General features: G+C 66.4%; 44 protein-coding genes (2 of these 44 cut by a window edge). 23 read left to right on the forward strand and 21 right to left on the reverse strand.

What is annotated here, in order from left to right:
* The 3 genes from AC1DIO_RS00265 to AC1DIO_RS00275 form a co-directional block, all read right to left on the reverse strand.
* Positions 1-241 carry the beginning of an ABC transporter permease gene (locus AC1DIO_RS00265; RefSeq protein ID WP_441504433.1) on the reverse strand. 707 nt of this gene lie to the left of the window's left edge, so only the first 241 of its 948 coding nucleotides appear in the window; it begins with the start codon at positions 239-241; its stop codon lies off the left edge, out of view.
* A 3-nt stretch (positions 242-244) separates the two neighbouring features.
* Positions 245-1,735 carry an ABC transporter substrate-binding protein gene (locus AC1DIO_RS00270; protein WP_441504432.1) on the reverse strand — a complete coding sequence of 497 codons (1,491 nt, stop codon included), beginning with the start codon at positions 1,733-1,735 and terminating at the stop codon, positions 245-247.
* Positions 1,736-1,832: 97 nt separating this feature from the next.
* Positions 1,833-2,573 (reverse strand): GntR family transcriptional regulator, encoded by a 741-nt coding sequence (locus AC1DIO_RS00275; protein ID WP_476852989.1) that lies wholly within the window; start codon positions 2,571-2,573, stop codon positions 1,833-1,835.
* Positions 2,574-2,740: 167 nt separating this feature from the next.
* Between AC1DIO_RS00275 and uxaC the strand changes: the two genes are divergently transcribed.
* The 9 genes from uxaC (at position 2,741) to AC1DIO_RS00320 (ending at position 11,584) form a co-directional block, all read left to right on the forward strand.
* Positions 2,741-4,144 carry a glucuronate isomerase gene (gene uxaC / locus AC1DIO_RS00280; RefSeq protein WP_441504430.1) on the forward strand — a complete coding sequence of 468 codons (1,404 nt, stop codon included), beginning with the start codon at positions 2,741-2,743 and terminating at the stop codon, positions 4,142-4,144.
* A complete protein-coding gene (kduI, locus tag AC1DIO_RS00285) occupies positions 4,141-4,992 on the forward strand; it encodes a 5-dehydro-4-deoxy-D-glucuronate isomerase (protein ID WP_441504429.1) in 852 nt (283 codons plus the stop codon). Before uxaC ends, kduI begins: the two co-directional genes overlap by 4 nt.
* Positions 4,992-5,756 (forward strand): 2-dehydro-3-deoxy-D-gluconate 5-dehydrogenase KduD, encoded by a 765-nt coding sequence (kduD, locus tag AC1DIO_RS00290; RefSeq protein ID WP_441504428.1) that lies wholly within the window; start codon positions 4,992-4,994, stop codon positions 5,754-5,756. Before kduI ends, kduD begins: the two co-directional genes overlap by 1 nt.
* Positions 5,753-6,094: a cupin domain-containing protein gene (locus AC1DIO_RS00295; protein ID WP_441504427.1), complete on the forward strand. Its 342-nt coding sequence runs from the start codon at positions 5,753-5,755 to the stop codon at positions 6,092-6,094. The genes kduD and AC1DIO_RS00295 overlap by 4 nt, the downstream gene beginning before the upstream one ends.
* Positions 6,095-6,188: 94 nt before the next feature.
* Positions 6,189-7,172 carry a TRAP transporter substrate-binding protein gene (locus AC1DIO_RS00300; RefSeq protein ID WP_476852990.1) on the forward strand — a complete coding sequence of 328 codons (984 nt, stop codon included), beginning with the start codon at positions 6,189-6,191 and terminating at the stop codon, positions 7,170-7,172.
* 173 nt (positions 7,173-7,345) lie between these two features.
* Entirely contained in the window at positions 7,346-7,879 is a 534-nt protein-coding gene (locus AC1DIO_RS00305) for a TRAP transporter small permease (RefSeq protein WP_476852991.1), read from the forward strand.
* A gap of 3 nt (positions 7,880-7,882) precedes the next feature.
* Positions 7,883-9,163: a TRAP transporter large permease gene (locus tag AC1DIO_RS00310; RefSeq protein WP_441488023.1), complete on the forward strand. Its 1,281-nt coding sequence runs from the start codon at positions 7,883-7,885 to the stop codon at positions 9,161-9,163.
* On the forward strand, positions 9,160-10,632 hold the full coding sequence (locus tag AC1DIO_RS00315; RefSeq protein WP_441504426.1) for a mannitol dehydrogenase family protein: 1,473 nt from the start codon (positions 9,160-9,162) through the stop codon (positions 10,630-10,632). The genes AC1DIO_RS00310 and AC1DIO_RS00315 overlap by 4 nt, the downstream gene beginning before the upstream one ends.
* A gap of 115 nt (positions 10,633-10,747) precedes the next feature.
* On the forward strand, positions 10,748-11,584 hold the full coding sequence (locus tag AC1DIO_RS00320; protein ID WP_441504425.1) for a transporter substrate-binding domain-containing protein: 837 nt from the start codon (positions 10,748-10,750) through the stop codon (positions 11,582-11,584).
* Positions 11,585-11,753: 169 nt separating this feature from the next.
* On the opposite strand, the gene AC1DIO_RS00325 is transcribed toward AC1DIO_RS00320, so the two are convergent.
* Positions 11,754-12,926, reverse strand: coding sequence for an amidohydrolase (locus tag AC1DIO_RS00325; protein ID WP_476775585.1), 1,173 nt, complete (start codon positions 12,924-12,926; stop codon positions 11,754-11,756).
* Between the two features lie 208 nt (positions 12,927-13,134).
* Here AC1DIO_RS00325 and AC1DIO_RS00330 point away from each other — a divergent pair, with 208 nt between their 5' ends.
* Both AC1DIO_RS00330 and AC1DIO_RS00335 read left to right on the forward strand, forming a co-directional pair.
* Positions 13,135-14,841, forward strand: a complete 1,707-nt coding sequence (locus tag AC1DIO_RS00330; protein ID WP_441504423.1) for a lysine--tRNA ligase — start codon at positions 13,135-13,137, stop codon at positions 14,839-14,841.
* Positions 14,838-15,533, forward strand: a complete 696-nt coding sequence (locus tag AC1DIO_RS00335) for a nitroreductase (protein WP_441504422.1) — start codon at positions 14,838-14,840, stop codon at positions 15,531-15,533. Before AC1DIO_RS00330 ends, AC1DIO_RS00335 begins: the two co-directional genes overlap by 4 nt.
* Before the next feature lie 9 nt (positions 15,534-15,542).
* Here the strand turns inward: AC1DIO_RS00335 and AC1DIO_RS00340 are convergent, their stop codons facing one another.
* From AC1DIO_RS00340 to AC1DIO_RS00365, 6 genes are all read right to left on the reverse strand, one after another.
* Positions 15,543-16,598, reverse strand: a complete 1,056-nt coding sequence (locus AC1DIO_RS00340; RefSeq protein ID WP_441504421.1) for a DUF808 domain-containing protein — start codon at positions 16,596-16,598, stop codon at positions 15,543-15,545.
* A 90-nt stretch (positions 16,599-16,688) separates the two neighbouring features.
* Complete coding sequence (locus tag AC1DIO_RS00345) at positions 16,689-17,843, reverse strand: acyl-CoA dehydrogenase family protein (RefSeq protein WP_441504420.1); 1,155 nt, start codon at positions 17,841-17,843, stop codon at positions 16,689-16,691.
* A 148-nt stretch (positions 17,844-17,991) separates the two neighbouring features.
* Complete coding sequence (locus AC1DIO_RS00350) at positions 17,992-19,191, reverse strand: acyl-CoA dehydrogenase family protein (protein WP_441504419.1); 1,200 nt, start codon at positions 19,189-19,191, stop codon at positions 17,992-17,994.
* A 5-nt stretch (positions 19,192-19,196) separates the two neighbouring features.
* Positions 19,197-20,384 carry an acetyl-CoA C-acyltransferase gene (locus AC1DIO_RS00355; RefSeq protein WP_441504418.1) on the reverse strand — a complete coding sequence of 396 codons (1,188 nt, stop codon included), beginning with the start codon at positions 20,382-20,384 and terminating at the stop codon, positions 19,197-19,199.
* Positions 20,385-20,399: 15 nt separating this feature from the next.
* Entirely contained in the window at positions 20,400-22,085 is a 1,686-nt protein-coding gene (locus AC1DIO_RS00360) for an AMP-binding protein (protein WP_441504417.1), read from the reverse strand.
* Complete coding sequence (locus AC1DIO_RS00365; protein WP_476852992.1) at positions 22,082-24,169, reverse strand: 3-hydroxyacyl-CoA dehydrogenase NAD-binding domain-containing protein; 2,088 nt, start codon at positions 24,167-24,169, stop codon at positions 22,082-22,084. The genes AC1DIO_RS00360 and AC1DIO_RS00365 overlap by 4 nt, the downstream gene beginning before the upstream one ends.
* A gap of 297 nt (positions 24,170-24,466) precedes the next feature.
* Between AC1DIO_RS00365 and AC1DIO_RS00370 the strand changes: the two genes are divergently transcribed.
* Genes AC1DIO_RS00370 through AC1DIO_RS00380 form a run of 3 tightly spaced genes read left to right on the forward strand, consistent with a single transcriptional unit; the run spans position 24,467 to position 27,229 of the window.
* Positions 24,467-25,213, forward strand: a complete 747-nt coding sequence (locus AC1DIO_RS00370) for an enoyl-CoA hydratase-related protein (protein ID WP_441488011.1) — start codon at positions 24,467-24,469, stop codon at positions 25,211-25,213.
* Between the two features lie 4 nt (positions 25,214-25,217).
* On the forward strand, positions 25,218-26,030 hold the full coding sequence (locus tag AC1DIO_RS00375; protein WP_441504414.1) for an IclR family transcriptional regulator: 813 nt from the start codon (positions 25,218-25,220) through the stop codon (positions 26,028-26,030).
* Positions 26,027-27,229, forward strand: a complete 1,203-nt coding sequence (locus AC1DIO_RS00380; protein WP_441504413.1) for a CaiB/BaiF CoA transferase family protein — start codon at positions 26,027-26,029, stop codon at positions 27,227-27,229. The genes AC1DIO_RS00375 and AC1DIO_RS00380 overlap by 4 nt, the downstream gene beginning before the upstream one ends.
* Positions 27,230-27,248: 19 nt before the next feature.
* Here the strand turns inward: AC1DIO_RS00380 and AC1DIO_RS00385 are convergent, their stop codons facing one another.
* From AC1DIO_RS00385 to AC1DIO_RS00405, 5 genes are all read right to left on the reverse strand, one after another.
* Positions 27,249-28,751: a tripartite tricarboxylate transporter permease gene (locus AC1DIO_RS00385; RefSeq protein ID WP_441488008.1), complete on the reverse strand. Its 1,503-nt coding sequence runs from the start codon at positions 28,749-28,751 to the stop codon at positions 27,249-27,251.
* Positions 28,752-28,755: 4 nt separating this feature from the next.
* A complete protein-coding gene (locus AC1DIO_RS00390; protein WP_441504411.1) occupies positions 28,756-29,247 on the reverse strand; it encodes a tripartite tricarboxylate transporter TctB family protein in 492 nt (163 codons plus the stop codon).
* A 145-nt stretch (positions 29,248-29,392) separates the two neighbouring features.
* Entirely contained in the window at positions 29,393-30,388 is a 996-nt protein-coding gene (locus tag AC1DIO_RS00395; protein ID WP_441504410.1) for a tripartite tricarboxylate transporter substrate binding protein, read from the reverse strand.
* Between the two features lie 128 nt (positions 30,389-30,516).
* The gene (locus AC1DIO_RS00400) at positions 30,517-31,968 is read right to left on the reverse strand and encodes a trypsin-like peptidase domain-containing protein (RefSeq protein ID WP_441504409.1); all 1,452 of its coding nucleotides are present in this window, start codon (positions 31,966-31,968) and stop codon (positions 30,517-30,519) included.
* A gap of 37 nt (positions 31,969-32,005) precedes the next feature.
* Positions 32,006-33,037 carry an LLM class flavin-dependent oxidoreductase gene (locus AC1DIO_RS00405; RefSeq protein WP_476852993.1) on the reverse strand — a complete coding sequence of 344 codons (1,032 nt, stop codon included), beginning with the start codon at positions 33,035-33,037 and terminating at the stop codon, positions 32,006-32,008.
* A 301-nt stretch (positions 33,038-33,338) separates the two neighbouring features.
* Here AC1DIO_RS00405 and AC1DIO_RS00410 point away from each other — a divergent pair, with 301 nt between their 5' ends.
* Both AC1DIO_RS00410 and pbpC read left to right on the forward strand, forming a co-directional pair.
* A complete protein-coding gene (locus AC1DIO_RS00410) occupies positions 33,339-38,585 on the forward strand; it encodes an alpha-2-macroglobulin family protein (protein WP_476853074.1) in 5,247 nt (1,748 codons plus the stop codon).
* A 131-nt stretch (positions 38,586-38,716) separates the two neighbouring features.
* Positions 38,717-40,747: a penicillin-binding protein 1C gene (gene pbpC / locus AC1DIO_RS00415; RefSeq protein WP_441504407.1), complete on the forward strand. Its 2,031-nt coding sequence runs from the start codon at positions 38,717-38,719 to the stop codon at positions 40,745-40,747.
* A 70-nt stretch (positions 40,748-40,817) separates the two neighbouring features.
* On the opposite strand, the gene AC1DIO_RS00420 is transcribed toward pbpC, so the two are convergent.
* The 5 genes from AC1DIO_RS00420 to AC1DIO_RS00440 all read right to left on the reverse strand — a co-directional run bounded on the left by AC1DIO_RS00420 (position 40,818) and on the right by AC1DIO_RS00440 (position 50,832).
* Positions 40,818-43,901, reverse strand: coding sequence for an efflux RND transporter permease subunit (locus tag AC1DIO_RS00420; RefSeq protein ID WP_476775575.1), 3,084 nt, complete (start codon positions 43,899-43,901; stop codon positions 40,818-40,820).
* Complete coding sequence (locus AC1DIO_RS00425) at positions 43,898-44,992, reverse strand: efflux RND transporter periplasmic adaptor subunit (RefSeq protein WP_441488001.1); 1,095 nt, start codon at positions 44,990-44,992, stop codon at positions 43,898-43,900. The genes AC1DIO_RS00420 and AC1DIO_RS00425 overlap by 4 nt, the downstream gene beginning before the upstream one ends.
* Before the next feature lie 209 nt (positions 44,993-45,201).
* Positions 45,202-48,519 (reverse strand): error-prone DNA polymerase, encoded by a 3,318-nt coding sequence (locus tag AC1DIO_RS00430; protein ID WP_441504405.1) that lies wholly within the window; start codon positions 48,517-48,519, stop codon positions 45,202-45,204.
* Entirely contained in the window at positions 48,516-49,985 is a 1,470-nt protein-coding gene (locus AC1DIO_RS00435; RefSeq protein WP_441504404.1) for a Y-family DNA polymerase, read from the reverse strand. The genes AC1DIO_RS00430 and AC1DIO_RS00435 overlap by 4 nt, the downstream gene beginning before the upstream one ends.
* Before the next feature lie 19 nt (positions 49,986-50,004).
* On the reverse strand, positions 50,005-50,832 hold the full coding sequence (locus AC1DIO_RS00440) for an ImuA family protein (protein WP_441504403.1): 828 nt from the start codon (positions 50,830-50,832) through the stop codon (positions 50,005-50,007).
* Positions 50,833-51,057: 225 nt separating this feature from the next.
* On the opposite strand from AC1DIO_RS00440, the gene phnC reads away from it, so the two are divergent.
* From phnC to phnE (AC1DIO_RS00460), 4 genes are all read left to right on the forward strand, one after another.
* A complete protein-coding gene (phnC, locus tag AC1DIO_RS00445) occupies positions 51,058-51,876 on the forward strand; it encodes a phosphonate ABC transporter ATP-binding protein (protein ID WP_441487998.1) in 819 nt (272 codons plus the stop codon).
* A gap of 71 nt (positions 51,877-51,947) precedes the next feature.
* Positions 51,948-52,865, forward strand: a complete 918-nt coding sequence (gene phnD / locus AC1DIO_RS00450) for a phosphonate ABC transporter substrate-binding protein (protein WP_441487997.1) — start codon at positions 51,948-51,950, stop codon at positions 52,863-52,865.
* Between the two features lie 92 nt (positions 52,866-52,957).
* Positions 52,958-53,839: a phosphonate ABC transporter, permease protein PhnE gene (gene phnE, locus AC1DIO_RS00455; protein WP_476832371.1), complete on the forward strand. Its 882-nt coding sequence runs from the start codon at positions 52,958-52,960 to the stop codon at positions 53,837-53,839.
* On the forward strand, positions 53,836-54,690 hold the full coding sequence (gene phnE / locus AC1DIO_RS00460) for a phosphonate ABC transporter, permease protein PhnE (RefSeq protein WP_441504401.1): 855 nt from the start codon (positions 53,836-53,838) through the stop codon (positions 54,688-54,690). Before phnE (AC1DIO_RS00455) ends, phnE (AC1DIO_RS00460) begins: the two co-directional genes overlap by 4 nt.
* 72 nt (positions 54,691-54,762) lie before the next feature.
* Here the strand turns inward: phnE (AC1DIO_RS00460) and phnF are convergent, their stop codons facing one another.
* Positions 54,763-55,512 carry a phosphonate metabolism transcriptional regulator PhnF gene (gene phnF, locus AC1DIO_RS00465; RefSeq protein ID WP_441504400.1) on the reverse strand — a complete coding sequence of 250 codons (750 nt, stop codon included), beginning with the start codon at positions 55,510-55,512 and terminating at the stop codon, positions 54,763-54,765.
* Positions 55,513-55,600: 88 nt separating this feature from the next.
* On the opposite strand from phnF, the gene phnG reads away from it, so the two are divergent.
* The 3 genes in view from phnG to AC1DIO_RS00480 are tightly spaced (each overlapping or abutting the next) and all read left to right on the forward strand, a layout consistent with a single transcriptional unit that may run on beyond the window.
* Positions 55,601-56,041: a phosphonate C-P lyase system protein PhnG gene (gene phnG, locus AC1DIO_RS00470; RefSeq protein WP_441487993.1), complete on the forward strand. Its 441-nt coding sequence runs from the start codon at positions 55,601-55,603 to the stop codon at positions 56,039-56,041.
* The gene (gene phnH / locus AC1DIO_RS00475) at positions 56,041-56,643 is read left to right on the forward strand and encodes a phosphonate C-P lyase system protein PhnH (protein WP_441487992.1); all 603 of its coding nucleotides are present in this window, start codon (positions 56,041-56,043) and stop codon (positions 56,641-56,643) included. Before phnG ends, phnH begins: the two co-directional genes overlap by 1 nt.
* On the forward strand, positions 56,643-57,671 hold the 5' portion of the coding sequence (locus AC1DIO_RS00480) for a carbon-phosphorus lyase complex subunit (protein WP_441504399.1). 114 nt of this gene lie beyond the right edge of the window; the window shows 1,029 of its 1,143 coding nt (coding positions 1-1,029); the start codon lies at positions 56,643-56,645; the stop codon falls past the right edge of the window. The genes phnH and AC1DIO_RS00480 overlap by 1 nt, the downstream gene beginning before the upstream one ends.

The raw sequence follows: 57,671 nt of genomic DNA on the forward strand, positions 1-57,671 counted from the left end.
AGCTCAGGCCGAGATCGCCGGTCAGGAGGCCCGAAATCCAGGCGAGAAAACGGACCAGTGCCGGCTTGTCGAGCCCCATCTCCAGGCGCAGGGCCGCCAGCGCCTCGGGAGCCGCATTGAGCCCAAGCGTCACGGCAGCCGGATCGCCCGGCAGCACCTCGAGCGCGATGAAGATCACCAGCGCCGCACCAAGCAGAGTGGCGACAAGCGCCACGCACCGGCGCGCCAGGAACGACAGCACGACCTAGCGCCAGCGCACCTCGGCGAGCGGCGTGATCGGGAGCGGCCAATCCGTCCACATCCCGTCCAGCCCGGCCGCCGTCACCGTGATCTTCGGCAGGATGAAGAGGAAGCCGTTGACCGCATCGCGCGCCAGGATGCGCTGGGCTTGCCTGTACATCTCATTGCGTTGGCCCTCGTCGAGGGTGACGTCGATCTTCGCCATCAGTGCCTTGAACTCGGGGTTCTTGTACTGGAAGTAGTAGTCGTCGCGGGCATAGATATTGATGTCGAGCGGTTCGGTATGGGCGATCACGCTCAGGTCGAAATCCTTGCCGCGGAAGACGCGCTCCAGCCATTGCGGGAATTCGAGCGGCTCGATCGAGGCGTTGATGCCGATCTGCGCAAGCAGCGCCGCAATGATCTCGCCCGAACGCCGGGCATAGGTCGGCGGCGGCAGTTTCAGCGTGCAGGAGAAGCCGTTCGGGAAGCCGGCCGCGGCCAGCAGCGCCTTGGCCTTGGGGATATCGACCGGATAGGTGCCGGTCAGGTCTATATAGGCCGGATGCAATGGTGAGAAATGACTGCCGATCAGGTCGACATCGAAGCCGTAGACCCCGAGCGCGATCGTCTTGCGGTCGAGCACATGAGCGATCGCCTGACGCACGCGCAGATCGTTGAACGGCGCCTTGGCATTGTTGATGGCGAGGATGACCTCGCCCTCCGTCTTGCCGAAACTGACCTTGAGCTTGGGATCAGCCTTGAGCTGCGGCACGGCTTCAGGGGCCGCCAGATTGGTTTGCGCGTGGACATCCCCGGCCCGCAACGCGGCGACCTGCGCCTGCGGATCGGCGATAAAGCGGAAGGTCGCCTTGGCGAGTGTCGGCTTCTCCCCCCAATAGCCGTCGAAGCGTTCGAGCTCGAGCCTGTCGCCACGATTCCAGCGCACGAACTTGAACGGGCCGGTGCCAACCGGATTGGTCTTGTTGTTGGCGGCGCTCGCTGGCGCCACGATCACCGCATCGCCCCAGGCGAGACCGTAGAGGAAATTCGCCGTCGGCTGTTTCAGCCTGATGACCACGGACGCCGGATCAGGCGTCGCGATCTCCGCGATCGGCGTGAACAGCTGGCGCTGGGCGTTGGTCGATTCCGGAGCCACGGCCCGCTCGAACGAGAACCTGACCTGTTCGGAGCTGAACGGGGTGCCGTCATGGAACGTCGCGCCCCGCCGCAGCTTGAAGCTGTAGGTGATATTGTCGGGTGCGATCTCCCAGCTTTCGGCGAGGCAGGGCACGATCTTGCCGGTCCGGTCCATCTTGACCAGGCCTTCGAAGATGTTCTGCAAGGTAACTTCGCGGATCGCCTGCGCCGCGCCCGAGGTCGGGTCGAGCGTCGGCGGTTCCAGCGTCATCGCAATGATGACGCTGTCCTTGGCCTGCGCCAGAGCAACGAAAGGCAACTGGGCCGCCAGCGCGGCTGCGCCTGCTCCGGCAAGAAGGTCACGCCGCGTCGTCATCAGCCACTCCCATGCATGTCGCGGCGCAAGATGGCGCGGGAGATGGGCCCGGCGCAAGACGGCTCTTCCGTTTCGTCCACGCGACAGACCGATCGCGTCAGACGAAGTAATCTGGATGCTTTGCCTGAAGATGCACGAGATCGGGCAGGAGCGTGCCKAGATGGGTGCGCATCGCCGCAACCGCCTCGGTGGCGCGGCCCTTGCGGATGGCATCGACGATCGACAGGTGCTCGCKGATCACCATCGCCATGCGCCCGGGCACCGGCAGGGTCATGCGTCGGCAGCGGTCGATCTGGCTTTTCGCCGCCTGTGCGATTTTCCAGATACCGGGATACCCGGCGGCATCGGCCAGCGTCTCGTGAAAGGCTTCGTCCGCGAGATGGAAATTCTCCTGATCGCCGATATCGAAGGCTTCGTGCAGGCGCGCGACCGTGGCATCAAGTCGGGCGATGGCCTCCGGCGTCGCGATGCGGGCAAGCAATTCCACGGTCGCGCATTCCAGCGCCTGCCGGATGAAGACCGCTTCGGGAATAGCCCCGGTCGGGATGCGCGCAACGAAAGTCCCCGCCTGCGGAAAGATCTCGACCAGCCCCTCTTCCTTGAGACAGATCAGCGCTTCGCGGACCGGGGTACGGCTGACGCCGAAGCGCGCCGTCAGCTCCTTCTCGGAGAGCGGCACGCCGGGCCTCAGCTCCATGGCGAGGATGGCGCGTCGGAGATCGTCCTGAACCAGTGAAGCGGCCGTCGAGCGCCCGGCGGGAGCCACGGCCCGCCCCAGGGGGCGGCGCTCGCGTCGATTATCCGCCGCATGGCCGCGGCCGCCTGCGAGCTCGTTCATCGTCCCGTCCCAGCCACCCATGTCTCCCGAACGCTCCGGCCTAAGCCCTGTGAGCGCCACCCTCCTTAGGCGCTACCACAATCACTTTTGACATACTAGTATATTAGTATATTGATCCGATACGCTTCTCGCCCGTACAGTCGCGGGCCTATCGGGACAGATTGCTGATGTTGCTGCACGATGATCGCCTGTTTCCTGCCGATCCGGTGACGCGAGGCATCGCGCGCCGTCTCTATGCCGGGATTCGCGATCTCCCGATCATCTCGCCACACGGCCATACCGACCCGCGCTGGTTCGCCGAGGACAAGCCGTTCCCGGATCCGGCGACGCTGCTGGTCAAGCCCGACCATTACATCTTCCGGATGCTCTACTCGCAGGGCGTCAGGCTCGAGCAGCTCGGCATCGCCCGCAAGGATGGCGGCCCGGTCGAGACCGATACCCGCGCGATCTGGCGGCTCTTCGCCAGCCATTGGCGGCTGTTCCGCGGCACGCCGACCCGGCTCTGGTTCGAGCATGCCCTGTCCGGGGTCTTCGGCATCAACGAGCGCCTGAGCCCGGAGAATGCGGACCGCATCTACGACCGCATCGCCGAAAAGCTAGAGCAGCCGGAGTTTCGTCCCCGCGCCCTGTTCGAGCGCTTCAACATCGAGGCGATCGCGACCACCGAGGGCGCGCTCGACGACCTGAAATGGCACGACATGATCCGGGAATCCGGCTGGGGCGGCAAGGTCGTCACGGCCTATCGGCCGGACAGCGTCGTCGACCCCGAATTCGAGGGCTTCAAGGACAATCTCGCACAGTTCGGCGAGCTGACCGGCGAAGATGTCACGAACTGGACCGGCTATCTCGCGGCCCACCGCGCTCGCCGGGCCTATTTCAAACAGCGCGGCGCGACCTCCTCGGACCATGGCCACGCCACCGCGCGCACGGCAAATCTCTCGCAGGCCGAAAGCGAGAAGCTCTTCGCCAAGATCCTGAAGGGCAAGTTCTCGGCCGAGGATGCCGACCTGTTCCGCGGTCAGATGCTCACCGAGATGGCGAAGATGAGCCTCGATGACGGCTTCGTCCTGCAGATCCACCCCGGCTCCGTCCGCAACCATAACCCGATGCTGTTCGAAACCTTCGGCCGCGATATGGGCTGCGATATCCCGCGCGGCGTGGATTACGTTTCGGCACTGAAGCCGCTGCTCGATGCGGTGGGCAACGAACCCAACCTGACGGTCATCGCCTTCACGCTCGACGAGACCGTCTATTCCCGCGAACTCGCGCCGCTCGCCGGACATTATCCCGCTTTGAAGCTCGGACCCGGCTGGTGGTTCCTCGACGCGCCGGAAGCCATGCTGCGCTTCCGCGAGCTCACGACGGAGACCGCAGGCTTCTACAATACCGTCGGCTTCAACGACGACACGCGCGCCTATCTCTCGATTCCGGCCCGTCACGACGTCGCTCGCCGCTGCGACTGCACCTATCTCGCCAAGCTCGTCGCCGAGCATCGCCTCGGCGAGGACGAGGCGGCGGAGGTGGCCTACGACCTCGCCTATCGCCTGGCCAAGGAGGCCTACCGCCTGTGACCAGCGCAGCGAGCTCGATCGACGAACGCCAGGCCGCGCATCCACGCGATGTGAAGCGCTACGACACCGAGGCACTGCGTCAGGACTTCCTGGTCGAGCGCATCTTCGTGCCGGGTGAGCTGACGCGGACCTACAGCCATTACGACCGCATGATCGTCGGCGGCGCCACCCCGGTGAGCAAGCCGCTGACGCTCGATCCCTTCGCTCCGACCGGCACGCCCTTCTACCTGGCGCGCCGCGAACTCGGGGTAATCAATATCGGCGGCGCCGGCACGGTCACCGTCGACGGCAAGCAGTTCGCACTGCCGAACCTCGACGCGCTCTATGTCGGACTGGGCGCGAAGGAGGTCAGCTTCTCCAGCGCCGATCCGGCCAACCCCGCCAAGTTCTACCTGACCAGCGCCCCCGCCCATCGCGAGGCGCCGCATCAGCTCATCCGCCAGTCGGATGCCAATACGCTGCATCTCGGCTCGGCCGAGACCTCGAACAAGCGCACCATCCGGCAATACATCATGCCGAACACGACCGGCACCAACCAGCTCGTCATGGGCATGACGGCACTCGAGCCCGGCTCGGTCTGGAACTCCATGCCCTGCCACACCCATACGCGGCGGATGGAAGCCTATCTCTATTTCAACCTCGACCCGGCCCATCGCGTCTTCCATTTCATGGGCGAACCGACCGAAACCCGGCATCTGCTCGTCGCCAACGAGCAGGCCGTGATTTCGCCGAACTGGTCGATCCATTGCGGCTGCGGCACCTCGAACTACGCCTTCGTCTGGGCCATGGCCGGCGACAATGTCGAGTTCACCGACATGGACGCCGCGCCCGTCGAGATGCTGCGCTGATGGTTGCGCGTGCGCCCTTCGATCTCGTCGGGCGCACGGCGCTCGTCACAGGCGCCAATACCGGCATCGGCCAGGGCATTGCGCTGTCGCTGGCTGAGGCCGGAGCCACGGTCGTCGCCGCCGGCCGCTCGTCCATGACCGAGACGGTGGCAATGATCACCAGTGCCGGCGGACGCTGCCTGCCGCTCGCCGTCGATCTGCAGCAACCCGGGATCGCAGCCGAGGCCGTCACCAGAGCCAGCGAAGCCGCCGGTCCGCTCGATATTCTCGTCAACAATGCCGGTATCATCCGCCGCGCCGACGCTCTCGATTTCAGCGAGAGCGACTGGGACGAGGTCATGAACGTGAACCTCAAGGCGAGTTTCTTCCTGTCCCAGGCCTTTGCGAAGGCAGCGCTCGCGGCCGGCCGCAGCGGGCGCATCGTCAACATCGCCTCGCTGCTCTCCTTCCAGGGCGGTATCCGCGTCGCCTCCTATACCGCGAGCAAGAGCGGGCTTGCCGGCCTGACCCGGCTGTTGGCCTGCGAATGGGCGGGCAAGGGCATCAATGTGAACGCGATCGCCCCCGGCTATGTCGAGAGCAACAACACGCAGGCCCTGCGCGAGGATGCCGACCGTAACGCCGCCATCCTTGCCCGCATCCCGGCTGGTCGTTGGGGCAAGCCTTCGGATATCGGCGGGGCTGCCGTCTTCCTTGCAAGCGACGCGGCGGCCTACGTGCATGGTGCGATCATCCCCGTCGATGGAGGCTGGCTGGCACGATGAGCGAGCGTCTCAACTCCTTCTTCCAGCATGAGCGCGACTTCGCCTGGCAGGCGACCGAGCCCGGCGTGAAGCGCAAGATCATGGCCTATGGGCCCGACCTGATGATCGTCCGCGTCGTCTTCGAGGCCGGAGCCATCGGCAAGGCGCACCAGCACCCGCATCGTCAGGCGTCCTATGTCGAGAGCGGCGTCTTCGACGTCACGATTGACGGCAGGACCAGCAGGCTAGCGGCCGGCGACAGCTTCTTCGTGCCCGAAAACCTCGTCCATGGCGTCGTCGCCATCGAGGCCGGGCAGTTGATCGATTCCTTCACGCCGATGCGGAGGGAATTTCTCTAAGGCCGAAGCCGGCATGGGGCGGCACGGCTCCCGAACACGGGGCAAGAACGACCGGGAAAATCCGGCGATCTATTCAAACGGGAGGAACAGGAACATGCTTACAAGACGGACAGTCTCCGCGCTCGTCGGCGCGGCTTTCATCGCAGCGACCGTCGGCGCGGCTCAGGCGCAGAACGTCACCCTGCGCTCCACCGACATCCACCCTGACGGCTATCCGACCATCGAAGCGGTCAAATACATGGGCCAGCTGCTGGATCAGCGGACCAATGGACGCATCAAGATCAACGTCTTCCACTCCGCCCAGCTCGGCCAGGAGAAGGATACGATCGATCAGACGCGCTTTGGCGTCATCGACATGAACCGCATCAACATGGCGCCGTTCAACAACCTGATCCCGGCGACCAACATACCCTCGCTGCMCTTCATCTTCCGCTCGGTCGATCATATGCGGAAAGTCATGGACGGCCCGATCGGCGACAACCTGCTCAAGGATTTTGAGAAGCACGACCTGATCGGCCTCGCCTTCTACGATTCCGGCTCGCGCTCCTTCTATAACGGCAAGCGCCCGATCGGCTCGCCAGCCGACATGAAGGGCATGAAGATTCGCGTCCAGCAGTCCGACATGTTCGTGGCTCTGGTCTCGGCGCTCGGCGCCAATGCCACCCCGATGCCGTTCGGCGAAGTCTATTCGGCGCTGCAGACCGGCGTCATCGACGGCGCCGAGAACAACTGGCCGTCCTACGAGTCGACCCGCCATTTCGAGGTCTCGAAGTTCTATTCGACCACCGAGCACTCGCTCTCGCCGGAGGTGCTCGTGATGTCGAAGCGCAGCTTCGACAAGTTCAACGCGGCGGACCAGGCGCTGATCAAGACCGCAGCCAAGGAATCCGTCGCCAAGATGCGCGAGCTCTGGGATGCGCGCGAGAAGGAGTCGGAAGCCAAGGTCAAAGCTGGCGGCGCACAGATCAACACGGTCGAGAAGCAGCCCTTCATCGATGCGATGAAGCCCGTCTACGACAAGTTCGTCACCGATCCGAAGCTCAAGGAGATGGTGGCTGCCATCCAGGCGGTGAAGTGAAGGCCGGCGCGGCCCTTCCGGCCGCGCCCAGTCACTTGCGTCTCCTTTTCGGCCTTCCCCGGGTGGAGCGGTTCTGACGATCCCGCTTCGCAGGCGGTTTTCACCGCCGGCGAAACTGGAACAAGCCAGCATCACCCGGGAAAAAGCGCCTCACGCGGCGCCGGAGCGTCTTGATGCTTCTCCTTGCACAAATCCTGACCCGGCTGGGCGCCAAGCTCTGCCTCATTGCACTGGTCATCGCCGGGGCAGGTCTTGTCGCCATGACCGTGATCGTCGCATGGGGCGTCTTCGGGCGTTATGTGCTGAACGACACGCCGATCTGGGTCGAGGCCAGCGCCCTCTTCCTGATGTCCTGGTTCATCCTGCTCGGCGCCGCAGTCGGCGTGCGCGAGAGCGATCATCTCGGCTTCGAGGTCGGCCTCGCCATGTCGCCGCCGCCGCTGCGCAACGGGCTGATCATCCTGACCGAGCTTCTGGTGATGGCCTTCGGCCTCGCCATGCTGGTCTATGGCGCGCAGCTCGCCATCGGGACCTGGAGCGACCGCCTGCCGATCATCGGCATCTCGCGCGGCTGGGACTATGTCCCCATCGCGGTCGGCGGCGCCTTGATCGCCCTCTTCTCCTTCGAAAAGCTCATGCTCTTTCTCACCAAGGCGAAATCCGCCCCGCTCGGCTTCACGCATTTCGGCAGCGCACAGGAAGTCTGAGCGATGGAACTCTGGATCCTCTTTGGTACCTTCGCGCTGCTTCTCCTCATCGGCGTGCCCGTGGCTTTCTGCCTGGGCATGTCGTCGATCGCCACCGTCGTCTATATGGGCCTGCCGCCGGTCGTCGTCTTCCAGCAGATGAATTCCGGCATGAACGCCTTCGCCATGATGGCGATTCCGTTTTTCATCTATGCCGGCGACCTGATGATCCGCGGCGGCATCGCCGAGCGCCTGATCCAGATGGCCTCGAGTCTCGTCGGCCATCTGCGCGGCGGCCTGGGGCAGGTCAATGTCGTCACCTGCACGCTGTTCGGCGGCATTTCCGGCTCGGCCGTCGCGGATGCATCCGCCGTCGGCGGCCTGATGATCCCGCAAATGGTCAAACGCGGCTACGACGCGGACTATGCGGTCAATGTCACGGCCAATGCGGCGATCATCGCGCTGCTGATCCCGCCCTCGCACAACATGATCATCTATTCGCTCTCGGCGGGCGGAAACATCTCGATCGCCGATCTGTTTACCGCCGGCATCATCCCCGGGCTGATGCTTTGTGCTGCGCTGATGGTTGCGGCCTGGGCCGTCGCGGTCCGGCGCGGCTATCCGCGCGAGGCGTTTCCGGGATTTGCTGCGGTGGGCCGCTACATGGTGCTGGCGCTGCCCGGCATCCTGCTGATCTTCATCATCTTCGGCGGGGTCCGGTCCGGCGTTTTCACCGCAACGGAATCCTCCTGCGTGGCTGTCGTCTACGCCGTCCTCGTCACCATCTTCGTCTATCGCCAGCTCACCTGGACGGCCTTTGTCGAAGCGACCCTTGGCGCGGTTCGCACCACGGCTATGGTACTGCTGGTGATCGGGACGGCCGGCGCCTTCGGCTGGCTGATGGCCTTCCTGCAGGTGCCGCAAGCGACKATCGGCGCGATGAAGGCGGTCTCGGACAACCCGCTCGTCATCCTGCTGATGATCAATCTCATCCTGCTCGTGCTCGGCACGTTCATGGACATGGCGCCGATGATCATCATCTGCACGCCGATCTTTCTGCCGGTTGTGAAGGCCTTTGGCGTCGACCCCGTGCATTTCGGCGTGATCCTGATCCTGAACGCCGGCATCGGCCTGAACACGCCGCCGGTCGGATCGGTACAGTTCGTCGCCTGTGCCATCGGGCGCGTCTCGATCGGGGAATCGATGCGGACGATCTGGCCCTTCTACGGCGCCAGCGTTGCCGTACTCCTGCTGGTGACCTATGTCCCTGCAATCTCCCTCTGGCTGCCAAGAGTGTTCCATTGACCAGACTGTCGCCGCAAACCCTTGGCAGCCTGCCCAAGACTGTCCGCCGTCCATCCTATGAGCGCGCAGGTCTGAAGCCCGGCATCGTGCATCTCGGGCTCGGCGCCTTCGCCCGCGCCCATCTCTGCGAATATACGGATGATGCGCTCGAGCACGCTTTCGGCGCCTGGGGTATCATCGGCGCCAGCCTGCAGCGCCCCGACCAGCGCGACAGGCTGAAGCCACAAGGCGGTCTCTACAGCTTCCTGAAGCGGGCTCCAGACGGCCCGCAGATGCGCATCATCGGTTCCGTGCTCGATGTGCTCGTCGCGCCCGAGAATCCCGCCGCTCTCGTCACACGTCTCGCCGCCGCCGAAACGCGCATCGTCTCGCTGACCGTGACCGAGAAGGGCTATTGCCACGACCCGGCCACCGGCCGACTGCGGCAGGATCATCCCGACATTGTTCACGATCTGGAACATCCCGATGCCCCGCGCTCGGCCATTGGCCTGATCGTCGCCGCCCTGAAGCTGCGAAAGGCCGAAGGCCTCGCTCCCTTTACCGCGCTGAGCTGCGACAACCTTCCGCATAACGGCAAGGTCCTGCGCGGCCTGGTGCGCGACTTCGCAGCTCTGCAGGACGATACGCTTGCAGCCTGGATCGAAGCGAATGGAGCCTTCCCGGCGACGATGGTCGACCGCATCGTGCCCGCCACCACCGACGCCGACATCGCGGAGGCCGCCGGCCTGCTCGGTGTCGAAGACGCCGCACCGGTGATCGGAGAACCCTTCCGGCAATGGGCGGTCGAGGATCGTTTTGCCAGTGGCAGGCCCGCATGGGACGAAGTCGGCGCCCAGATGGTCTCCGAGGTCGCGCCCTTCGAGTTCATGAAGCTGCGCATGCTCAATGGTGCCCATTCCAGCCTCGCCTATCTCGGCTATCTCTCCGGCCACGAGACCGTGGCCGAGGCGAGCGGCGATCCGGTGCTCGCCCGCTTCCTGCAGGGGCTCTGGGCCGAGATCATCCCGACCGTGCCCGCTCCGCAAGGCGTCGATCTCACCGACTATGCCGGCGCGCTGCTCACCCGCTTCCACAACCCCGCCATTCGCCACCGTACCTGGCAGATCGCCATGGACGGCTCGCAGAAGCTGCCGCAGCGTCTGCTCGGCACGATCCGCGAACGCCTCAAGGCCGGTGCGCCGATCGATCACCTTGCGCTCGGCGTCGCGGCCTGGATGCGTTACGTCACCGGCACGGACGAGACGGGCACCGTCATCGATGTCCGCGACCCGCTGGCGGGCGAATTCGCCCGCATCGCGACGCAGGCGGGCCGGAATGCGCAGGCGCTGAGCAGCGGCCTTCTCGGCATCGAAGCGATCTTCGGTAGCGATCTGCCGCGCGAGACGGCCTTCACCAAGGCTGTCGCCCGGCAGCTCGATAGCCTGTTCTCGCAGGGCGCGAAGGCAACGGCGGCGGCGCTGGCGGCCTGAGGCCGAAGCCCGGAAAGCAACAGCGCATGTGGAACCCTCTCCTGCAGGGACAGGGTTCCACATGCGAATAGCGAAACCTCTTGATCAGGCTCGCCCCCTGTCGCCAGATGCGGCCATGAAGCGGCTCGCCCTCCTTGCCCCCACATTCTGCCTTGGCCTCCTGATAGCCGGCACAGCTGCGGCGCAATCTCCCGCGACCGTCCCCAATTTCTGGGACGGCAAGATCAGGCTCGATCGGCCGGAGCCCGGGCCCCCACGCGTGGTTCGTTTCCTGACCGACGACGACTATCCGCCGCTACATTTTGCTGCGCCGGACGGCGCGCTGACCGGTTTCTCGGTCGAGCTCGCCCGTGCGGTCTGCGAGAGGATGCTGTGGACCTGCACGGTTCAGGCCCGCCGCTTCGACACGCTGCTCGATTCCCTGGCCGAAGGGCGCGGCGACGTCCTGGCGGCGGCGATGGCGGTGACGCCGCAGATCCGCGCCCGTTTCAGCGCCAGCCATCTCTATTTCCGTTCCCCTGCCCGTTTCGTCACGACCCGCGGCAGTGCTCAGCCGGAACTCGACAGCCGCGAGTTGCAGGGCAAGCGGATCGCCGTCATCAGCGGCTCCGCGCATCAGGCCTTCCTCGAACGTCTGATGCCCTTCGCCCAGCGCCGTGAAGCCCCCAGCCTGACGGCAGCGATTGCCGCATTGCGCAGCGGCGAGGTTGAATATGTCTTCGGGGACGGCGTCGCGCTTGCACTCACGCTCGCCGGCCGCAACGGCGGCGAGCTCGCCTTCAGCGGCGGCCCCTTCCTGGAAAGCCGCTATTTCGGCGAGGGGGTCAGCTTCCTCACGCGCAAGGATGACCCGACCCTCATACGCGCAATCGACTATGCGCTCCAATCGCTCTGGGACGACGGCACCTATGCCAGGCTCTATCTGCGGTTCTTTCCGGTGAGCCCGTTCTGAAGGGAAGCCAACCCAGGCTCCTCGCCGATCTCGTGTCCGGAGCGCTCGCAATCGGCGCCCGGCCTACCCGGTTCCCCGAAGGCTCGCTGCCGCCCCAATCTCGTCAGGTTCGGTTGCCCCACGCAGAATCAGGAGGGAGGTGAGCCCGTGGACCCGCCTCCCTCCCGTTTCATCGCGCGGGGCGCGTATTGGAGAGCTCGCCCTCGAGCGCCAGGCGGGCCGCGCTTGCCATCCAGCCAGCCGTGGCGGGCAGGATATCGTCATTGAAGTTGTAGCGCTCGTTGTGGAGCTCGCCACCGTCGGTCACCGGGCCATTGCCGATCCAGACATAGGCGCCCGGCCTGTCCGCCATGAAATGGCAGAAATCCTCGCTCGCGGTGCTCGGCGGCACGTCGCGCCGAACAGTCAGACCAGCCTGCTTCGCTGCCGCGACCGAGATCTCTTCCTCCAGTTCGGTATTCGCCGTGGCGCGACCGCCAGTGATGATCTCGATCTCGGCCCGCATCTCGAAGGCCTCGGCCGTGCTGTTGGCAATGCGCTTGAGGCTCCCGATCACGCGATCGCGCACCGCCGGCCGATAGGTCCGGAAAGTGCCGTCGATGGTGACGCTGGACGGGATCTGGTTCGGCGCCTGGCCGCCATGCACCATGCCGACCGAGACGACCGCGCTGTCGAGCGGATCGACATTGCGGGCGACGATCGTCTGCAGAGCCACGATCAGATGGCTCATCGCAACGATCGGATCGCGCGTCAGGTCGGGCTTGGCGGCATGGCCGGCCGTGCCGTGCAGGGTGATCCGGAATCGGCCGGGTTCGGCCATAACCGGTCCGTGATGAACCGCCACCGTGCCGGCTTCCAGGCCGGGCCAGTTATGGAATCCGAAGACGCGCTCCATCGGGAAGCGTTCGAACAGACCGTCGGCGATCATCGCCCGGGCGCCGGCACCATTCTCCTCCGAAGGCTGGAACAGCAGATGGACCGTCCCGCTCCAGCTTTCGTCGCGCGCCAGCAGGGCGGCGGCTCCGAGCAGGGAGGTCGTGTGGCCATCATGGCCGCAAGCGTGCATCACGCCCTTGTTCGTGGAGACATAGGGCAGGTCATTCGCCTCGAGAATCGGCAAGGCGTCCATATCGGCCCGCAATCCGACGCTGCGGTCCGAGTTGCCGCGCTTCAGCGTCGCGACGACGCCGTGACCACCAATGCCGGCGGTAAAGGGAATGCCGAGTTCGGTCAGCTTCTCCTGAACGAAGGCAGCCGTCGCGCTCTCCTTCAGCGAGAGTTCGGGATGCGCGTGGAGATGTCGTCGCCACGTCTTGAGCGTTTCGAGGAGAGCGTGATCCATGAGGTATCCGATACAGAGCCAATCGCGGAGCGGAGCCTATACGCATGCGCCGCAAGAGCAATTCGACCGAACGCGACCCGGGCAGGCAATGAATGCGGTGCAGGGCAGGCAACGCCCCAGGACAGCCGGCACCGATTGACGCCGCCCGTTCTCATCTGTCAAAGCCGGAGCTTCCGAAAACCTTGAGACAGACGAGGACCCGCCGCAAATGTCCGCTTTCGATCCCACGCTCGTGGATGCCGCCCAGCGTTCGGCCGCCTGGCCGTTCGAGGAAGCACGCAAGCTCGTGGCCCGGATCGAGAAATCGGGCAAGAAAGAGGTGCTCTTCGAGACCGGATACGGCCCCTCGGGCCTGCCGCATATCGGCACCTTTGGCGAGGTCGCGCGCACCTCGATGGTGCGCCACGCCTTCCGCGTGCTCACCGACGACACGGTGCCGACGCGGCTGATCGCCTTCTCCGACGATCTCGACGGCCTGCGCAAGGTGCCGGACAACGTCCCGAACAAGGAATTGCTGGCGAAGCATCTCGGACGGCCGCTGACCGAGGTCCCCGATCCTTTCGGCACGCATGACTCGTTCGGCCGGCATAACAACGCCCGCCTGCGTGCCTTCCTCGACCAGTTCGGCTTCGATTACGAGTTCAAGTCCTCGACCGACAGCTATCGGGCGGGCGAGTTCGACGCGACCCTGCTGAAGCTGCTGGCGCGCTACGACGCGGTGATGAAGATCATGCTGCCAACGCTCCGCGAGGAGCGCGCCGCGACCTATTCGCCCTTCCTGCCGATCCATCCCAGGACCCGCATTGTCATGCAGGTGCCGATCGAGGCGCGCGATGTCGAGAAGGGGACCATCACCTGGACCGACCCGGAGAGCGGCGAGCGTTTCGAGACCCCTATCACCGGCGGCCATGCCAAGCTGCAATGGAAGCCGGATTGGGCGATGCGCTGGGTCGCGCTCGGCATCGACTACGAGATGGCCGGCAAGGACCTGATCGATTCCGTCAAGGTCTCGTCGGCCATCGCGCGCGCCCTCGATGCGACGCCGCCGGACGGCTTCAACTACGAGCTCTTCCTCGATGAGCAGGGCCAGAAGATCTCGAAGTCGAAGGGCAACGGCCTGACCATCGAGCAATGGCTCTCCTATGGCTCGCAGGAGAGCCTGGCGCTCTTCATGTACTCGCGTCCGCGCGAGGCCAAGAAGCTGCATTTCGACGTCATTCCGCGTGCGGCTGACGAATATCTGCAGTTCCTCGGCGGCTACGAGCGGCAGGATTGGAAGAACCGGCTCGGCAATCCCGTCTGGCATATCCATAACGGCAACCCGCCGGCGCCGGAGGTGATCGCCTCGGGCGAAGGCGATAACGCCGCCAAGACGCAGGTCACCTTCGGGCTGCTGATGAACCTCGTCGCCGTCGCCAATGCTGAGGACAAGGATGTGCTCTGGGGCTTCCTGCGCCGCTATGCGCCGGGTGCCTCGCCTGCGACCCATCCGCGTCTCGACGCGCTGGTCGGCTACGCGATCCGCTATTTCCAGGATTTCGTGAAGCCAGCCAAACAATACCGTCCGGCGACGCTGGAGGAGCGGCAGGCCCTGCAGGATCTCTCAGCCAGGCTCGGCGAACTCTCGGCTGCAGGCGTCACCGATGCCGGCACGATCCAGGACGCGGTCTACGATATCGGCCGACGCGATCCTTACAAGACCGTGCAGAAGGACGGCTCGGCCGGCGTCTCGCTCGCCTGGTTCAACACGCTCTACGAGATCCTGCTCGGTGAGCCCAAAGGCCCGCGCTTCGGCTCCTTCGCCGCGATCTACGGCATCGAGAACACCCGCGCGCTGATCGCCAAGGCGCTCGCCGGCGACCTGCTCGCCGAGCACCACGCCTTCCTGAAGGCGCGTGAGGCGGCACGGGGATGAACAAACGCACCGCGCTTGCACCGGATATGGTCGAACAGGCCATCCGCAGTCGCCGCGCGGTGCGTGCCTTTCTGCCGGATCCGGTCGATCCTGCGCTGGTGCGGCTCCTGCTCGAACTCGCCGCCCAAGCGCCGAGCGGGACCAATATGCAGCCCTGGAAGGCGCGTGTGCTCGGCCCCAAGAGCCGGGCACGGCTGGAAGCCGGGTTGCTCGCTGCGCTCGACGATCCCGACTTCAAACCGGCGGAGGAGTACCGCTACTACCCGCAGACCTTCACCGAGCCCTATCAGTCGCGCCGCCGCAAGGTCGGCTGGGACCTCTATGGCCTGCTCGGCGTCACCAGGGGTGACCATGAGGGTATGAAGCGGCAGACGGCTTATAACCTGCGCTTTTTCGGCGCGCCGGTCGCGCTGATGGTGACGATCGACCGCGACCTCGAAATCGGCTCCTGGCTCGATCTCGGCATGTTCATCCAGAATCTGCTGATCGCTGCCCAGGCGCATGGCCTCGATACCTGCCCGCAGGCGATTTTTGCCCGCTTTCATCCGGTCGTGCGCGATGCGTTGGCGATCCCCGAGAGCGAGGTCGTCGTCTGCGGCATCGCGATCGGCCATGCCGACCCTGACGCAGCTGCGAACCGGCTCGTGCCGGAGCGCGAGCCGGTCGAGACCTTCACCGCCTGGCTCGACTGAAGGCAGGAGCTACACCAGCTTCGGCTTGCTCTTGCCGAACAGCTTCAGCACTGGCGCAACGGCGAAGTGAACGCCGATCATCGTTGCCACGCCCGCGGCCAGCCCGACGACCGCCGACAGCGCCGCCGTCACCAGCCATTCGACAACCGCGCCCAGGCCGGGGACGGGGCGGCCCGATGCCACGGCGGCATCGTGAATGAGGTGCCCCACCGCACTGAAGCCATAGCCCTCGAAACCGTGGATCAGGATGCCGCCGCCGACCCAGAGCATGGCGACGGTCCCGACAGCGCTGAGGATCGAGAGCAGCACGGGCATGCTCACCACGAGCCCCCGCCCGAATCCCTTGGACAGGGGCCGCAGCAGGCGGTCGACGGTGCTGGGCTCGGCTTCGGCGGGGCGTTTGCCACGCCCAAGGTGAAGCAGGTTTGAGATGGGGTGATCGTTCTGCGCCAGAGCAACGCCGGCATCATCGGCCTTCACGATCAGCGCGACGAGACCGTAGACGAAGGCGGTCATCCCGATGCCGACGATGGCCAGGACCAGCGCCTGCGTCCAGAACGAGGACTGAGACACGCTTGCGAGCGTGATCGCCATGATCTCCGCCGAGAGGATGAAGTCGGTCCTCACTGCACCGCTGATCCTCTGGTTCTCGAACTGGGTGGCGTCGATCCCCGCCGAGGCGCCCTCGCCTTCGACATCAGCGCCATGAGGCCGGACCAGTTCCAGGACCTTCTCGGCTCCCTCGAAGCAGAGATAGAGGCTGCCCAGCATCAGCAGCGGCGTGATTGCCCAGGGTGCGAACAGCGCCAGCAGGAGCGCCGCCGGCAGCAGGAATACCAGCTTGTTCCGCAATGAGCCCAGCGCGATCCGCCCGATGATCGGAAGTTCCCGATCCGCGCTGAACCCGACGGCATAGCGCGGCGTCACGGCCGTATCGTCGATGACGATGCCGGCAGCCTTGGCACTCGCCTTCGCCGCCTGGCTCGCGGCATCGTCGAGGGACGCCGCAGCGACCTTCGCAAGCGCCGCGATATCGTCGAGCAGGGCGACAAGGCCGGAACTCACGATCGCACCTCCGGGGACACGCACTGGGCCAAACCAGTCAACGACGCGGCCCCGAAGATGACAAGGGGCGCCTCCGTCCGGCAAGTCGCCTCAGGAGGCAGCGACCAGCCCGCCAGCCTGCCCGACCCGCCGCAGATGATGGGGGGTATCGCCGAACAGGCTCTCGATCATGGTCAGGCGCTTGAAATAATGCGCGCCGAGATATTCCATCGTCATGCCGATGCCGCCATGGAGCTGCACCGCCTCCTGCCCCACCAGCCGGCAGGAGCGATTGATCTGGACCTTCACAGCCGACAACGCGGCGGTCCGCTCGCCCGCATCGGGATGGCCGACCATCATCGCGGCATAGAGCGCCATCGAGCGGGCTTGTTCGAGCGCCATCAGCATGTCGACGGCGCGATGCTGCAGCACCTGGAACTGGCCGATCGCGACGCCGAACTGCTGGCGCGTCTTGAGATAGTCGACGGTCAGGCCGTGCAGCGCATCCATGATGCCGACAGCTTCGGCGGCGAGCGCAGCAATGGCGTGGTCAGCGACACGCTCGAGGATCGGCAGCCCTGCGCCGAGCGATCCCAGCAGAGCCTCCTGGCCGAGCACGACGCCGGAGAAGGCGATCTCCGCAGCGCGTCCGCCATCCTGTGTCGGGTAGCCTCGGGTTCTCACGCCGGGCGCCGCCGCATCGACGAGGAAGAGGCTGATACCGGTCCGGTCGCGCCGGCCGCCATCTGTCCTGGCGCTCACCACGATCCGGTGCGCGCTGTCGCCATTGATCACGACGCTCTTGGCGCCATCGAGCACGAACCCTGTCTCCGTGCGCTGCGCGCTCGTCGCCACGTCGAAGAGATCGTAGCGTGACTGCTTCTCGGTGAAGCCCAGCGCCAGGCGCAGGGTGCCGTCAACGATGCCCGGAATGATCCGCGCCTTCTGTTCAGCCGAACCGCCGAACCGGACGGCGCCGCCACCCAGCACAATGCTCGCAAGATAGGGCTCAAGCGCCAGTCCCTTGCCCAGCGCCTCCATCACCACCATGGTCTCGACAGGACCGCCGCCGAAACCGCCCTCCTCCTCAGAAAACGGGATGCCGGTGAGGCCCAGCTCCGCAAGCTGCGCCCAACCCTTCTCGGAGAAGCCGAGCGGCTCCTTCGCCAAGGCCTGCCGCGCGTCGAGCGTGCCATAGGCCGCGCCGATCAGCCGCTCGACACTGTCCTTGAGCTGGGCCTGTTCGGAGGAGAGGTCGAAATCCATCGGGTTTCATCCAGCCTGGCGGGGCGCTAGCCACCGCGTCATGCTCGCCCTTGTGGCGAGCTCTTGCGTCCTGCGACGCGCGTGAAGGGAAGACGGGGGTGGCCGGGACAAGCCCGGCCAGGACGCGGCAGGGCGCCAAGCCTCATCGTCAAAGCCCCAGCACCGCCTTGGCGATGATGTTCTTCTGGATTTCGTTCGAGCCGCCATAGATCGAGACCTTGCGGTTGTTGAAATAGCTCGCTGCAGCCGCATCGGCCCAGTCATGCTCGAAGGGCCAGTCATTGGTGAGGTCGCCCGTCCGCAGCGGCGCGGCAAGCGCGAATGGCCCGGCMACCTCCAGCAGCAGTTCCGTCGTCGCCTGCTGCAATTGGGAGCCCTTGATCTTGAGGATCGAGGAGGCAGGATCGGGTTTGTTGGGATCGCGCCTGCCCTGTGCTGCGACCACCCGCATCTGGGTGATTTCCAGCGCCTTCAGTTCGATCTCGACCAGCGCAAACCGTTCGCGGAAATCGGCGTCATCCCACAGCACACCGTCGCCGGCCGGCATCTCCTTCGCCAGCCGTTTGATCCGGGCAAGACGTTCCTTGGAGAGGCCGATCCGGGCGATGCCGACACGCTCGTTGGCAAGGAGGAACTTGGCATAGTCCCAGCCTCTGTTCTCCTCGCCGACGAGGTTTTCGACGGGCACGCGGACATCGTCGAAGAAAACCTCGTTGACCTCGTGCCGGCCCTCGAGCGTGATGATCGGGCGCAGGGTGATGCCGGGCGTCTTCATGTCGATCAGGATGAAAGAGATCCCGGCCTGCTTCTTCGCCGCGGGGTCGGTGCGCACGAGGCAGAAGATCCAGTCTGCGTGCTGCCCGAGCGTGGTCCAGGTCTTCTGGCCGTTGACGACGTAATGATTGCCATCGCGGACGGCCCGCGTCTTCAGCGAGGCGAGGTCCGAACCCGCGCCGGGCTCGGAAAAGCCCTGGCACCACCATTCGTCGAGATTGGCGATACGCGCGAGGTGCTTCTCCTTCTGGCTCTGGGAGCCGAAGGCCGCGATCACCGGCCCGACCATGTAGCAATTGAACTGCTGCGGCAGCGGCACGGCGGCGAGCAGCATCTCCTCAGTGAAGATATAGCGCTGGATCGGGCTCCAATCCTGCCCGCCCCATTCGCTCGGCCAATGCGGTACGGCCCAGCCGCGCGCGTTCATGACCCGCTGCGAGGTGACATAATCCTCCCGCGCCAGCCCGAGGCCTTCGGAGACCTTCCTGCGGATAGAAGCCGGGATCTCGGTGCGGAAGAACTGCCTCACCTCATCGCGGAAGGCGATTTCCTCGGGCGTGAAGCGCAGGTCCATGATGGCTAGCCCTGATTGATCTCGAACAGCCCCGCGCAGCCCATGCCGCCGGCGACGCACATGGTGACGACGGCATAGCGCGCCTTGCGGCGGCGCCCCTCCAGCAATGCATGGCCAACCAGCCGCGCCCCGCTCATCCCGAAGGGATGGCCGACCGAGATCGCGCCGCCATTGACGTTGACCTTCTCGGGATCGATGCCGAGCGTGTCGCGGCAATAGATCGACTGGGAGGCGAAGGCCTCGTTGAGTTCCCAGAGATCGATATCCGAAACCTTCAGGCCATTGCGCTCGAGCAGGCGCGGCACGGCGAAGACCGGGCCGATGCCCATCTCGTCCGGCTCGCAGCCGGCCGAGGCGAAGCCACGGAAGATGCCGAGCGGCGACAGGCCCCGCCGCGCAGCCTCCTTCGCCGACATCACGACGCTCGCAGCCGCACCGTCCGAGAGCTGGCTGGCATTGCCGGCGGTGATGAACTTGTCCTCGCCGCGCACCGGCTTCAGCTTCGCAAGTCCCTCCAGCGTAGTGTCCGGCCGGTTGCCCTCGTCCTTGGCGAGCGTGACCTGCTCGTTCCGCGTTTCGCCGCTCGCCTTGTCGGTGACGGACATCACTGCGCTCATCGGCACGATCTCGTCGTCGAACAGCAGGCGCTGCTGGGCCGCGGCGGTGCGGCGCTGGCTTTCCAGCGAGAACAGATCCTGCACCTCGCGCGAGATGCCGTAGCGCTCGGCGACGTTGTCGGCGGTCTCGATCATCGTCGTGTAGATCTCGGGCTTGTGCTTCATCAGCCAGTCGTTCTGGGTGAGTTCGCGCCGCACCACCGGCTGCACCAGGCTGATCGACTCGACGCCTCCGCCGATCGCGACCGGCACGCCGTCCATGACAATGCGCCGCGCCGCATGCGCGATCGCCTCGAGGCCCGAAGCGCAGAAGCGGCTGACGGTGACACCGGCAGACGCGACCGGGATGCCGGCGACCAGCGCGGCATGACGGGCGACATTGCCGCCGGTCGCAGCCTCCGGATAGCCGCAGCCGAGCACGATCTCCTCGATCGCCGCCGGCTCGATCCCGGCCTTCTCATAGGCTGCCTTGATCGCGTGCGCCGCAAGATCGGCACCGCGGGTCTGGTTGAAGGCACCGCGATAGGCCTTGCCGATCGGCGTGCGGGCGGTGGAGACGATGACGGCTTCGGTCATGGATTTTCTCAGGTCCTATGCAGCGGATTCGGGCGAAGCGGGCTTGGCCCGCTTCTCTTGTTCTTCGGCGATCAACACCTTCGCCAGCAGCTTCCCGGCAGCGCTGCGCGGCAGGCTCTCGCGAAATTCCAGCGCGCGCGGCGTCTCGTGCCGGCCGAGGCGATCCTTGAGGAAGTGCAGCAATTCGTCGAGCGTAAAGGCAGGCATGCCGGCCTTGAGCACGACGAAGGCCTTCGCCGCCTGGCCGCGATAATCGTCGTCGATGCCGATCACCAGCACTTCCTGCACCGCCGGATGCTCGTAGATCGCATTCTCGATCGCCACCGGATAGACGTTGAAGCCGCTCGAGATGATCATGTTCTTGCGCCGGTCGACGATCTGGAACAGCCCGTCGGCGTCCATCCGGCCGAGATCCCCGGTCAGGAACCAGCCCTCGTGGAAGGCATCGCGCGTCGCCTCCGCCTCGTTCCAATAACCCTTGAAGACATTGGGGCCGCGAATGGCGATCTCACCGATTTCGTCGGGCGGGCAATCGGCACGCCCGACGTCGAGCGAGACGATCTTCATCTCGAGGCCTGGCAGCGGTACGCCGATCACGCCCGGCCGAGGTTTCGCCTGCTTCGGCAGGCGCGAGCCGGCGGGCGCGGTCTCGGTCATGCCCCAGCCATTGTTCAGCCTGACGCCCAATATGCCTTCGAGTCGGGTCTGGACCTCGAAGGGCAGGGGCGCGCCGCCCGAGACGCAGGAGCGCAACGACGAAAAATCGACCGTCTCGACGCCCTTGCGGTTGAGCAGGGCAAACCACATCGTCGGCACACCGGAGAACATCGTCGCGCGACGGATCGCGATATCCTCGATCAGGGTTTCGACATCGAAGCGCTGGCGCAGCAGGATGCGGTTGCCGTCCCGCAAATGGCGCAGCAGGATCGTGGTCAGCGCGTAGATATGGAACAGCGGCAGCACCGCGATCGCGGTCTGCGCTCCGGCTTCCAACGGTTCGCCATCAGTCCAGAGACGGTAGATGTTCACCGCCGAGACAAGATTGCCATGCGTCAGCATCGCTGCCTTCGGCGCCCCTGTCGTGCCGCCGGTGAACTGCAGCAGCATCACATCGTCGGGTGAAAGCACCGGCCAGTTCGCCGGGTCAGGCGCCGTCATCAGGTCGTCGAGCCAGGCGAAGCCGCCACCAGGCGGCAGATCCTGCGGCTCGGCCTCCCCCGGTCCCCAGCGCGCATCCTCGCCGACCAATACGCGATCGACGAAGCCCGCCGCACGCAACGCCTGCACCTGCGGCAGGAAGCCTGGAAGGTTCGTGGTGATCAGGCGGACCGGCTGCGTCGCCACGAGCTTGTGCTCAAGCTCCCGCAAGGCATCGAGCGCGCTGAGATGCACGACGGTCGCGCCGCAGCGCGCGACCGCGAAGAACGCGACGGGATGCCAGAGCGTATTGGGAAGGAACAGCGCCACCCGGTCGCCCTGCCTGACGCCATCGGCGATCAACCCCGCCGCGAGCCGGGTGGCCAGCCTGTCGAGTTCGCCATAGCTCAGCTCGCTCTCGCGGAACGCGATGGCCACCGCGTCCGGCCGCGCCGCGACGGCCGGCACGAGCAGATCCGGCACCGTACCGGTTTCCACTGCCGCGTCCCAGTCGCAGGCCTGCGGAAAGCGCTCCTGCCAGATCGGGCGCGCTGCCTGGATCACGCCGCCCTGGCCTTCAGGTCCGCGAAGCCCTTGCCCTCGGCCGCGAGCTCGCGCAGCAGCGGCGCCGGTTCGAGCGCGGCATCACCGCTTTCCGCTGCGAGCCTTTCCAGACGCTTGACGATCACGTCGAGCCCGACAGAGTCAGCCCAGTGCATCGGCCCACCGCGCCAGGCCGGCCAGTTATAGCCGTTGATCCAGATCGTATCGATATCGCCCGGCCGCGCAGCAATCCCCTCCGCGAGGATCTTCGCACCCTCATTGACCATCGGATCGAGCAGGCGCGCCAGGATTTCGTCCGGCTTCATCGCCCGGCGCTCAACGCCCTGCTCCTTGGAAACCTGCGCAATCAGCGCCTCGACCTCCGGGTCGCGTTGCCCGGCGCGCGCGCCCTCCGGATAGAGATAGTAGCCACGCCCGGTCTTCTGACCAAACCAGCCGCGCTCGCAGATCGCGTCCGCGACCGCTGCGGTTTTGCCGCGCGACTTGCGCGTGCGCCAGCCGATATCGTTGCCCGCGAGATCCGACATCGCGAATGGCCCCATCTTGAAGCCGAAACCGGTCAGCGCCGCGTCGACCTCATGCGGCAGCGCACCGGCGATCAGCAGCCGCTCGGCGGCCCGCGTGCGCTGTTCCAGCATGCGGTTGCCAACGAAGCCGAAGCAGTTCCCGACCACGACCGGCACCTTGCCGAGCCTGCGTCCGAGCGAAATCGCAGTGCCCACCGCATCATCCGCAACGCCGGCTGGCCGCACGATTTCAAGCAGCTTCATGACATTGGCCGGGCTGAAGAAATGCATCCCGATCACATCCTGCGGCCGCTTCGTTGCCATGGCGATCGTCGCGAGGTCGAGATAGGAGGTGTTCGAGGCCAGGATTGCGCCTTGCTTCGCAATCCCATCGAGCGCGCCGAAGATCTCCTGCTTGACGCCCATCTCCTCGAAGGCGGCTTCGATCACGATATCCGCCTCCGCTGCCGCCTCGAGCCCGAGCTTCGGCGTGATCAGCGCCATGCGCTGGTCACGCGCGGCCTCCGTCAGCGAACCGCGCTTGACCGAGAAGCCGTAGGTGTCGCGGATGCGGGCATAGCCCTTGTCGAGCTGCTCCCGCGTCGTCTCGATCACGGTCACTGGGATGCCGGCATTGGCGAAACACATCGCGATCCCGCCACCCATCGTGCCGGCGCCAATGACGGCCGCCTGCCGGATCTGACGCGTCCCCTTGCCCTCGTCGATGCCCGGGACCTTGGCCGCCTCGCGCTCGGCAAAGAAGGCGTAGCGCAGGGCCTTGGAACGGTCATCGACGACCAGCTTGAGGAACAGCGCGCGCTCGGCAGCAAGCCCCTCGCCAAATGGCAGGGTGAAGACGCCGCGCACCGCCTCGATCAGCGCCAGCGCATTCGGCATGTCGCCCGACCTGGCTGCCGCATCCTTGGCCAAAGCCTCGAACGCCTCGCGGTCGGATGATGTCAGCATGTCCGCGCGCTCGCCGGTCTTCACGGGCGCCCCCTTGGCCGCAAGCTCCTGCGCCAGCGCAATGGCCGCAGCGACGAGGTCGCCCTCGACGACCCGGTCGACGAGGCCGAGTGCGGCCGCCTTCTCCGCAGAGATCGCCTCTCCGCTCAGCATCAGGGGAAAGGCCTTCGCCGCACCGATCACGCGCGGCAGGCGTTGGGTTCCGCCGGCACCCGGAATGATGCCGAGCTTGATCTCGGGCAGGCCGAGCTTTGCCGCTGGTGCCGCCACACGGCCATGGCAGGCGAGCGCCAGTTCCAGCCCCCCGCCCAGCGCGACGCCCTGAATGGCAGCCACCACCGGCTTCGCGGAGCCTTCGATGATCGCGAGCACGCCAGGCAAGGTCGGTTCGACCGGCGGCCTGCCGAACTCGCTGATATCGGCACCGGCGATGAAGGCCCGCCCGGCGGCCGCGATCACGATAGACTCGACCGCCGGATCGGCAGCCGCGCGCGAAAGCGCATCGACGAGAGCGGCCCGCAGGCTCGCACTCAGGGCATTCACAGGAGGATTATCGATGGTCGCGATCGCCACCGGGCCGCGCTGCGAGAGCCGGACGGTCTCCATGGGCATGTTCCTCACGCTTTCAGTCTGCACTGCAGAATTGAATGCTGCATTTCTCGGACTAGAGAGGCGACTGGCCACGGCTTGTCAAGAATGGGCAGGACGGCTCCGGCGGCGCCACAAGCGGGAACTGCATTGCAGAATGAACGCCCACAACTTGACCGCTCCGGAAGCTGCATGTCATGCCTTGCACGGATCGACGCTAGGACGGATCGTTCCTGCGAATCCAGTATCACGGCGCATCCTTCCGACAGGCAGAACAGCGCTGCTGGGATTGCGTGAAGATCGACAGGGGATAGGCAAGGGATGACCGCGACCGTTCTGACTCAAAGCCCCTTTCCCGGCGTCCTCCAGATCACCATCAATCGCCCCGACCGGCGCAACGCGCTCGACCGCGCAACCTATGGCGGATTGATCGCGGCCATCACCGCAGGCGAAGCTGATGAGGCTGTCCGCGCGCTGGTGCTCACCGGCGCGGCCGGGTGCTTCACCAGCGGTAACGACATCAAGGATTTCGCCGCGGCCTCGGGCGACGGTGCGCGCATCGCCATCGATTTCCTGACGACGATCTCGACGGCGAAGAAGCCGATCGTCGCCGCGGTCGAAGGCTTTGCCGTCGGCATCGGCACCACCATGCTGTTGCATTGCGACCTTGCCTTCGCCGGGCGTAGCGCCAGCTTCCGCCTGCCCTTCGTTACGCTCGGGCTCTGCCCCGAAGGCGGATCGAGCCATCTGCTGCCGATGATTGCCGGCAGCAAGCGCGCCGCGGAACTGCTGCTGCTGGGCGAGGCGTTCCCTCCCGAGACGGCAGCCGAAGCGGGCCTCGTCAATGCCGTGGTGGCGGAAGGCGAAGCGCTCTCGATCGCGCTCGACAAGGCGCGGGCGCTCGCTGCCCTGCCGCCGCAATCGGTCGCCCTGACGAAGATGCTGCTGAAGCGCGGCAATGCCGCCGCCGTGGCCGAAACGATCGCGCTCGAAGCCAGGCATTTCGGCGAGCGCCTGGTCTCGGCCGAGGCGCAGGCCGCCTTCGCCGCGTTCCTGATGAAACGCTGAGGCCATGGCGGCGCAGCTGTCGGACGCCCCCGAACGCGGCGAACGAGCCGGGCCGAAGGAAGACCGGCATTTCGTCACCGCCCTGGCGCGTGGGCTCGATGTGCTCGCCTGTTTCAAGCGCAACGAGGATGCGCTCGCCAACTCGGAAATCGCAGCACGCTGCGGACTTGCCCGTTCCACCGTTTCGCGGCTGACCTATACGCTGACCAAGCTGGGCTATCTCCATCATGTCCCGCATAGCGGAGCATACCGGCTTGGCACCGCGCTGATCGCACTCGGCGCCACCGCGCTTGCCGGGCTCGATGTGCGCCAGATCGCACGGCCCGGCATGCAGGAACTCGCCGACTTCGCCAAGGCCTCGGTCGGCCTCGGCGTCCGCGACCGGCTGAGCATGCGCTATATCGAGTGCTGCCGGGGCGAGGTCGCGATCGCCCTCAACATCGATACCGGCTCGCGCATCTCGATGGCACGCAGCGCCATGGGCCGGGCCTATCTCGCCGCCTGCGACCCGGCCGAGCGCCAGGCCATCATGGACGATTTCCGCTCCGTCGACGACGCTGCCTGGCCGAGTCTGCGCGAGGGCATTGAACAGGCGCTCGAGGAGTATCGCATGACAGGTTGCGTCCGCTCCTTCGGCGACTGGCAGCCGACGGTGAGCGCGATCGCAGTGGCCTTCCACCCCGGTGGAGGCCTGCCGCCGATGACGATCAATTGCGGCGCGCCGACCGTCATCCTCGATCCCGGTTTCTTGCTCGAGGACGTCCGGCCGCGCCTGATCGCGCTGGCAGCCAGTCTTGAAGGAGTGATGGGTTCGTGATCGCATCCGACCTTCCCCTCGCCGGCATTCGCGTTCTCGATCTCTCGCGCATCCTCGCCGGCCCCTGGTGCGGCCAGGTCCTGGCCGATCTCGGCGCCGATGTCATCAAGGTCGAGCATCCCCAGCGCGGCGACGATACGCGCGACTGGGGCATGCGGCTCGGAGAGCGCAACACCTGCTATTTCAACAGCGTCAACCGCAACAAGCGCTCGATCGGCATCGATCTCGGCCAGCCCGAGGGCCTCGCCATCATCCTTGAGCTCGCGCGCAAGAGCGACGTGCTGATCCAGAATTTCAAAACCGGCGGCGCCGACAAGCTCGGCCTTGGCTATGCCGCGCTCAGCGCCGGGAACCCCGGCCTGATCTACTGCTCCATTGCCGGCTACGGCTCCGATGGACCGGAGGCCGCACGACCCGGCTACGATCTCGTCATCCAGGGCGAATCCGGCCTCATGGCCATGAACGGCAATGACGACCAGCCCCCGCTGAAATTCGGTGTCGCGATTGCCGATCTCTTCACCGGCCAATATGCGGCGCAGGCCGTGCTCGCGGCTCTCGTCCAGCGCGGACGCACCGGCAAGGGCAGGCATGTCGAGATGGCGCTGTTCGATTGCGGCCTCTCGGTCACCTCCTATTACGGGCTGGAGGCCCTGGCGCTCGGCGGGGACCCGCCGCGCTACGGCAACGCCCATCCCTCGATCGTACCCTATGGCGTGTTCGATGCGGCGGACGGCGCGCTCGTCCTCACGGTCGGGAACAACGCTCAATATGATCGTTTCTGCCGTTCGGTGATCGACCGGGTCGACCTTGCTGAGAACCCGCGCTACGCCACAAATCTCCAGCGCACCACCCACCGCTCCGAACTGTTGCCGCTCATCGAGGCGGAGCTGCGCGCCCGCCCGCGCGCCGAACTGCTCACGAAACTGGCGGCGAACGGCATTCCCAGCGGCGAGGTGCTCGGCCTCAACCGCGCCTTGCGCTCGGAGCGGGCTGGGCGGGCCGGCATGCTGGTGGAGGACGGGGACAATGCCGGCGCACCCGCCGTACTCGCTCCGCCCTACCGCCTCGATGGCGAACGGCTGCCGGTGCGCCATATGCCGCCGGCGCTGGGCCATGACACCTGGGCAGTCCTCGCGGACGAACTCGGTCTGCCTGCCGAGCGTCTGGACGCATTGAAGGCGCGCGACGTAATAGCCTGACGCCGCGCGCCCGCCGCAACTACGCGGCGACCGCCCGTCTCGACCGCAGTTTCTCCAGGGACCACATGAAGACCGGCCAGAGCAGTGCCGCGATCGTCATCGAAGACAGCACCATCGAGACCGGGCGGCTGAAGAAGGGCAGGATGGAACCGTCCGACTTGATCAACGAGGTGACGAAGCTCTGCTCCACCATCGTGCCCATGACGATGCCGAGCACCATGGCAGCAACGGGATAGCCGTTCTTCTCCATCACAAAGCCGAGCAGGCCGAAGATCGCGACGCACCAGACCGCAAACAGGTTGTTGCCCGCCGTTGAGAAGGCCCCGACCGCACAAAAGATCATGATCACCGGCATGACCGCCGAGCGCGGAGCCCCGACGACACGGCTCGCCAGCCTGATCATGATGATGCCGAACGGGATCATGATGATGTTGCCGAGCAGGAAGATGATGTAGAGCGCATACATGCTCGACGCCTGCTCGGTGAACAGCGTCGGGCCCGGATTGAGCCCCTTCATGTAAAGCACGCCGATGGCGATCGCCGTGATCGTGTCGCCGGGAATGCCGAAGAGCAGCGCCGGAACCCAACCCGACGCGAGCGAGGCGTTATTGCTTGCGCCAGCCTCGATCAAACCTTCGGGATGGCCGGTCCCGAATTTCTCCGGGGTCTTTGAGAAGCGCTTGGACATCGCATAGCTGACCCAGGCAGCCATGTCGGCACCGGCACCGGGCAGGACGCCGATGATGATGCCGACGATGTTCCCGCGCGTCTGCTGCTTCGGATATTTCTTGGTCAGCTCGATCTGCCCCTTGAGGATGCTGCCGAGCCGGCGGTGCTCCAGCTTCGGCGGCTCGCGCTCGGTCAGGGCGCGCATCACCTCGGCAAGCGCAAAGACGCCGACCAGCGCCGGTATCGGCTCGATGCCGCCAAGAAGATCGGTMGAGCCGAAGGTGAAGCGCGGGACGCCGCCGGGATTGTCGATACCGATGCAGGTGATGAGCAGGCCAAGCAGCATCGCGGCGATAGCCTTGATCGGCGAGGAGCGGGCGACCAGCGTCGAGCACATCAGCCCCAGCATGGCGAGCCAGAAATTCTCGTAGGTCGAGAAGGACAGCGCAAACTCGGCCAGCAACGGTGCGATCAGCATCAGCGACAGCGTGCCGGCGATGCCGCCGAGCGCCGAGAACCACAGGCAGATGCCGAGTGCCGTCTCGGCTTGGCCCTTGCGGGTCATTGCATAGGCTTCGTCCGTGTAGGCCGCGGAAGCCGGCGTCCCGGGAATGCGCAGCAGGCAGCCCGGAATATCGCCCGAGAAGATCGCCATCGCCGATGCGGTGATGATGGTGGCGATGGCCGCGATCGGTGACAGATAGAAGGTGATCGGCACCAGGAGTGCCGTCGCCATCGTGGCCGAGAGCCCCGGCAACGCGCCGACCGTCAGGCCATAGAAGGCCGAGGCGACGATCGCGATCATCACATCGGTCTGGAAGACCAGTCCGAAGGCCTGGATGACGGTATTCATCGGCTCACCACGGGAAAGGCAGAAGGCCGCCGGGCAAGGGCACGCGCAGCAGCTTCAGGAAAATCAGGTTGATGACGAAAGGCGCGATCAGCGCCAACGGCACCGCGAGCTTCGGCCGCGCCCCGAAGGCGAAGCTCGCGATCACAACCATGATCCCTGCCGTCGGCAGAAAGCCCATTGCCTCGGACGCAAGCGCATAGAAGGCGAGCAGAGCCGGCGGCAGCAATGCAAGCCAGTTCCGCCAGGCCGGCAAGGGCTCGAGCAGTTCCGGCGCACTATGGCTCGCGACATCCGCCTCGGCCACTTCTTCGAAATGCCGCCCGATACCGAAGGCGATCAGCGTGCCGCAGAGGACGAGGGCAGCCCCGACGGCCATTGGAAAGGCGGAGGGGCCGACCTGCTGGCCAGGGACCGGCGGAAGTGTGGATCCATAGAGGAAGGCAGTGGCGCCGAGCGCCACCATCACGCCCCCGGTTATCTTGTCGGATAGAAGCATCGCGAAACGTCCGCTGATCCGTGCCGGGGCGGCGCCATGAGCGCGAGCGACCGCATCTCCCGCACTCATTTCAGGCACAGTCTGAAAGATCGAGAAGCGGCGGAAGGATGAAGCTGCCTCACCCTTCCGCCAACCGTTTGCCGCCTCAGGCCTTGGCCAGGCCCGCCGCCTTCATCGCGGACGCCATGGCCTTGTCACCTTCGGCCATGAATGAAGCAAAGCCTGCCGGGTCGGCGAACTTCATGCCGAAGCCCCGGGCGTTCATGAAGTCCTTGTATTCCTTGGAGTCGAAGGCCTTTTTCAGCGCGGCGGCGAGCTTGCCCTGGATATCGGCCGGCAGCCCCTTGGGCGCGCCGATGCCACGCCAGGCGCCGACCGAGTAGTTGACGCCGAGTGTCTCGTTCAGCGTCGGAACGTCTTTGAACTGCGGATTGCGCTCGGTCGCCATGATGGCGAGCGACTTCGCCTTGCCGGCATCGATCATGGCCCGGGCTTCGGGCACCGAGCAGGTGACGATGTCGATGCCGCCGGCTGCGAGGTCCTGCATGCCGGGTGCTGCGCCATTCGACGGCACCCAGGCGACATGATCGGGCTTCAGCCCCATCGCCACCAGCCAGCCKACCAGCGCGAGGTGCCAGATACCGCCCTGGCCTGTTCCCGAGGCCTTGAGCTTGCCGGGAGGCGCAGCCTTGATGGCTTCGGCAAGAGCCTTGATGTCCTTGTGCGGGCTCGAGGCGCTGACCTGCACGCCTGGCGGATCCTCGTTCATCAGCGCCAGCGCGGTATAGCTTGCCGGCGTGAGATCGGTGAGACCCTGATGATGCATCATCGAGATCTCGACCGTCAGCATGCCGATATTGTAGCCGTCGGGAGCCGCCGTCGCGATCGCCGAATGGCCGACGACGCCCGAGCCGCCGGTGCGGTTGACGACGTTGCAGGGCTGGCCGAGATCCTTCTCCAGGAGCGAAGCGACGATGCGCGCCGTCGCGTCCGTGCCGCCACCTGCGCCCCAGGGGCAGATCATCGTCAGGGGGCGGCTCGGCCATTGTGCCTGCGCGATTGCCGGCTTGACGATCAGACTTGCCGCGCCTGCCGCTGCCGCACCCTTCAAAAGCTTACGTCTGTTGATGCCGTCCGTCATTCCCGTGTTCCCTCCGCTTAATCGATTTAGGTCCGGGATGCTTCTCCGCGGATGCGGGGCTCCCTTGTCAGTCCGACGCTATCTGAGCCGATTGTCGTAACGGAAACAACTGCTCTTTGAAGACGGGTTCACAGTCCGCATGCGACGGGCAATGCAGCCTTTCCGACCTTCTCGACCACCGCCCCGGTGCTGATCTCCGGCCCCGACGTCGCGGCTTGAAGCGTTACGCCTGCCTTGCCCAGCAGCGCCTGCATGGCAGCCCCGGCGGCAATCGCGTAGGCGCGCTGCGGCGCGACCCCTGCAATCAGCACCCTGTCCGAGGGGTTGGACGTCACCAACCCGGCAAGACGACCCTGGCGATCGAAGACCGGGCTGCCCGCCTGGCCGGGTTGCAGCGGCGCGAACACCGCCTCGCCGGCGCCGAGGCGCACGGATTGTCCCGGCAGGGCCATCGCCGTGCGCTGCCCGCCGGAATCGCCGAAAGCCATCAGCACGACGCTCTCCTGCGCCACCAGCGCCCCACTCCGAAGGCCTGGGGGAGCTCCGGCCGCAGTGCCGTCGACATCCAGCAAGGCAAGGCCGCTCGCATCGTCCTTGATGCGCAGCCGCGCCGGCCGACCGGAAACCTTGAGCGATTTGCAGGGGTCGATCGCCGCCGTCGCCGTCAGGACGAGCTTGTCCGAGACAGCGAGGCCGACACCGAAGCGCTCCGTCGGCCTCGCCGCGACCACGACCGGAGGCGCCGCGCCTGGTGTCGGCACGCTCGCGACCGCAGGACCCGCCGTCGCAGGCGCAGGCCCGGTCGGAAAGGGTTCGAAGCTGCTGGCAATAGCGATGACGAGCTTGTCGATGCTCGGCGCGAGAGCCTTGTCGTAGCCGATCGAGAAGCCGCGCAGGCCGCCCGGCCCCGACGACAGGCGCCGGTAGAACCGCCCCGACGGCGTCTCGCCAGTGACTACGAAGAAATCCGGCCGGAGCAGCTTGTATGTGATTTTCCGCCCTGGAACGGCCGCGCTCGTGGCCTTCTCGAACAGCGCCTCGACAGTATCCCCTGCCGGTGCCGTGCTCGTGTCGAGCGTCACCCTGCCATCCTCGCTCTGCCAGCGGCCGCCGCCGGTCGCGGTCGCCTCGCGGCGCGGCAGCAGCTTGGTCGGAATGCCGATGCGGATACCGGTGCGTTCGTCGGTGATGACGCGGAAGCCCGCCGCCTCGCGCGCCGCCCCCGCCGCCTGCGCCAATGCCCGGCGCTCGACGGGCGTCAGGATGCCGTCCGGCATGCCGCGCGAGCCGGCCTTCAGCGCGTTGATGCCACGAAAGGTCAGCGGCCCGTAGGAGCCGCTGACCGCGCCGTTGAAATGTCCCGCCCAGATCAGGTCGTTCTGGATCGCCTTGCGTTCGAGCTCGGGCAAGGCGTCGAAGGCAGCCTGCGCCGCGGCAAGTTGCGGATTCGCCGCAGGTTGCGGCTGGGCTTGCGCGAGCGCCGGCAAGAACAGCAGCCCGGCAGCGACGAGCAGCCCCCTTGTCCCAAGCGAAGACCTCAACCCCGTCGCCATCACGCGCTCCCCTGCAATCGGCAGCATTGAAGCGTCATTGCCGGCGCATCCGCAACTGGTCTCGTCAGGCAAGCATTTCGTGGACCAGAGGCACGACCCTGCGTCCATAGAGCTCGATGCAGCCCATGAGCCTGTCATGGCTAAGAGGCCCGGCGCTGTATTTCATCTGGAAGCGCGCCGCATCGAGCGCCTTGACCGTCGCGGCGATCTTGCGCGCGACCGTCTCCGGCGACCCGACATAAAGCGAGCCGAAATCGATCTCCTGATCGAACTCGGCGCGATTCATAGGCGGCCAGCCGCGCTCACCGCCGATCCGGTCGCGCATCCGCTTGTAGTCCGTGAAGAACTCCTCGCGCGCCCGCTCGTCCGTTTCCGCCACATAGCCCGGCGAATGCACCCCGACCGGCGGCACCGGTTTCCCCAGTTGCGCAAAGGCGCGGTGATAGAGATCGACATAGGGCCGGAAGCGCGCCGGCTCGCCGCCAATGATCGCGAGCATCAGCGGCAGGCCGTAGCGGGCGGCACGAACGACGGATTCGGGACTCCCGCCAACCCCGATCCAGGTCTTCAGCACCCCGGTTTCCAACGAGGGAAAGACGCGCTGGTTCTTGAGCGGCGGCCGCGTCGTGCCCGACCACGTCACCGCATCCTGGCTGATCAGTGCCGCGAAGATTTCGAGCTTCTCCTCGAACAGGGTTTCGTAATCGCGCAGCTCATAACCGAAGAGCGGGAAGGACTCGGTGAAGGAGCCACGGCCGAGAATGACCTCTGCCCGTCCGCCCGACGCCGCGTTGAGCGTCGAGAAACGCTGGAACACCCGGATCGGATCGTCGGAGCTCAGCACCGTAACGGCTGAGCCGAGGCGGATCCGCTCTGTGCGCCCGGCTATCGCCGCAAGCACGACCTCCGGCGAGGAAATGGCGAAATCCGCGCGATGATGCTCGCCGACACCGAAGAAATCGACCCCGACCTGATCGGCCAGCACGGCCTCGTCGATCAGGTTGCGGATGACCTCTGCGTGCGGCAACGGCTGGCCGTCCGCCCCGGAGGTGACATCGCCAAACGTGTCCAGGCCCAGTTCGAGAGGCTGTGTCATGCACATGTCCGTTCAGGCTGGCTACGGTCGAGGGAGATTGTGCCGAGATGAGCCCGGCGGAACGCATCCGCACCAATTGAGGCGCAGGACGCGTGCTTTCAAGGAGGCCCGCCATGCGTGCCGGTTCAGAGCCTCAGGCAGCGGATGCGCGGCTGGCTCCGCCTATGCTGCAGACACTCCGTCATCAGCTTTCACGTTGCACCGGCGAGCACGGATGCTAGCCTTTGGTGATACCGTGCCGCCCTTGCGACTGCGCAGCACTATCGATGACGACAGGCCGGACCGGCCGAAGGGACTGATCATGACCTTGCTCTCCCGGCTCGCGCTGATTCTCGGTCTTGCCCTCGCCGCCACCCCGGCACTCGCCCAGAAGGCCTATATCCGCAACGATCTCCAGGCTGATGGGCAAAGGCTCGAGGAACGCCTGAAGCGCGACGTCTCGGCCAGCACACGCCCCGCGGCGGTCGCGCTGCGTGACGGCGAAGCTGCGCTCTCCCGAGGCGATGCCCGTGCCGCCCTGCCCCAGGCCAATGCCGCCGTCGTCGCCGATCCCCAGAATTCCGCCGGCTGGCGCCTGATGGCACGCGCCGCCAATGCGATCGAGCCGCGTGACTATCGTGAGCGCTGGGAACTGCGCGAACGCGCGATCAGTGCAGCCTACCTCGCCTATCAGCGCGCAACCTCCCGCCCGGACGAAGCAGCCTCGCTCGCGGTGCTCGCCCGCACCTTCGAGCGCAACGAACTCTGGCGCCCGGCCCTGACCGCCTATCGTCTCAGCCTCGATCTCCAGGACAATGCGCAACTGCGCACCGCCTATGAAGGCCTGCGCGAGAAGCGCGGCTTCCGCTTGCTCTCCAACAAGGTCGATGCCGATGCGGCGAGCCCGCGCGCCTGCTTCGAATTCTCCGAGCCGCTCGCCCGCGGGCGCATCGATTTCGCGCCCTATGTCGCGATTTCCGGCGGCAAGGGCGATTTCGCCGTCAGCGCCGAGGAGCGCCAGATCTGCGTCGACGGCCTGCGCCACGGCGAACGCTACGCGTTCGTCATTCGCCAGGGTGTGCCTTCCGCACTCCCCGACGAGAAGCTGCTGAAATCCGCCGATTATGAGGTCTATGTCCGCGATCGCACACCGTCAGTGCGCTTCACCGGCAAGAACTATGTGCTGCCGCGCACCGGTCAGCAGGGCATCCCGGTCGTCTCCGTGAATGCCGACAAGCTCGACCTCGAAGTCATGCGCATCGGCGACCGCAACCTGATCAACTCCGTCCATTCCGACGATTTCCTCAGCCAGCTCGGCAGCTACAACGCGGGCCAGATCGCGTCCGACAAGGGCCAGCGCGTCTGGGCCGGCGCGATGGACGTCAAGTCCGAGCTCAACAAGGATGTGATCACCGCCTTCCCGGTGCTGGAAGCGGTCGGGCAACTCAAGCCCGGGGTCTACGTGATGTTTGCCAAGCCGACGGGCGGACAGGCCGCGCAGCCCTCGGGCGACGGCGACTATGACGACGGCTCGACCCGCGCGACACAATGGTTTGTCGTCTCCGATCTCGGCCTGACCTCCTTCTCCGGTCCCGATGGCGTGCATGTGCTGGCGCGCTCGCTCGCCAACGCAGCGCCGATCCCGAATGCGGTGCTGCGCCTCATCGCCCGCAACAACGAGGTGCTCGCCACCGCCCGCACGGATGCGAAGGGCTATGCCCGCTTCGATGCCGGCCTTGCCAAGGGCCAGGGCGGCAATGCGCCGGGCCTCGTCACCGCCCTGCTCGACGAGGATTATGGCTTCCTTGACCTGAAGCAGACTGCCTTCGATCTCTCCGATCGTGGCGTGAAGGGCCGCGTCGCCCCGGCCGGCCTCGACGCCTATCTCTATACCGAGCGCGGCGTTTATCGCTCCGGCGAGACCGTCTATCTCACCAGCCTGCTGCGGGATTCCGCCGGCGCTGCCGTCACCGGCCTGCCGCTGACTCTGGTGGTGAAGCGACCGGACGGTGTCGAGTACCGCCGCCGTCAGGTCGAGGATCAGGGTGCCGGCGGGCGGGCTCATTCCATCCCGCTGATCTCCGGCGCGCAGACAGGCACCTGGCGCGTCCAGGCCTATGCCGACCCGAAGGGCGCAGCCATCGGCGAGGTTTCCTTCCTCGTCGAGGATTACGTGCCCGAGCGCCTCGAGCTGACGCTCGCGCCGAAATCACCCGTGCTCCAGGCCGGCGAACCGGCCGAGATCGATGTCAATGCACACTATCTCTACGGCGCGCCGGGCTCCGAGCTCGACGTCAACGGCTCGACCACGATCCGCGCCGCCGCGAAATCCGCCATCCCGGGCTTCGCCGAGTTTCAGGTCGGCCTCACCGACGAGGCCTTCGAGTCGATCCAGAGCGACCTCGAGGAGAGCGCCACCACCGACGCCGCAGGCAAGGCCACGATCTCGGCCGGCGTGCAGCAGCCCGAGACCAACCGCCCGCTCGAGGTCGAGATCACCTTGCGCGTCGGTGAGCCGGGCGGCCGCGCCATCGCCCGCTCCGTCACCTTGCCGATCGTGCCGAAGGGCGCCGCCATCGGCGTGAAGCCCCTGTTCAAAGATGGCGAGCTCGGCAATGGCCAAACGGCGAGTTTCGACGTCATCATGGCCAATGGCGACGGCCGCCGCCTTGCCAAGCCGGGCGTGAAATGGACGCTGTCCAAGGTCAATCGCAACTATCAGTGGTTCTTCCAGGATGGTCGCTGGAACTATGAGGGAGTGAAGACGACGCGCCGCGTCGCCGATGGCGAGGTCGCCGTCAGCGAGACGGCCGCGGCCCGCATCGCTGCCCCGGTTCAATGGGGCAATTACCGGCTCGACGTCGCCTCCGATGGCTCCGACGCGACCGAGACCAGCGTCTCCTTCACCGTCGGCTATGAGAGCGACAAGACCGCCGACACGCCCGATGTGCTGGAGGTCGCGCTCGACAAGCCGTCCTATGCGATTGGCGAGACCATGCAGGTCAGGCTCTCGCCGCGCTTCGCGGGCAAGGCAACGCTCGCCGTCGTCGGCGACAAGCTGAACKAGATCCAGACGATCGACATCGCTCCCGGCGGCAGCACGGCCTCGATCCCGGTCAAGGCGGAATGGGGTGCGAGCGCCTATCTCGTCGCGTTGGCCCACCGCCCGATGGATACCGCCGCCCAGCGCCTGCCCGGGCGCGCCATCGGCCTGTCCTGGTTCTCGATCGGCAAGGAACAGCGCACGCTCCAGGTCGACCTCGGAGCGCCCAATCTGGTGCGCCCGCTCTCKACGCTGTCCCTGCCGGTCAAGGTCAGCGGGGCACGCGCCGGCGAGGAGGCTTTCGTCACGGTTGCGGCRGTCGATGTCGGCATCCTCAATCTCACCCGCTTCGAAAGCCCGGACGCCAGCAAGTACTTCTTCGGCCAGCGCCAGATCGGCCATKAACTCCGTGATCTTTACGGCTATCTGATCGACGGCATGCAGGGCGTGCGCGGCACCATCCGCTCCGGCGGTGACGCAGCCCCTGCATTGCAGGGCGAGGCGCCTACGCAGGAGCCGCTCGCGCGCTATTCCGGGGTGGTCAAGCTCGGCCAGGACGGCACTGCGAAGATCGATTTCGAACTGCCCGCCTTCAACGGTTCGGTCCGCGTCATGGCTGTCGCCTGGTCGCAAGGCCGCACCGGCCAAACCAGCACCGACGTCATCGTGCGCGACCAGATCGTCGCCCAGGCGACGCTGCCGCGCTTCCTCGCGATCGGCGACCAGTCGCGCTTCCATCTCCAGATCGACAATGTCGAGGGACCCGCGGGCCCCTATCTCGTCGATCTCGACGTGAAGGGGCCCGTCCTCGTTGCCGCCGATGCAACACGGCGCACGCTGACGCTCGCGGCCGGCGCCAAGAGCCAGATGACGATCCCGGTCACGGCGGCGGGTCTCGGCCGCGCCGAGTTCGATGTCCGGATCAGCGGCCCGAACGGCGTCGGTACCGTGCAGAACCTCGCGGTGCGCGTGCAGCCCTCGGCCAACACGATCGCCCGCCGCATCGTCCGGCCGATCCCGGGCAATGGCGGCTCTATCACCGTGTCGTCGGACCTCCTGGCCGATCTCGTACCGCGCTCCGGCCAGGTCTCTGTCTCCGTCTCGCCGCTGGCCGCGCTCGACGTGCCGGCGATCCTGAAGGCGCTTGACCGCTACCCTTATGGCTGCACCGAGCAGACCGTCAGCCGCGCCTTGCCGCTGCTGCATGTCAACCGGCTGGCCAGTCTCGAGCAGCTCGCGCTCGATGCCAACGCCGACGAGCGCGTCAACGGCGCAATCGAGCGCGTGCTCACCCGCCAGGGCGGCAACGGCTCCTTCGGGCTCTGGGGTGTCGGCGGCGAAGACCTCTGGCTCGATGCCTTCGTTACGGACTTCCTGACCCGCGCCCGCGAGCGCCAGTTCAACGTTCCGCAGATCGCCTTCAATCTCGCGCTCGACCGGCTGCGCAATCAGGTCGTCAACACCAGCGAGATCAACAAGGAAGAAGCCGCCGGCATCGCCTATGCGCTCTATGTGCTCGCGCGCAACGGCCGGCCCGTGATGGGCGACCTGCGCTATCTCGCCGACAACAAGCTGGCCGAGTTCGCCTCGCCGCTGGCACGCGCGCAGATTGGAGCGGCACTCTCGCTGCTCGGCGATCGCGGTCGCGGTCGCGCCGCCTTCACCAGCGCGCTTGCTGGCCTCCAGGAGGCGCGTGACGACGGCCTGTCACGGCCCGACTACGGCTCGCGCCTGCGCGACGGCACGGCGGTCCTGACCCTGATCGCAGAAACCAATGGCGAGCGTGCCGACATCGCCCGCGCTTCCGCAATCGTCGAGAGCGCCCGCGGCTCCGCCCGCTACACCTCGACCCAGGAGAACATGTGGATGGTGCTGGCGGCTCAGGCCATGGCCAAGGAGGCCGAGGGCATGGCGCTGACCGTCGACGGCACCGAGCGCAAGGGCGCCTTCTACCGCACGCTTTCGGATGAGGCGCTGGAAGCAAAGCCGCTCGTCATCGCCAATCCCGGCGCCGCCTCCGCGCAGGCCGTGATCACCGTTGCCGGCATTCCGACCGCCGCCGAACCCGCCCTGAACCAGGGCTTTGCCCTGGAGCGGACCTATTACACCATGAAGGGCGAGAAGGCTGATCCGGCGCGTCTGCGCCAGAACGAGCGCTACGTCGTCGTGCTGGGGGTGACCGAGCCCTCGGTTCGCTACGGGCGACTGCTGCTGGTCGATCCACTGCCGGCCGGGCTCGAGATCGAGAATGCCAATCTCACGGAGGGGGCATCGACGCAGGGGTTGAGCTGGCTGAAGCAGGACGTCACGCCGGTCCACACGGAAGCGCGCGACGATCGCTATGTCGCAGCCTTCGAACGGCCTGGCTCGTCCAACCAGCCGCTCTCCTTCACGGTCGCCTATATCGCGCGCGCCGTCTCGCCCGGCCGCTATGTCGCGCCCGCAGCCGCCATTGAGGACATGTACCGTCCCGACCGCTTCGGCCGCACCGCCTTCGGCACGGTCGACATCGCCTCGGCCAGGTAAGGGCACGAAGGCTCGTGATCACGCAGGGCGAGCAAAGCGGCACCCCTCCTCCCTCCCCTTCGCAGGGTGGAAGGGGTCGACGTCGCTGGCTGAAACCCGTTGCGCTGGCATCAGCGCTCGGGCTTGCGCTCATGGGTTTGGCTGCCGGCTCCGTTGCCTTCTACGCCTCGACCCTCCCCCCACTCGATGTCTCGGCTGCGCATGACCGCTCGACCGTGGCGCTCGATCGCGAGGGCAAGCTGCTGCGCCCCTTCCTCACCGCTGACGGTCGCTGGAAGCTCCCGGTCGGCGTCGAGGATGTCGACCCGCGCTATCTCGCGATGCTGAAGGCCTTCGAGGACAGGCGCTTCGACAGCCATTCCGGGATCGACCCGGTCGCGATGCTACGTGCCGCCGGGCAGATGCTGATCAATGGCCGCATCGTCTCCGGCGGCTCGACGCTGACCATGCAGGTCGCGCGGCTGCTCGAACCGCGCGAGGAGCGCTCGCTTGCCGCCAAGCTGCGCCAGGCCGTGCGTGCGATTGAGCTGGAACGCCGCTTCAGCAAGGATCAGATTCTCGATCTCTACCTGGCGCTCGCGCCCTTCGGCGGCAATCTCGAAGGCCTGCGAGCAGCAAGCTTCGCCTATTTCGGCCGCGAGCCGAAACGTCTTTCCACGGCCGAAGCCGCCCTGCTCGTCGCGCTGCCACAAGCACCGGAGCAACGTCGTCCCGACCGCTTCGCCGAGACCGCCCGCAAGGCGCGCGACAGGGTGCTCGCCCGCATCGAGGCAGCAGGCCTCGTGACGCAGTCCGAAGTCGCGGCCGCGCGTGATGAGCCGGTTCCGACCGCACGAAGGGCCTTTCCCAATCTGGCGCCGCATGTMGCCGAGCAGGTCGTGGCCGAGGCACCGACCGTTCGCCGCCACCACCTGACCATCGATGCAAGGCTGCAGGCCAATCTCGAACAGCTTGCCCGCGAACGCAGCCTCGGCCTCGCCCCGCAGGTCTCGATTGCCGTTCTCGCCGTCGACAACGAGACCGGTGAGATCCGTGCCTCGGTCGGCGGCGTCGATTATTTTGCAGCCGAGCGCGCCGGCTCGCTCGATCTCACCCGTGCCCTGCGCTCGCCGGGTTCGGCCCTCAAGCCCTTCATCTATGCGCTCGCCTTCGATAACGGCCTCGCCCATCCCGAGACCATGCTGGAGGATCGGCCGGCGCGTTACGGGCTCTATGTGCCGGAGAATTTCGATCTCGGCTTCCAGGGCATGGTCAGCGCGCGCAAGGCCTTGCAGCTTTCGCTGAACGTCCCGACCGTGGAATTGCTTTCGTCACTCGGCCCGCAACGTTTCCTGTCGCGGCTGCGCGATTCCGGCGTCGCGATCGCCATGCCGAAAGAGGGCGGTGCGCCAGGGCTCGCGGTGGGCCTTGGTGGTCTCGGCATCACCCTGTCCGACCTGACGCGGCTCTATGTCGGCCTCGCCCGCGGCGGCGAGATGCTGCCGCTCAAGGTCAAGGCCGGCGATCAGCCGGCCGGAGAGGCGCCTCGCCTCGTCGATCCCGTCGCAGCCTGGTATGTCGCCGACACGCTCCTAGGCGCTCCGCCGCCGCTCAATGCCGCACCAGGGCGTATCGCCTACAAGACCGGCACATCCTATGGCTATCGCGATGCCTGGGCCGTCGGCTTCGACCGCAAGCACACGATCGGCGTCTGGGTCGGCCGCGCCGATAACGGAGCCGTGCCGGGGCTCGTCGGGCGCGTCGTCGCGGCACCGATCCTGTTCGATGCCTTCGCACGTCTCGGCCATGATCCGCGGCCATTCCTGCAGCCGCCGAACGCCATCATATCCTCGACATCGAACCTGCCGCCACCGCTGCGCCATCTCCGGCAGGACGTGCCCAAGACGCTGACCGCACTGGCCCGCCCTGGCCTCACGCTGGCCTTCCCGCCGGAAGGCGCGCGCATCGATCTCGCGGCGTCGGCCGTCGACGGGCACGCGCTGCTCAACCTCAAGGTCGCCGGGGGCGCCCCGCCCTATACCTGGCTGGTCGACGGGGCGCCAGTGACCGCACCGACCCGCCGCCGTGAAACCGCCTGGCAGCCCGGCGGCAAGGGCTTTGTCCGGATTTCGGTGATCGACGGCGCAGGCGCGAGCGAGAGCGTCTCGGTCAGGCTGCAGTAGCGCAAGGCATCAGCGCGGACTCAGCGATCCAGGCGCCGGCGATGCGGCCTGGATCGCCTTTCCGCACAGTTCATTCCGCGGGCTGGACCTGTGTCTGGCCATGCGCCGCGTCCTCGCCATGCACGGGCCGATGCGCCCGCGCCAGATAGCTATAGGCGACCGGCACCACATAGAGCGTCAGCAGGGTGCCGAAGGTCATGCCGCCGACGATGACCCAGCCGATCTGAGAGCGGCTTTCGGCACCGGCGCCATGGGCGAGCGCCAGCGGCACCGCACCAAGCACCATCGCGCCCGTCGTCATCAGGATCGGCCGCAGGCGCAGTTCCGCGGCCTCGACCAGCGCATCGACGAGGTCCTTGCCCTCCTCGCGCAACTGGTTGGTGAACTCGAGGATCAGGATGCCGTGCTTGGTGATGAGGCCGACGAGCGTGATCAGGCCGATCTGGCTGTAGACGTTGAGCGTGCCACCGCTGAAATACAAAGCCGCCAGCGCGCCCGTGATCGAGAGCGGCACCGAGACCATGATCACCACCGGGTCGATGAAGCTCTCGAACTGCGCCGCCAGCACCAGATAGATGAAGCCGAGCGCCAGGAGGAACACGATCGCGATCGAGGAGCCAGCCTGCTTGAACTCGCGGCTCTGGCCGGAATAGTCGATCTGCACCGATTTCGGCAGCACCTTGGCGGCCGCCTGCTCCAGGACGGCCAGTCCATCGCCGAGCGAATAGCCCGGCGCCGGCACCGCCGTGATCGTCGCGGAGCGCAGCTGGTTGAAGCGGATCAGCTCCTTGGGCGCGACGTTCTCCTCGATGCTGACAAGGCTGGAGAGCTGTACCACCGTGCCGTTGCGACCACGCAGATAGATCGACTGCAGCGCCTGAGGCGTGTTGCGATCCTCCCCGGCGACCTGCAGCATCACGTCATACTGCTCGCCGTTCATGTTGAAGCGCGTCACCTGCCGCCCACCGAGCAAGGTCTCCATCGTCCGGCCGATGATGTCGACGCCGACGCCAAGATCGCTGGCGCGCTGCCGATCGATCGAAACCTTGATCTGCGGCTTGTCCAGGATGAGGTTGGATTCGAGGTTGGTCAGCACCGGCGAGGAGGACGCCTCCGCGATGACCGCATCGACATAGTTCTTGATCTCGGCATAGGAATCCGAGGAGCGCAGCACGAACTCGATCGGCTTGCTGTTGGCTCCGCCGCCGCCAAGCGAGGGCGGATTGACCGCGAAGAGGCGGATGCCCGGAATCTGCGACAGCCCGCGATTGATCTCGGCAACGAGATCCTGCTGTTTGCGGTGGCGCTCTTCCCACGGCTTCAGCCGCGCGAATGCGATGGCGCGCGTCACGTCGGGGAAGCCGGTGATGACGAGATAGCTCTCGACTTCGGGAAGATTCTTGAAATACTCCTCGACCTGCCGCGCATAGCTCGCCGTGAAGCTCAGCGTTGCGCCCTCAGGCGAGACGCCGATGGCGTTGATCGTGCCACGGTCTTCCACCGGAGCCAGCTCCGAGCGCAGGTTTGTGAAGAAGTAATAGCTGCCGCCAGCAACACTGAGCGCCAGCAGCACGATGACCGGGCGCATCGAAAGCGCCCCACGCAGCGAACGGCGATAACCGCGGGAAAGCGCATCGAAACCGCGCTCCAGCACGTTGTAGAGCCAGCCATGCGACTCGTGCGGCTTCAGGAGTTTGGCGCACATCATCGGCGTCAGCGTCAGCGCGACGAAGCCGGAGACGAGCACCGCACCTGCCAGTGTCAGGGCGAACTCGATGAAGAGCTTTCCGGTACGCCCGGTCGAGAACGCCATCGGTGCATAGACCGCTACCAGCGTCAGCGTCATCGCGACGACCGCAAAGGCGATCTCGTTGATGCCGCGGATCGCCGCCTTGCTTGGTTCCATGCCGTTCTCGACATGGCGGTGCACGTTCTCCAGCACGACGATGGCATCGTCGACGACGAGGCCGATGGCGAGCACCATCGAGAGCAGCGTCAGCGTGTTGACGGTGAAGCCGAGCGCATACATCAGCGCGAAGGAGCCGATCAGCGAGACCGGAATCGTGACCAGCGGGATCAGCGTCGCGCGCAGCGAGCGCAGGAAGACGAAGATGATCAGCACGACGAGGACGACCGCCTCGCCGATCGTGGTGTACACCGCCTGGATCGAGCGATCGATGAAGATCGAGGTGTCGTAGGAGGTCGCGATCGCCATGCCGTCGGGCAGATCATCGGTGATCTCCGGCAGCGCCGCACGAACACCGGAGGAGACATCGAGCGGATTGGCCGTCGCCTGCTTGACGATGCCGATCGTCACCGAAGGGCGGCCGGCGAACCAGGCGGCGTTACGCTCCTCGCGCGCGCCGAGCTCGACCTTCGCCACATCGCTCAGCTTCACCGGAAATGCGCTGACATCCTTGATCACGATCTGCTGGAATTGCTCGGGCGTGGTCAGGCCGGTCTGCGACAGCACCGTGAACTCACGGTCGTTGCTCTCGATGCGGCCGGACGGGATCTCGACATTCTGCGCCCGCAGCGCCGCCTCGATCTCCTGTACGGTGATATTGTAGGCGGCCATGCGGGCCCGATCGAGCCAGATGCGCATCGCATATTGCCGTTGGCCGAGAATGCGCACTTCGGCGACGCCGGTGATGTTCTGCACCCGGTCGGCAATGAAGCGGTCGGCGAAGTCGGTCAGCTCCAGCGGGCTGTGCCGCGTGCTGGTCAGCGACAGATACATCACCGGCTGGGCGTCGGCCTCGACCTTGGCGATGATCGGCTCGTCGATCTCGTCCGGCATGCGCCCACGCACGCGGCTGACGCGGTCGCGCACGTCGGAGGCCGCGACATCCGGATCCACGTCCGGACGGAAGCGCACAGAGATGCTGCTGCGCTCCTGACGGCTGTTCGAGGTGATGATCTCGATGCCCTCGATGCCCGCGATCGAGTTCTCCAGGATCTGCGTGACCTGGGATTCGATGATCTCGGCGCTGGCGCCGCGATAGGTCGTGTTCACCGAGACGATCGGCTCGTCGATGTTCGGGTATTCGCGCACCGTCAGCCGGCCATAGGAGACGATGCCGATGAGGATGACGAGCAGGCTGAGGACGGTCGAGAGAACCGGCCGGCGGACGAAGAGCGCAAACAGGCTCATCGTGCGTCGCTCGTCTGCACCGGAGCCGGAGCATTCTTGACGGCAACGGCCGAGCCGTCACGCAGGCGCATCTGGCCGGCCGTGACGATCTGCATGGTCGGGGTCAGCCCCTTCACGATCTCGACCTTGCCCGGAAGGCGCTTGCCGAGTTCGACCGGCATGCGCTTCGCCTTGCCGTTCTCGACCACGAAGATCATCTTGCCGGTGCCATCGGGGACTACGGCCGTCTCCGGCACGACGAGCGCGTTCTCGCGCTGGTCGACGATGATGTTGATCCGCGCGAACAGGCCGGGCTTCAGGACGCCGTCGCCGTTCGGGATGGTGGCGCGCAGCCGGATCGCACGGCCGTTCACATCGACGATCGGATCGATCGCGAAGATCGTGCCGGTGAAGCCGGTGTCGGGCAGCGCATCGACCTTGAGCTGGATGGTCTGCCCGACCTTGACCCGTGTCAGGTAAATCTCGGGAACCCGGAAATCGACCTTCATCGGGTCGGTTGCGGTGAGCGTGATCAGCTCCTTGCCGACCGAGACATAGTCTCCGACGCTGACCGAACGCAGGCCGACAACCCCGGTGAAGGGCGCACTTATGGCGGTCAGAGCGCGGCGCGAGGTCGCGAGCTGCAGGCGGGCCTCGCTGGAGGCCAGTTGCGCCGTCGCCTGTTCGAGCGCGACCTGCGTGCCCGAGCCACGGTCGACCAGCGCCCGGTTGCGCTCATAGGTATCGCGCGCCAGCCGCAGATCCGCCTCGGCCAGTTTCACTTCGGCGTCGAGGATCGCCCGGTCGAGCTTGACCAGTTCCTGGCCCTTGGTGACGCGCTCACCTTCCTTGAATCCCAGTGCCACGACCCGGCCGGCGATCTCGGGAGCGATGACCACTGTTTCATTCGCGGTCAGCGTGCCCAGCGCCTGGACCTCTTCATTGACCGTTACGGCCTCCACCCGGCTGACCTCGACGGGCACGCCGGCAGCCTGCGGGTTCGCCACCGCGCGCGCTTGCGCAGGCTGCGCGCCAGCCTTGAAGCTGCGGTAGCCGTAATAGCCGCCGCCAGCGACGCCGGCGATCAGGAGGACAAGGACAAGCCGCTTCATAGGTCAGGGTGCTCCGGTATCGTCGCAAGCCCTATGGGACTGGACGATGCAGTTCAAATTACAAATCCGTAAGTGTGGTTTCATGACGGCCGCGACGGTTTAATGAACCAACCGGCTTTTTCGCATGCAAGACCGGAACCAAGACACGAAACAAGTCCGGAACGGGCTGCTGGCGGCAGATTTCGGGGGCCTGTGGCCGAATTAAGCCTTTAGTGGAAGTCGCGAGAGCGCGGCAGCACCCTGACATTGCGCGGGTGCGTATGTTGGCGCGGCGGCAGGCGGCTGTCGGATTGCGGGTGCTGCACCTCGTCGGCCCGCGCCAGGGTGCGGTGCAGCAGCCCGTCGGCGAGCCGCGCCAGTTCCTCCGAGCGATCCTCGATCCTGTCGACCACGAGATGGACGATGCCTTCCGGACTGCGTTGCAGCCGGCCGGCGAGCAGGACGAGCCGCGCGCCCATCGCCTGCCGGCGATAACGCTCGAAGGTCTTTGGCCAGAGCACCGCATTGGCGATGCCGGTCTCGTCCTCCAGCGTCATGAACATCACACCCTTGGCGCTGCCCGGCCGCTGGCGCACCGTGATGATGCCCGCCAGCCGGCAGCGCGTGCCGTCGGATGCTGTCAGGACCTGATCGCAGCTCAGGGCCCGCTCACGTGCGAAAAGCGGGCGCAGGAACTGCATCGGATGCCCCTTCAGCGACAGGCGAAGATGCTGGTAATCCGCGATGACCTGTTCGGAGTCCCGCATGCGCGGCAGCAGGGTCTCGGGCTCCTGGGCGAGTTCGGCGCTCTCGCTCGCCGCAAAAAGCGGCAGCGGCCTGTCATCCGGGAGCCTTCGCACCTCCCAGAGCGCCTCGCGCCGGCTGAGCCCGAGTGAGCCGAAAGCATCGGCATCGGCCAGCGCGACGAGGGCACGCGTGGGCAACCTCGCGCGCCGCGCCAAGGCCTCGACGCTGTCATAACCCTGCCCGCGCGCCGTCACGAGCGCCTCGCCAAAAGCCTTCGAGATCCCGTCGATCTGGCGCAAGCCGAGCCGCATCGCGAGGGCGCCGTCCTCGCGGCGCTCCAGCGTGTTGTCATGATCGCTCAGATTGATGTCGGCTGGCCGGATCTCGACCTTGTTGTCCTGCGCAGCGCGGATKATCTGCGCCGGAGCATAGAAACCCATGGGCTGCGAGTTCAGAAGCGCCGCGGTGAAGGCAGCGGCATGATGACACTTGAGCCAGGCCGAAGCGTAGACCAGCAGGGCGAAGGAGGCCGCGTGGCTCTCCGGAAAGCCGTATTCGCCAAAGCCCTTGATCTGGTTGAAACAAGCGGACGCGAAGGCGCGGTCATAGCCGCGCGCGACCATGCGCTCGACCATCATCGTCTCGAAATTCTGGATCGTGCCGACATGGCGGAAGGTCGCCATGGCACGCCGCAAACCATTGGCCTCATCCTCGCTGAACTTCGCCGCCTCGATGGCGATGCGCATCGCCTGCTCCTGGAACAGCGGCACGCCGAGCGTCTTTTTCAGAACCAACTCCAGCTCGTCGGGAAACCCATGTTCCGGCGCAGGCGAAGGGTAATGCACCTCCTCGGCTCCGTTCCGTCGCCGCAGATAGGGGTGGACCATATTGCCCTGGATCGGGCCCGGCCGGACGATCGCGACCTCGATGACGAGATCGTAGAATTCCTTCGGCCTCAGCCGCGGCAGCATGTTCATCTGCGCCCGGCTCTCGACCTGGAAGACGCCGATCGCATCGGCCCGGCAGAGCATGTCGTAGACCTCGCCATCTTTGGATGGGATCGTCGCCAGCTCCCGGCGTTCTCCCCCGTGCAGGGCGATCAGGTCGAGCGCCTTGCGGATGCAGGTCAGCATGCCGAGCGCGAGCACATCGACCTTCATCATCCGGAGCGCGTCGATATCGTCCTTGTCCCACTCGATGAAGCTGCGGTCCTTCATGCCGCCCCAGCCGATCGGCACGCATTCGTCGAGCCGCCCGCGCGTCAGCACGAAGCCGCCGACATGCTGCGAGAGATGGCGGGGAAAGCCGATCAACTCGGTCGCTAGCGCGGCCGCGCGCGCGATCATCTGATTGGCGGGGTCGAGCCCCGCCTGCCGGACATGGTTTTCCGGCAGGCCGTCGCCCCAGCTGCCCCAGACCGTGTTGGCGAGCGCGGCCGTGACATCCTCGCTCAGGCCGAGCACCTTGCCGACCTCGCGAATGGCGCTACGCGGCCGATAGCAGATCACCGTCGCGCAGATGCCGGCGCGCAGCCGGCCATAGCGCTCATAGATATACTGCATCACCTCCTCGCGCCGCTCATGCTCGAAGTCGACATCGATATCGGGCGGCTCCTTGCGCTGTTCGGAGAGAAAGCGGGCCAGGAGCGAATTGCCCTCCATCGGGTCGACCGCGGTGACCCAGAGGCAGTAGCAGACCGCCGAATTCGCCGCCGAGCCCCGGCCTTGGCACAGGATCGGCGGCTCCTGTGCACGGGCGAAGCGCACGATGTCGTGGACCGTCAGGAAGTAGCGCGCGTAATCGAGCTTCGCGATCAGTGCGAATTCCTTGTGCAGCAGGTCGCGTACCTTGCTCGGGATGCCCTCGGGATAGCGCCTGTTCGCTCCTTCCCAGGCGAGATGCTCCAGATGTTCCTGCGGGGTGCTGCCCGGCGGCACCGGCTCGTCCGGATACTCATATTGCAACTGGTCGAGCGAGAACCGGCAGCGTTCGAGGAAGCGCACCGTCTCCGCCACCATCTCCGGCGCGTGCCGGAACAGGTGGGCCATCTCGCGCGGCGATTTGAGATGGCGCTCGGCATGGGCCTCCAGCATGCGCCCGGCTCGCTCGATCGGGACATGCTCGCGGATGCAGCTGACGACATCCTGCAAGGGCCGCCGCTCGGGCGCATGATAGAGCACGTCGTTGACGGCAAGGCAGGGCACGCCCGCCCTGGTCGCGAGCTGCACCAATGCATCGGCGCGGCGCCGGTCGTCGCCGCGATGCGGCATGTCGATACCCAGCCAGAGTCGACCGCGCGCAAATTCGAAAACGCTCGCGAGTGCCGCCGCGATCTCGCTGTCCGGCCGCCGGTCCGGCATCAGGATCAGCAGCATGCCTTCCGCGAATTCGCGCAGGTCGGAGAGCGTGAGGATGCATTCGCCCTTCTTCTCGACCTTCATCTTGCCGTGGGTCAGCAGGCGGCAGAGCCTGCCATAGGCGTCGCGATCCTGGGGATAGGCGAGCAGGTCGGGCGTGCCATCGGACAGGACGAGGCGGACCCCGACCGCGAATGTCAGCTTCGTTGTGGCGATACCCCCCTCGCGCATCGCCGCATGGGCCCGCACCACGCCGGCCAGAGAATTGCGGTCGGCGAGCCCGATTCCGGCAAGGTCGAGTTCGGCCGCCCGGCCAACCAGTTCCTCCGGACTCGAGGCTCCGCGCAGGAAGGAGAAGTTGGAGGTAACCGCGAGTTCGGCATAGCGCGCGGCTGGTCCTCCCGGGGCAGCCTCGACCAGGCGATTGTCATTGAGCCCGCTCACGCGAAAAGCCCGTGCATGAACCAGGGTGGATGCGCGGCCTCGCGGCCATAGAGTCCGTCGCGATAAAGCCAGAAGCGCCTCCCGCCCGGCTCTTCGACGCGAAAATAGTCGCGGGTCGGCGCGATCCTGCCCGTCGTCGCCCACCATTCGGCGGCGATCCGCTCCGGCCCCTCCGCCTTGGCGACCTCATGCAGCACGCGCCGCCAGCGGAAACGCGTCGGCGGTCCGTCCGGAATTTCGGCCAGGACCTCGATCGGCTCAGGCCGCGACAGCAGCCGCAGGGGCCGTTCCGGGGCAGCGCTCGGTGCCGGCCAGTCTGGGGAAAGGCCGAGCCGTACAAGCTCGCCATGCCGCAGGGCGGGCACCGCCAGCGCCGCACGCTCGGGATCATGGCTGTCCTGCGCCAGGAAACGCCGCACGCGATCCGGGCCGATCCGGGCCGCGATCGCATCGGCGACCTCCGTCAATGCCCGCTCGGCGGCGGCTTCGTCGGGCTCCTCCTTCCCCCCGGCGGCGAGCGTTCCCTGATCGACGGCGAAAGGCTCGGTCGCACCGGCCGAGAGCCGGATCAGGTCGAAGCCGAAGCCGGGATCGAGCGGGTCCGCCAAGGCATCCAGCTTCAGGGCGAAGAGCCGGTCGAGCGCAGCCGGATCGCGCAACGGCATCCCGGTCTCGATGCCGAGACGGCGCACGGCCCCGTCACTGCGGAAAAAGCTCGCCTCGAACAGTCTTGCGCCTTCGCCCCGCGCTTCCAGCATGCCGGCGAGACTTTCCTCCAGGCCGGCCAGGGCGGCCCGGATACCGGCCTCATGCGCCAGCGGCTCGGCAAAACGCCGCTCCGCCATACAGTCCGGCAGCGGTCGTCGCGGGGACAGCGCCTGCGGCAGGCGGCCAAGCGCCTGGTCGAGCCTGTCGAGCAGGTCGCGGCCGAAACGGGCGGCCAGCGGCGCGCGCGGCCGCGTCTCCAGATCGGCGATATGGGTGAGGCCCATGCGCGCGAGCCCGTGCTGCCGTGCCGCCTCCAGTCCAAGCGCCGCGGTCGGCAAGGGCCACAGGGCCTCGCTCTCCCCGTCCGGCGGCACGATGCCGCCGCGCCCATAGCGCGCGACACCCCAGGCGGCGCGCGCCGTCCCGGCAATGGCGGCGCGCAGCGTAAAGCCCTGTCGTTTCAGCCGAAGCAGGCAGTCGCGGCCAAGCGCGGCCTCGCCGCCAAAGAGATGGGTGCAGCCCGAGATATCGAGCAGCAATCCATCCTCGCCATCGAGCGCGACCAGCGGTGTATAGCGGTCGCACCAGTCGGCAACGGCGTAGAGCAGGGCCGCATCGGCCGCCCTGTCCTCCTCGACCACGACCAGCCGCGGGATCATCGCCCGCGCATCGGCCAGCGCCATGGTCGCATGAAGGCCGAGACGTTCGGCTTCGGCATCGAGGCTCGTCAGCCGGAAGGCGCCCTTCGCCTTGCCCACCACAACAAGAGGACCAGGATCATCCGCTGGCCCGCCGGGCTGCGGGCCAGGCCTCTGCGATATTGCCCGAACGGATGCGCCCTGGCTGCGTCTGATCCGGTCGATGGGCAGGCGCGGGAACCAGAGCGACAGGAAGCGGCTCGCGGAAGCTATACGCATGACTGTCCCACTCCATCACCCACTGCCCTGTCGCCCCATGCCGGTTGCGCAGCACCGTGACCGCAAAACTCGGCCGGCCCGGCCCATGCGCTCTCATCCGCCCCTCCGAAGGCGCCGCCGAAACCGACCAGCGGATCGTCGCCGCGCTTGGAGCAGGACTGCTTCCCAGCCGCAGGAGAAAAGCCGTCGCGCCGGCATCCCGCGCCGCCAGGACGAGACGCCGGCTGGCCGTGAGATCGAGGCAGGCCGGCGCACCTTCGAGCTCGATCACCACCGCGCCGATACCCGAGCGCGGGTCATTGCCGCGCGGAAAGGCGTCGCCCGCCGCCTTCAGCACGGCAAGCGGATCGCGCCCCCGCACCGCAAGCACCCGGTCGGGATCGAGCCCGAACGCTGCAAGCCCCGGCGCATAGAGTTCGCCCCCTTCCGCGCCGGCGGAATCCTGCCGCAGCCAGACGACCGGCCGCCGCTCCAGCCGCGCGATCAGCCCGGCGACGAAGCCCGTCGCCGCCGGAGCCTGATGCGCCGCAGCCACGATCTCGTGCAGGGCATGGCGGCGCAGCGGCCCCAGCGCCGCATCGGCCGCCGCGTGGCCAAGGCTGAAGCTCGCCTCCCCGCCCAGCGAGACGGAGACGCTTTCCAAACCGGCAATGCTTCGCCGCAGCGCGGCGACGGCATGATCGCTCACGTCTTGGCACTCCAAATGTTCCTATTTTGTTCTTTATGACTCCGCCGCCTCAGACGAGTCAACAGCCTCCGTGACGCCCCGCCCCATAGCCCCCGATCCTGCTGTCACGGCCCTGTCATCTGTCGCCGATACCGGTTTGCGCACTGCAAGAGAGCATGAGCTCCGGACTGCGCCTCGCCCATGTCCGGATGTCGCCATGCTCGCTCCTCGATGGGAAGACCGTTCATGCTGCGTATCGAAGGCCTGACCAAGCGCTTCAGCGGCAAAGCCGCCGTGGACAATGTCTCGCTGTCGATCCCGAAGGGCGAAATGGTCGGCGTCATCGGCCGCTCCGGCGCCGGCAAGTCGACCCTGCTGCGCATGATCAACCGCTTGGCGGAGCCGAGTTCCGGCCGCCTGATCAGCGACGAGCGCGATGTCACCGCATTGAAGGGCGCCGAACTGCGCGCCTGGCGTCGCGACACCGCGATGATCTTCCAGCAGTTCAATCTCGTCGGCCGCCTCGACGTGCTGACCAATGTCCTGCTTGGCCGGCTCAATCACCGCTCGGCCTTCCTGACGCTGGTGAAGAGCTTCTCGCCGGACGACAAGATCCGCGCCATCGCCGCACTCGAGCGTCTCGACATGGGCCATCTTCTGGCCCAGCGCGCCGAGACCCTCTCGGGCGGCCAGCAGCAGCGCGTCGCGATCGCCCGCGCCCTGGTCCAGGAGCCGAAGGTCATTCTCGCCGACGAGCCGATCGCTTCGCTCGATCCGCGCAACACCCAGGTCGTGATGGATGCGCTCTTCCGCATTAATCGCGAGGACGGCATCACCGTGATCTGCAATCTGCATGATCTCGATATCGCGGCGAAATATTGCGACCGACTGATCGGCATGGCCGCAGGCAAGGTCGTGTTCGACGACGTGCCGCAGGCGCTGACCCGCGAGATCGCGGCCGAACTTTACGGCATCGAGGCCAAGGATGCCGGCGCCGAGGCGCTCGACGCGCTCGATGCCATCGCCATCGCCGAAGCCAAGCGCGCCAAGCAGACCGCGGCCTGAGCCGGGTTCAAGCCCGGCCAGGACCGCTCACACCTGAAAAGACCGCCAACAGCCTTCAACAGGAGCAAACCATGCTAACCCGTCGTCATACCCTCACGCTCGCCGCCGCCGGCCTGGCCGCGACGCTCGCCGCTCCCGCCTTCGCGCAGGACTGGAAAGCCAAGTATCCGGAGCTGATCTTCGCCATCATCCCGTCCGAGAACGCGTCTGGCGTCGTCGAGCGCTACACCCCCTTCGTCAACTACCTCGCGAAGGAACTCGGCACCAAGGTGACGCTGCGCATCGCCAACGACTATGCCGCGATCATCGAAGGCCAGCGCGCCGGCAACATCCATATCGGCATGTACGGCCCCGCCTCCTTCGCCCGCGCCCGCATGACCGGCGCCAAGGTCGATGCCTTCGCGATCGAGACCAATCTCGACGGCACCAAGGGCTACCACTCCGTCTTCTACGTGAAGAAGGACTCGCCCTATCAGAAGGTCGAGGACCTGAAGGGCAAGAATCTCGGCCTCGTCGATCCCAATTCCACCTCTGGCAACAATGTGCCGCGCTTCGTGCTCGACGGCATGAAGATCGAGCCCGAGACCTTCTTCGGCAAGGTCGTCTATACCGGCAGCCACGAGAACGCGGTCATCGCGCTCGGCCAGGGCACCGTCGACATCGCCGCCAACTGGTGGAACGACGAGCAGGAATCCAACCTGCAGCGCATGGCCCGCAAGAACATGGTCAAGGCCGACGATTTCCGGATCATCTACAAGTCCGAGCAGATCGTGAACTCGCCGATGGCCTATCTTTCCGACCTGCCGGAGCCGCTCAAGGCCTCGATCCGCGACGCCGTCCTCAACCTCGCCACCAAGGACAAGGTCGCCTTCGACAAGATCTATGAAGGCAAGCAGGGCCCGCTCGTCGCGGTCGACAACAAGGCCTACGACCCGATCATCGAACTGAACAAGTTCGTCGACGCGCTCCGCAAGAAGAAGTCTTCGTAAGCGCTTACCCGCCGACCGTCATGGCCAGGTTTGTCCCGGCCATGACGGAGTGGCGTCCCGCCGCGACTGGCGAACCCCGCGACGGAACCAACATGCCCCTGACGATCGATCGCAACGACCCCACCATTCGCGGCCATGCCGATCTCTATCGGCGCGAGATGGGCGCAAAGCGCCGCCAGGCCCTGCTCGGCGCCGCCATCTTCATCGCCTGCGTCACCCTCTCCGCGATCGGCTCGGAGGTCGATCTCGCGAAATTCGCCGCAAACGCCTGGCGTTTCCCGAAATACATCCTCGAGACCCTGCCGACCCTGCACCTCGCCACGCTCGGTGCCGATCTCAAGGAATGGTACTGGGGCCTGAACGGCTGGCTGAAACTGCTCTGGCAAACCCTGTTGATTGCCTATGTCGGCACCGTGCTGGGCGCCGTCGGCGGCTTCCTGCTCTGCTTTTCCGCCGCCGCCAATCTCGGCCGTGCCGGCTGGCTGCGCTGGGCCACCCGCCGATTCCTCGAATTCTGCCGCACCGTGCCGGAGATCGTCTTCGCGCTGATCTTCGTCATCGCCTTCGGCCTCGGCCCGCTGCCGGGCGTGCTCGCCATCGCGATCCACACCATGGGCGCAATGGGCAAGCTCTTCTCCGAGGTGGTCGAGAACATCGACATGAAGCCGGTCGACGGCCTCACCGCGACGGGCGCGGGCTGGTGGCAGACGATCCGCTTCGCCGTCGTCCCGCAGGTGCTCTCCAATTTCGCCAGCTACGCGCTGCTGCGTTTCGAGATCAATGTCCGCGGCGCCTCGATCATGGGCTTCGTCGGGGCCGGTGGCATTGGCCAGGATCTGATCGAGGCCATCCGCAAATTCTACTTCACCGATGTCAGCGCCATCCTGCTGCTGATCATCGTCACCGTCATGCTGATCGACTACGGCACCGAGCGTCTGCGCCACGCCCTGCTCAGCCTGGAGCACCGCTCATGAGCCTCGCCCTCAACGCCACCGAGCGCGCCGATCTCGTCCGTCGCCATCAAGGCGCCATCGACGGCTCGCTGAAGACACGCCTGACCACCATCGCGGTCGTTGCCGCCCTGCTCGGCCTCTTCCTCTATGGCCTGACCACACTGGAAGTCTCGTTCTGGAAGATCATCACCGGCATCGGCAATCTCGGCACATTCGTCGTGCTGATGCTGCCGCCGGATCCCGGCTCTGCGGCCCGCGCCGTGATCTTCGTGAAAGCGCTGTTCGAGACCATCGCCATCGCCTTTCTCGGCACCATCCTCGCCGCGATCCTCGCCTTCCCGCTCGGCTTCCTCGCAGCCAAGAACGTCGTCGCCAACCGCGTCATCCATTTCCTGGCGCGCCGCTCGCTCGACACCGTGCGCGGCGTCGATGCCCTGATCTGGGCCCTGATCTGGGTCAATGTCGTAGGCCTCGGCCCCTTCGCCGGCATGCTCGCAATCATGACCAGCGATCTCGGCGCCTTCGGCAAGCTCTATTCGGAAGCGATCGAATCCGCCGACCGCAAGCCCGTCGAGGGCGTGACCTCCTCCGGCGGCGGCAAGCTCCACGAGATCCGCTTCGGCCTGATCCCGCAGGTGTTGCCGGTCATCGCCAGCCAGGTGCTCTACTATATCGAGTCGAACACCCGCTCCTCGACCATCATCGGCATTGTCGGCGCCGGCGGCATCGGCCTCTATCTCGCCGAGACCATCCGCACCCTGGAATGGCAACAGGTCTCGTTCCTGATCCTGCTCGTGCTTGCCGCCGTGACCGCGATCGACTTCCTGTCCAGCAAGCTGCGCTTCGCTATCATCGGCAAAAGGGCCATCTGACGGACTGGCTCGTCATATGGCCCGGGCCTGCCCCGACCATTCGCACCTCGCCGGGAGCACGAGCGGCTGCCCTCACTCCGTGAACGGCTCGACCACCATTTCCATCCGCTCGCCGGCAAAGATGCCGTCGACCAGATGGATCGGGGTCAGGTCAGGCAGCGCGTCGACAGCCGCGGAGAGCATGACCGCGGCGCCGGGCTCGATCCTGAGCAGCAACGCCTCGCGCTCGCTGGCGAGCCGCGCCGAAAGCCGTGTCGAGAGTCGCACATAATCCGGGATGCCGCAGGCGGCGAAGGCTGCCGAGATCGACGAGCCGGCCCGGCTCAGCATCTTGTCGAAATCCGGGAAGCGCTCGGCCGAAAGGAGATGCACGCCGGTGCTCACCGGCACGCCACCGGCAAGGCTCAGCGTCTCGATCCGCCAGAGCGGCGCCCCGTCCTCCAATCGCAGCGCCGCGCAGGCCTCCGCCTCGCCCTTGACGATCTCGGCGCCCAGGATCGAGCCTGCCACGGTGATGCCGGCCGCACCAAAATTGGTCCGCATGCTGACGCGCCGGCCGATGCGATAGGGGAAGCGCGGCGCCGTGACCTGCGTCCCGCGGCCGCGAGAGACGCTGACCAGCCCACGATCGGCGAGATGCCGAAAGGCCTGGCGAACCGTATGCCGGTGCACGCCATAGCGCTCAGCCAGCGCGAGCGAAGAGGGCAATGTGGCGCCCGTCTCATATTCGCCGCGCCCGATCGCCGCTTCGATCTCGTCCGCGATACGCCGCCATGCCGTGGCGGCTTCGCCGGCCTGGCTGGCTGCATGGGCATCCGTCATCAAAGCTTCATCCAAAATGTATAGACCTTTCCCCGTGACGACCTTATCGTAGTCTAGACATTAGGCCCTGACCAGAGAGCGACCTGAGATGAGCGGGACCACTCCACGACAGCAATGGCTGGCAATCCTCGCCCGAGCCTCACGCGCCGAGATCGAGAGTCTCGCCGGCGGGCTCGGCGCCCTGCCCGACCATGACGTGCTGAAGGCGCCCGAAACCGGGACCGTCATGGTCGAGGGCCGCGCCGGCGGCGCGGGACGCCGCTTCAACCTCGGCGAAGCCACCGTGACGCGCTGCGTCGTACGCCTCGGCGACGGCACCATGGGCTTTTCCTACGCTCTCGGTCGCGATGGCCGCAAGGCGCGGCTCGCAGCCGTGATCGACGGGCTGTTGCAGGGCGAAGGCGAGGCTGGGCCGCTCCGCAGCGGCGTCGCCGAACTCGCAGATCGCCAGCAGGCGGCGCGCACCCTCGCCTCCCGCAAGGCTGCAGCCACCAAGGTCGATTTCTTCACTCTGGTCCGGGGCGCGTGATGCAGAACGACACACTCATTGGCGCCGGCCTTTCCGACCCGGTCTTCCAGTCCCAGGCCGCCTTCCGCGCCCTGCTCGCCGCCTTGTCGGAGCCAGGTCTCGTCCAGGACGTCGCAACCGGCTTTGCTGCGCCGGCAGGACTGGAACCGGCAACCGCCATCGCCCTGCTGACCCTTGCCGATTACGAGACGCCGATCTGGCTGCCGGCCGATCTGCGGGCCGGCCCCGCCGGCGCCTGGCTGCGCTTCCATTGCGGCGCGACATTGGTCGAAAGCCCTGATGAAGCCGCCTTCGCCGTGCTGAACGGCACCGATATCGCTCCGGCGCTGTCCGCCTTCAGCCCCGGCACCGACCAGTTTCCGGATCGCTCGACCAGCGTGATCGTACAATGCGCCAGCCTCGCAGGTGGCGACGCCGTGACGCTGGCCGGCCCGGGCATTGCTGACAGCCACGAGATTGCACCGAAGGGACTGCGCCCCGGCTTCTGGACCGAGGTCACGGCCAATGCCGCGCGCTACCCCCTCGGCATCGACCTTATCCTCAGCCATGGCGAGGCGATCATCGGCCTGCCGCGCTCGACGCAGATCCTGGAGGCCCGCTGATGTATGTCGCCGTCAAGGGGGGCGAGGCCGCCATCCTCGCCACACATGATCTCATCGCGGAAGCCCGCCGCGGCAACGAGGCCGTGCCCGAATTGGCCGTCGCGCAGATCCGCGAGCAGATGGGGCTCGCCTGCGCCCGCGTCATGAACGAAGGCTCGCTCTACGATCCCGATCTCGCGGCGCTGGCGCTGAAGCAGGCGCAGGGCGACGCGATCGAGGCCGCCTTCCTGATGCGGGCCTATCGCACGACCTTGCCGCGCTTCGGCTCGTCGGAGCCGGTCGACACGGCGCAGATGGCGATCCGCCGCCGCGTATCCGCCACCTACAAGGATCTGCCGGGTGGCCAGGTGCTTGGCCCGACCTATGACTACACCCACCGCCTGTTCGATTTCGCGCTGATGGATGGCGCCTCGCCTGTCGCAGTACCAGCGGCGGCGGCCGACCCGCTCGACGCCACCATGCCGCGCGTGCCCGACATTCTCGGTGCCGAAGGCCTGATGGAAGCCGAAGAGCCGCCCGAGGGCGATCCGCGTCCCTTCGACCTCACCCGCGAGCCGGTCTCCTTCCCCGCCGACCGTGATGTCCGGCTCCAGGCCATGGCGCGCGGCGATGAGGGCTTCATGCTCGGCCTCGGCTATTCCGTGCAGCGCGGATACGGCAATTCGCACCCCTTCGTCGGCGAGGTCCGGGTGGGCGAAGTCAGCGTCGAATTCGTGCCCGAGGAACTCGGCTTCGCCGTCGATCTCGGCGAGATCACGCTGACCGAATGCCAGATGGTCAACCAGTTCAACGGCACCAAGGACGTGCCGCCGCAGTTCACACGCGGCTATGGCCTCGCCTTCGGCCATGCCGAGCGCAAGGCGATGTCGATGTCGCTGGTCGACCGTGCGCTCAAGGCACGCGAGTTCGGCGAGGCGGCAGAGTATCCCGCGCAGCAGGACGAATTCGTGCTCTACCACTCCGACAATGTCGAGGCGGCCGGCTTCGTCGAGCATCTCAAGCTGCCGCATTATGTCGACTTCCAGGGT

It is taken from the genome of Allobosea sp. 05T439 (assembly GCF_056396005.1).

What these genes read in the sequence shown, in the direction of transcription:
- phnC (WP_441487998.1), top strand. Translation starts at nt 51,058, where the DNA reads ATGCTGCGTATCGAAGGCCTGACCAAGCGCTTCAGCGGCAAAGCCGCC.
- phnH (WP_441487992.1), top strand. Translation starts at nt 56,041, where the DNA reads ATGCAGAACGACACACTCATTGGCGCCGGCCTTTCCGACCCGGTCTTC.
- AC1DIO_RS00425 (WP_441488001.1), bottom strand. Translation starts at nt 44,992, where the DNA reads ATGAAGCGGCTTGTCCTTGTCCTCCTGATCGCCGGCGTCGCTGGCGGC.
- AC1DIO_RS00400 (WP_441504409.1), bottom strand. Translation starts at nt 31,968, where the DNA reads ATGCTGCCGATTGCAGGGGAGCGCGTGATGGCGACGGGGTTGAGGTCT.
- AC1DIO_RS00330 (WP_441504423.1), top strand. Translation starts at nt 13,135, where the DNA reads ATGTCCGCTTTCGATCCCACGCTCGTGGATGCCGCCCAGCGTTCGGCC.
- phnE (WP_476832371.1), top strand. Translation starts at nt 52,958, where the DNA reads ATGCCCCTGACGATCGATCGCAACGACCCCACCATTCGCGGCCATGCC.
- AC1DIO_RS00295 (WP_441504427.1), top strand. Translation starts at nt 5,753, where the DNA reads ATGAGCGAGCGTCTCAACTCCTTCTTCCAGCATGAGCGCGACTTCGCC.
- AC1DIO_RS00345 (WP_441504420.1), bottom strand. Translation starts at nt 17,843, where the DNA reads ATGGATTTCGACCTCTCCTCCGAACAGGCCCAGCTCAAGGACAGTGTC.
- uxaC (WP_441504430.1), top strand. Translation starts at nt 2,741, where the DNA reads ATGTTGCTGCACGATGATCGCCTGTTTCCTGCCGATCCGGTGACGCGA.
- kduD (WP_441504428.1), top strand. Translation starts at nt 4,992, where the DNA reads ATGGTTGCGCGTGCGCCCTTCGATCTCGTCGGGCGCACGGCGCTCGTC.
- AC1DIO_RS00335 (WP_441504422.1), top strand. Translation starts at nt 14,838, where the DNA reads ATGAACAAACGCACCGCGCTTGCACCGGATATGGTCGAACAGGCCATC.
- AC1DIO_RS00320 (WP_441504425.1), top strand. Translation starts at nt 10,748, where the DNA reads ATGAAGCGGCTCGCCCTCCTTGCCCCCACATTCTGCCTTGGCCTCCTG.
- AC1DIO_RS00365 (WP_476852992.1), bottom strand. Translation starts at nt 24,169, where the DNA reads ATGCCCATGGAGACCGTCCGGCTCTCGCAGCGCGGCCCGGTGGCGATC.
- AC1DIO_RS00420 (WP_476775575.1), bottom strand. Translation starts at nt 43,901, where the DNA reads ATGAGCCTGTTTGCGCTCTTCGTCCGCCGGCCGGTTCTCTCGACCGTC.
- AC1DIO_RS00370 (WP_441488011.1), top strand. Translation starts at nt 24,467, where the DNA reads ATGACCGCGACCGTTCTGACTCAAAGCCCCTTTCCCGGCGTCCTCCAG.
- AC1DIO_RS00270 (WP_441504432.1), bottom strand. Translation starts at nt 1,735, where the DNA reads ATGACGACGCGGCGTGACCTTCTTGCCGGAGCAGGCGCAGCCGCGCTG.
- AC1DIO_RS00325 (WP_476775585.1), bottom strand. Translation starts at nt 12,926, where the DNA reads ATGGATCACGCTCTCCTCGAAACGCTCAAGACGTGGCGACGACATCTC.
- AC1DIO_RS00305 (WP_476852991.1), top strand. Translation starts at nt 7,346, where the DNA reads ATGCTTCTCCTTGCACAAATCCTGACCCGGCTGGGCGCCAAGCTCTGC.
- phnG (WP_441487993.1), top strand. Translation starts at nt 55,601, where the DNA reads ATGAGCGGGACCACTCCACGACAGCAATGGCTGGCAATCCTCGCCCGA.
- AC1DIO_RS00405 (WP_476852993.1), bottom strand. Translation starts at nt 33,037, where the DNA reads ATGACACAGCCTCTCGAACTGGGCCTGGACACGTTTGGCGATGTCACC.
- AC1DIO_RS00375 (WP_441504414.1), top strand. Translation starts at nt 25,218, where the DNA reads ATGGCGGCGCAGCTGTCGGACGCCCCCGAACGCGGCGAACGAGCCGGG.
- phnF (WP_441504400.1), bottom strand. Translation starts at nt 55,512, where the DNA reads ATGACGGATGCCCATGCAGCCAGCCAGGCCGGCGAAGCCGCCACGGCA.
- phnD (WP_441487997.1), top strand. Translation starts at nt 51,948, where the DNA reads ATGCTAACCCGTCGTCATACCCTCACGCTCGCCGCCGCCGGCCTGGCC.
- AC1DIO_RS00355 (WP_441504418.1), bottom strand. Translation starts at nt 20,384, where the DNA reads ATGACCGAAGCCGTCATCGTCTCCACCGCCCGCACGCCGATCGGCAAG.
- phnE (WP_441504401.1), top strand. Translation starts at nt 53,836, where the DNA reads ATGAGCCTCGCCCTCAACGCCACCGAGCGCGCCGATCTCGTCCGTCGC.
- AC1DIO_RS00390 (WP_441504411.1), bottom strand. Translation starts at nt 29,247, where the DNA reads ATGCTTCTATCCGACAAGATAACCGGGGGCGTGATGGTGGCGCTCGGC.